Genomic DNA, 47,073 nt, shown 5'->3' on the forward strand with positions numbered 1-47,073 from the left:
GCCGCTAACGGCCGCCGTGGCGGCCGGAATTGTCGGGATGGGGATGGCTCGGTGCAGCTTCAAGCCGACTTGAGCGTGCCCTTGGGCAGCACCGTCTGCACGGCGCCGCGCTGCACCTTGACCTTGACGCCCTCGGCGATCTCCAGCGTCACGAAACTCTCGGACAGGTCGTCGATGCGGCCGGCGATGCCGCCGGCGGCGATCACCTCGTCGCCCTTGGCCAGCTTGGAGACCAGCTCGCGGTGTTCCTTGGCGCGCTTCATCTGCGGCCGGATCAGGAAGAACCAGAACACCACGAAGAACAGGCCGAGCATGATCAGCGGCTGCCACGGATTGGGTTCGGCGGCGGCCTGCGCATAAGCCGGGGAGATGAAGAAATCGAGCAGGTTCATGGGCTTGCCTGTGGTTGTCCGGTCAACGAAAGTCACGCAGTATGCCACGGCGGCCGGATGCCCGCATGGCCGGATCGGGAAGGCGGCGGCAGCAAGGACTTCCCGTGGCGGTGGCCATGGCCGCGATCGGCCGTCCGGCGGTTCGCGCATCGCCGCCTTGGCGGCTCCCGCACAGACGGTCGCAGTCACCCACAGCGTCGCCCTGCTGTAGCAGCGGCTTCAGCCGCGACCGGATGCCCGGGAACAGCAGCAGCCTTTGGCCACGGATGTGCGCGGCCAGACGCGGATGAGACTTCGAATCGGTTTCATCCGTGCCCATCCGCGCAGATCCGTGGCTGAATCTTCGCTGTTGCGTTCAGGTCGCGGCTGAAACCGCTCCTGCACGCGCGGGCTGGTTCCGCCGCGATCTGGCCGGCGCTACGCGCCGGCCAGATCGCGACAAACCCGCAAGCGCACGGAACAACCGGCCTGAAAAGCCGGTCAGGTCGCGAGAGACCCACAGGCACGCGAGCCTGGCGGCGCTACACGCCGTGGGCACCGAAGACGGGGGGATAAGAAGACAGTTGCTCCTACGCCCCCTTCCCGGCCGCCCGCGCGGCGTGGAAGGCGGCGCGGAAATCCTCGAACCGGCCGGCGTCTATGGCGGCGCGGATCTCGCGCATCAGCTGCTGGTAGTAGTGCAGGTTGTGGATGGTGCCCAGCACCGAGGCGAGGATCTCGTTGCAGCGGTCCAGGTGGCGCAGGTAGGCGCGGCTGAAGCCCGAGGCGCAGGCGTGGCAGGCGCACTCGGGGTCGATCGGCCGGGTATCGGTCTCGTATTTCGCGTTGCGGATGCGCACCGTGCCGAAGCGGGTGAAGTAGTGGCCGTTGCGGGCGTTGCGGGTCGGCATCACGCAGTCGAACATGTCGATGCCGCGCGCCACCGCCTCGACGATGTCCTCGGGCCGGCCCACGCCCATCAGATAGCGCGGCCGATCGGCCGGCAACTCCGGGCAGATGTGCTCCAGCGTGCGGTTGCGCTCCTCCTCCGGCTCGCCCACGGCGAGGCCACCGACCGCGTAGCCGTCGAAGCCGATGTCGATCAGCCCGGCCGCCGAGCGGCTGCGCAGCGCCGGGTACACGCCGCCCTGGACGATGCCGAACAGCGCCGCGTCATTGCCTTCGTGCGCGCGCCGGCTGCGCTCGGCCCAGCGCAGCGAGAGCTCCATGGAGTCGCGCGCCTGCTTCTCGGTGGCCGGGTACGGCGTGCACTCGTCGAAGATCATGACGATGTCCGAGTCGAGCACACGCTGAATGCGCATGCTCTCCTCCGGCCCGAGGAACACCTTGCTGCCGTCCACCGGCGAGGCGAAGGTGACGCCGTCCTCGCTGATCTTGCGCCGCTGCGCCAGCGAGAACACCTGGAAGCCGCCGGAGTCGGTCAGGATCGGCCCGTCCCAGCGTGCAAAGCCGTGCAGTCCGCCGTGCGCGGCGATCACGTCCAGCCCGGGCCGCAGGTACAGGTGGAAGGTGTTGCCGAGGATGATCTCCGCGCCCAGTTCGCGCACCTGCGTCGGCAACACGCCCTTGACCGAGCCATAGGTGCCGACCGGCATGAACGCCGGCGTCTGCACCGTGCCGCGCGGAAAGCTCAGCCGGCCGCGGCGGGCCTGGCCGCTGGTGGCGATGAGGTCGAAGGCGAGTCGGGACATGGGCGGGCCGTGAGTCTGAAATCGGAAATCGGAAATCGGGAACCGGGAACCGGGAAAGGATCACATCGCCGCCGTTCCCGCGAAAGCCGAAAATCCAGCACTTCGCCCGTCAGCAAAGATCCTGCGGTAACCGCTTCCGCGGGAGCGACGACGCGCTTCTACGATTCCCGGCCGGGGAAAAGCAGCATCGCATCGCCGTAGCTGAAGAAGCGGTAGCGCTGCGCGACCGCATGGCGATAGGCGGCGAGGATGCGCTCGCGGCCGGCAAAGGCGGAGACCAGCATCAGCAGCGTGCTCTCCGGCAGGTGGAAGTTGGTGATCAGCGCGTCGATCGAGCGGATGCGGTATCCGGGAAAGATGAAGATCCGGGTCTCGCCGGCGAACGGCTGCAGCTCGCCATCACGCACCGCACTCTCCAGCGCGCGCACCACGGTCGTGCCGACCGCCACCACGCGGCCGCCGCGGGCCCGGGTTCGACGCACCTGCTCGACCAGCTCGGCGCCTACGTTCAGCCATTCGCTGTGCATCCGGTGCTCTTCGACCGTCTCGGCGCGCACCGGCTGGAACGTGCCGGCGCCGACGTGCAGGGTGATGTGGCCGAACTCGACGCCGCGTGCCCGCAGCGCATCCAGCAGCGCCTCGTCGAAGTGCAGGCCGGCGGTGGGCGCGGCGACCGCGCCAACCTGCTTCGCGTACACGGTCTGGTAGCGCTCGGCGTCGTCGGCACCGGCCTCGCGCTGGATGTAGGGCGGCAGCGGCAGCCGCCCCGCACGCAGCAGCAGCTTTTCCAGCGGCTCCTCGCCGAGCAGCCGCAACAGATAGAACTCGCCTTCGCGTCCGAGCACCTCGAACTCGCCGCCAGCGTCGAGCACGACCCGCGTCCCCGGCCTGGGCGACTTGCTCACCCCCAGCTGGGCCTTGGCCTCGTGGCTGCCGAGCAGGCGCTCGATCAGGATCTCGACCCGCCCGCCGGTCGCCTTGCGGCCGAACAGGCGCGCCGGGATCACCCGGGTGTCGTTGAACACCAGCAGGTCGCCCGGCTGCAGCAGCGCCGGCAGATCGCGCACGCCACGGTCATCGAACGCCGCCGGCGCCGGCGGCACCACCAGCAGGCGGCTGGCGGAGCGCTCGGGCAGCGGCGCCTGCGCGATCAGCTCGGGCGGCAGGTCGTAATGGAAGTCGGATTTCTTCAAGGTCGGCGGCACGAAACCCGCGGTACGTCGCGGCCGCGCATTATCCGCCCCGATCCCGGGGCCAACAACCTGGCAGCCTGTCGGAAAACGCACGCCCTGCGCGTTTTTCAAGTCGCGGAACCGGCACATGCCCGGAACCGCCCGGCCGCTTCGCGGCTGCGTCTGGCTTCAGCAGAACCCGACAGGCCAACCGGTTTCAGCGGGTGAGCCGCTGCCAGGCCGACTGCAGCCAGTCGGCGAGTTGCTGCACCTGCGCGTCGTACCGGCCGCTGTACGCCGCCCAGATCAACCAGGCGAACACCGCCAGCAGCAGCAACGAGGCGACGCGTTGGCGGGTCCTGGCGAAACGGAGCTTGCGGTGGGCCGGGTCGGCGCTCTTCACAGGCAGCACTCCAGCAGCTCGCGCAGGCGCGCCTGCAGTCTGCCGGCGCGCTCCGGCAGGTAATCGAAACTGTCTTCGTCCATGTAGGTGCGCTGGGCCAGCTCCAGTTGCACGGCCTCGATGCCCTGCGCCGGCAGACCGTAGTTGCGGGTGATGTAGCCGCCCTTGAAGCGGCCGTTGACCACCCAGGTGTAGTCCTGCTGCCGCTCCAGCACCGCCTGCAGCCGCGCCTGCAGCGCCGGCGTGCAACTGGCGCCGGCGGCGGTGCCCAGGTTGAGGTCGGGCAGCACGCCCTCGAACAGCCAGGGCAGCTCGCCGCGGATCGAGTGCCCCTCCCACAGCACCACGTGCCCATGCTGCGCGTGCAAACGCGCGATCTCGTCGGCGAGCGCATCGTGGTAAGGCCGCCAGAAGAACTGCACCCGTTCGACGATTTCCTCCACCGAGGGCTGCTGACCGTCGCGGTACACCGGCCCACCGTCGAACCGGTGAAGCGGGCACAGGCCGGTGGTGTTCTGGCCCGGATACAGCGACACGTCGTCGGGTGGCCGGTTGAGATCGATCACGTAGCGCGAGAAGCGCGCCCGCAGGATCGACGCGCCCAGTCCGCGCGCGAATTCGTACAGCCGACCCACGTGCCAGTCGGTATCCGGCACCCGTTGTGCCGCCTCGGTGAGACGCGGCACCAGCCCGGGCGGCAGGTCGCTGCCGTCATGCGGCAGGCTGACCAGCAGCGGCGCGGTGCCGCGATGCAGGGTGAAGACATCCATGAGCCGGGCTTCGGGATTCGGGGTTCGGGACTCGGGACTCGGGATTCGACCGGGAGCCTACGCCATTCCCGCAACGGCGGGAAATCCGGCGCCTGGCCCGACGATCCCGGCCATCCCCCGTTCTCCACGGAGGGGATGCGCCGTGCCGATGTGTCCCGGACAGCGGATTCACAGCAGCACCAGCTCTTCGGCCGCGGTCGGGTGGATTGCCACGGTGGCGTCGAAATCGGCCTTGCGCGCGCCCATGCGCAGTGCAACGGCGAAGCCCTGCAGCATCTCGTCGGCGCCGGGGCCGACCACGTGCAGGCCGACGATGCGCTCGTCGGCGCCGACGCAGACCAGCTTCATGAAGGTGCGTTCGTCGCTGCCGGCCAGTGCGCCGAGCATGGGCCGGAAACGGGTGCGGTAGCAGCGCACGGCATCGCCGAAGCGCTCGCGCGCGGCCTCCTCGCCCAGGCCGACGCTGCCGACGGGCGGGTGCGCGAACACCACGGTCGGGATCATGTCGTAGTCCAGCCTGGCCTCGGCCCGACCGCCGAACAGGCGATCCATCAGCCGGCGCGCGGCGGCAATGGCCACCGGGGTGAGCGCCGGCCGGGCGGTAACGTCGCCGACCGCGTACACGCCGGCCGCGCTGGTGGCCTGCCAGTCGTCGATGGCGACATGGCCTTCGCCATCCAGCGTCACGCCGGCCGCGTCCAGCCCGAGCGAGGCCACGTTCGGCGCGCGGCCGGTGGCCCAGAGCAGCTCGTCGAAGCCGCTCGACACGCTGCCGTCGGTGCAGCGCAGGCGGTAGCCGACGTCGCGGCGCTCGACGCGCGCCAGTCGATGGCCGAAGGCAAGCTGCACGCCGCGCGCCTGCATCGACCCGGCCAAGGCCCGCGACACCTCACCGTCGAAGCGGCCGAGCAGGCGGTCGCCGCGCACGAACAGCACGACCTCGCTGCCGAGCGCGCGCAGCACGCCGCCCAGCTCGACGGCGATATAGCCGCTGCCGACGATGGCGACGCGCCGCGGCGCGGCGCGCAGGGCGAAGAAACCATCGGAGTCGATGCCAAGCTCCCGTCCGGGCAGATCGGGCCGGACTGGACGCGCGCCGGTGGCGATGAGCACGTGCGCCGCGCGCAGCCGACGCCCTCCGGCTTCGATCTCGCGCGCGGCGACGAAGCGGCCGGCATGCGGCAGCAGCGCGATGCCCAGTTCGCCCAGCCGCTGGCGGTAGCTGGCGTGGATGTTGGCGATGTAAGCCTCGCGGCGGGCGACGAAGGCCGGCCAGTCGAGCGCGCCGGGCGCGCCGGCGAAGCCGAGCGCCGCGGCCACCTGCCGCAGCTCGGCCAATTCGGCCGCCAGCCACATCGCCTTCTTCGGCACACAGCCGACATTGACGCAGGTGCCGCCGAGCGCGCCCGGCTCCAGCAAGGCCACGCGGGCGCCGTGGCGGGCGGCGCGAATCGCCCCGGCGAGGCCGCCGGAGCCCGCGCCAAGCACGATCAGATCGAAGTCGTCGCGGTCCATGCGTGGCAGCTTGACAGAAAGCGGCGCGGCTGCGGATGTCCGGCGCGGGATGCAGCGTCCCGGCGTCTGTATCCGCAGGCGCGGCGCCGTCGTCTGCCGAAGGCCGCGACCTCAAGCAGCCAGGCATGAGTGGAAAGGTGTGAGAAACGAGATGAACGGCGGCGCTTCGATGCGCTGGGGCTTTCCCTCGTTTCTCACTTCTCTTCACTCATTTCTTCGCACTCCAGGTCGCGGCTGAATCGCTCCTGCCGAAGAAGCTCAGCGGCGGACCAGGCGCTCCGGCGCGCAGGCGGACGGATCGACCACCGGCTCGCGACCGGCGATCAGGTCGGCGATCAGCCGGCCGGTAACGGCGGACAGACTCATGCCGAGCATGCCGTGGCCGGTGGCCAGCCACAGGTTCGCGCTGCCCGGCGCGCGACCGATGATCGGCAGGTCGTCGGTGGTCATCGGTCGCCAGCCGTACCAGTCCTCGCGGTGTTCCGGGCCCTCCGGCTGACGCAGGTACTCGCGCGCACCGCGCACCAGCGCGCCCAGCCGCGTCGGGTTGAGCCGGCTGTCGTAACCGGAGAACTCCATCGTGCTGCCGAGCCGGAAGCCGCTGCCCCAGGCGGTGACGCAGACCGAGCGCTCCTTGAGCACCAGCGGCCGCTTCGGCGCCAGTGCCGGCCGGCTGTAGGTGATCGAGTAGCCCTTTCCGGGCACGATCGGCAGGCGCAGGCCGAGTGCGCGGCCGAGTTGCGGCGACCAGGCGCCGGCCGCCAGCACCACGTCGCGGCCCGCGCGCGGCCCCCGCTCGGTCTCCACCCGCACGCGGCCCTCGCCGTCGCGGTGCAGCCCGGTGACCCGGCAGCGCTCTTCGATCGCGCCACCGGCCGCACGCACCGCCCTCGCCAGCTCGGCGACATAGCGGTCCGGCCGCAGGCAGGCGTCGTCGGGAAAGTACAGCGCGCCGGCCATGCCCGACCGCAGCGCGGGCTCCTCGCGTGCGAGCGTGCGCGGATCCCAGGTTTCGACGCGCACGCCGAACGAGCGGACCTGTTCGACCGTGGCGTTGGCTTTTTCCCACTCGCACTGGTCGCGATAGATGTAGAGCAGGCCATCGCCGCGAAACTCGCAATCGAGCGCGGCATCGCGCACCAGCTCCTCGATCAGCCGGCGCGATACCGTCAGCAGCGTCGCCTTGGACTGCCCCGAGGCCAGCCAGTCGCGCGTGTTGCAGCGTCCGGCGAAGGTCAACAGCCAATGCCACAGGCCCGGGTCGATGCGCGGGCGGACATACAACGGCGCGTCCGGCCGCAGCATCCACTTGAGCGCCTGCGCGACCATGCCCGGCGCGGCCAGCGGCGGCGCATGGCTTGGCGTGATCGTGCCGCAGTTGCCGTGCGAGCTGCCGCAGCCGAGCGTGCCCTGTTCGAGGATGCGCACACCGCGGCCGGCCTTCTGCAGGTACCAGGCGCAGGCCAGGCCGATGACCCCGCCGCCGAGGATGAGCACATCGTCGCAAGTGGTAGGCATCCGGCCATTCTATGCAAGCCGCGATTCCCTTGCCCCACCCCCGCAGCACCCCGGAGCGGACCGGGCCTTCCGGGGGATGCGGCGCGCCGGGGAAGCTGCCAGCATGAGGCTTCCACTCGCCGGAGACGCACGCCATGAAACGCCTGCTCGCCGCCCTGCTTTGCCTGCTGCCCGGCCTGGCCGCCGCCGAGGCCATCGTCTTCCGCAACGTCAACGTCGTCCCCATGGACCGTGAGACGGTGCTGCCGAGGCAGACCGTGGTCGTCCGCGACGGCCGCATCGCCGCGCTCGGCCCGGCCGCCGAGGTCGCCATTCCCGACGGCGCGCGCGTCGTCGAGGCCGAGGGCAAGTATCTGATGCCGGGCCTGGGCGAGGCCCACGGCCACATGCCGCCACGCGGCCACGCCAACCTCGACACCGTACTCGACCTGTTCCTCGCCCACGGCATCACCACCGTGCGCGGCGTGCTCGGCGAGCCGGGGCAGCTCACGCTGCGCGCGGAACTGGCCGCCGGCGAACGCGCTGGCCCGCGCCTGTACACCGCCGCCCCCTCGCTCAACGGCAACTCGGTGCGCGATCCCGCGCACGCCGCCGAGCTGGTCGAGACCTACCACCGCAACGGCTACGACCTGCTCAAGATCCATCCCGGGCTGGACGTGCCGCGCTTCGACGCCATCCTCGACAAGGCCCGCGCGCTGGACATGATCGTGGTCGGGCACGTGCCCGAGGCGGTCGGCCTGGCGCATGCGCTGGCACAGCGCATGAGCTGCATCGAGCACCTCGACGACTACGTGCGCGCGCTGGTGCCCGACGGCCACCCTGCGCGCACCGCCACGCCCGGTTTCTTCGGCCTGCTGCAGGCCGAGGTCGCCGACGAAGCGCGCATCCCGGTGCTGGTGGAAAAGACCCGCGCGGCCGGCGCCTGGATGTCACCGACCGAGACGCTGATGGTGTCGATGCTCGGCCCGGACAGCACCGAGGCGCTGCTGGCGCGCGAGGAGTTCGCCTACGTCCCGGCCGCGACCCGCAAGCAGTGGGCACAGGCGCGCGAGAACCTGCGCAACGCTCCCGGCTTCACCGCCGAGCGCGCCGCGCGCTTTCTCGAACTGCGCCGCCTGCTGCTCAAGGCGCTGCACGACGGCGGCGTCGGCATCCTGCTCGGCTCGGACGCGCCGCAGTGGTTCAACGTGCCCGGCTATTCCGCGCACCGCGAGCTGGCGCTGATGGTCGAGGCCGGCCTGACGCCCTACCAGGCGCTGCGCACCGGTACCGTCAACATCGCCACCCACCTGCGCGCCGGCGACCGCCGCGGCACCATCGCCGCGGGCATGGACGCCGACCTGGTGCTGCTCGACGCCAACCCGCTGGAAGACATCGCCCACACCCTGCGCATCGCCGGCGTGATGGTCGCCGGCCGCTGGCACGACCGCGCCGACCTCGACGCCCGCCTCGACGCCATCCGCCGCGCCGCGGCGGAATGAGGCGCGCCGCGGCGGCTCAACCGCGCCGCATCGGCTGCAGGCGCAGATAGGTGATGCTGCGCCACAGCCATTCGGCCGGGCCATAGCGGAAGCGCTCCAGCCACCAGGCGCTGAACGCGAGCTGGAGCGCGAACACGCCGGCGACCAGCACCACCTGCCAGGCACGCGGCACCTGGCCGTACAGGCCCAGGCCGTAGCCGTAGAACAGCAGCGTGCCGACCACCGACTGCAGCAGGTAATTGGTGAGCGCCATGCGCCCGGCCGGGGCGAGGATCGCCAGCCGTGGCGCCCACCGCGGCGATTGCAGCGCCAGCACGATCGCGCCGACGTAGCCAAGGCAGATCAGCGGATTGGCCAGCAGCATCAGCAGCAGCGCGCGCAGCATCGCCGGGTCGGCCTGGTCGAGCGCGAACGAGGTGCCGACCGATGCGCTGAGCAGGGCCAGCGCGATGCCCGCCGGCAATCCGGCGAAGGTCAGCCACCGGAACAGGCGCAGGTGCCGCGCCGGCTCGACGATGGCGCCCGAGCGCAGCAGCCAGGCGCCGATCAGGAACATGCCGAGGATGAGCCAGCCGCCGAAGACCAGCATGTTCAGATGCACCGCCAGTTCGCGTGCCCGCTGCACGACGGCCTCGCCGTAGCGGCCTTCGCGCATGACCCGCTCCGATTCGGCGACCAGCGCGGCGAACCTGGCCTCGGCCTCGCCCTCGGTGGCGTCGGTTTCGACGACCTGCGCCATCGCCGTGTCGTTCGGCGTATCGTCCGCCGGGCCTTCCGCCGGCATCACCGCCAACGCCACCGCCATGCCGATCAACGGCACCGCGTACAGCCCGATGCCCCAGCGCCACAGCCGGTCCGCCGGCATGCGCCGGAAAAGCAGCAGCAGGAATGCCAACAGCGCATAGGCGTGCAGGATGTCGCCCGACCAGACCAGGATGCCGTGGGCCAGCCCGAAACCGAGCAGGGCCAGGGTGCGCCGCAGGTAGAGGCCGACGAAGCCGCGACCGGCGACCTGCGCGCGCGACAGCATCACCGCGAAGCCCATCCCGAACAGCAGCGAGAACATCGTCCAGAACTTGCCCTGGACGAACACGTAGATCAGCCAGCCGGCGAGAAAGTCGATGCCTTCCAGGTCGGGCGGCATCCCCTGGGCGATGGTCAGCGTCGAGCGCGAGAAATACTCGACGTTCATCAGGAAGATGCCCAGCAGCGCGAAGCCACGGATCACATCCAGCGTGGCGATGCGCTCGCGCGGCGAAACCGGCGCCAGGCCGGCGCTCTGCGATACGGTCATGGTCCGCCCCTCCCCTGGCCAGACCGCGTTTTAGCACAGCGCGCTGCCCGCCACGGGGGCGGCAGCGCGCAAGGACACGGAAGAAGTCAGTGCTCGACGCCACCGTCGCCGTGCACGTGTCCGTGCTCGATCTCCTCCGGCGTGGCCTCACGCACATCGACGATCTCGATGTCGAAATGCAGGTCCTTGCCGGCCATCGGATGGTTGAGATCGACGTCGACCACGCTCATGCCGACCTTGAGCACGCTCACCGCACGCGGGCCATAGCTGGTCTGCAGCACCACCTGCATGCCCGGCTGCAGGCGCTGGCTGCCGAAGTGCTTCTTCGGGATGCGCTGGACCAGCCCTTCCCGACGTTCGCCGTAGGCCTCGGCGCAAGGCACGGTCACTTCGAAGCGCTCGCCCTTTTCGCGGCCGAGCATCGCCGCCTCCAGGCCCGGGATGATGTTCCTGTGGCCGGTCAGGATGGCCAGCGGCTGACCGTCGAAGGATGACTCGCGGCTCGGCTGGCCGGCTTCGGCGACGGCGTAGTGGAAGCGGACGACGTGGTTGTTGGCGATCTTCATGGTGCGGAGGCCGGAACGGGATGGGCGGCGCGACGGGCGCCAGGATGGGATGGGAGGCCCGGGCGATCGGCGCGGGATGCGCCGACGCGACGGATGCGGCAAGATGCGGGCCGTGAGCAACGTCGCCGCGCATTATCCCGGCCGCATCGTCCCGGCGCCACTTCTGCGCGCCGCCCTGCCCTCCCTCCTGCTGCTCGCCGCACTGCTGCTGGCGGCCTGCGGCGGCGCGCCCAGGCGCGCCGAACCGCCCGGCCACGCCCGCCCCGGCGCGACCGCGCCGCTGGCCAACGACGTGCTGATGCGCGCCATCGGCCTGGTCGGCACACCCTACCGCTACGGCGGCAACACGCCCGAGGGCGGCTTCGACTGCAGCGGCCTGATCGGTTACGTCTTCCACGACGCCGCCGGCCTGCGCCTGCCGCGCAGCACCGCACAGATGGCGGCACTGGACCGGCCCAAGGTATCGCGCGACCGGCTCGCGCCCGGCGACATCGTCTTCTTCGGCCGGCGCGGCAGGGTCGACCACGCCGGGATCTATGTCGGCGAAGGCCGCTTCGTGCACGCGCCCAGCACCGGCGGCACGGTCCGGCTGGACGCGCTCGATGGCCACTACTGGCGCGACACCTACCTGTTCGCGCGACGGGTGCTGCGCTGACCGGCCGCCAGGGTCGGCCCCGCCTCCGCGACCGACCCCGAGGCGCATGACGATGGTTCGGGCCGTCGCCACAGCCACACGCCGACCACCGCCATGATTCCGGTGCCGGTCGCCCACATCCACAGCCGGGCCGGACTCAGCCACATCAGCAGCGAGCACAGCGCCATCATCCCCAGCGCCAGGCGCTTGGCGCGCCGGCTGACCGCGCCATGCGCCTCCCAGTCGCGGATCATCGGCCCGAAGGTGCGATGCGCCAGCAACCAGGCGTGCAGCCGCTTGGAACCGCGCGCGGCGCAGAACGAGGCCAGCAGGATGAAGGGCACGGTCGGCAGGCCGGGCACGAGCACGCCGATCGCACCCAGGCCGAGCGCGACCCAGGCAGCCGCCAACCAGAGCCAACGGACGATGCGGGACGACGTCATGACGCGACAAGGATAGCCGCGCAGACGCGGCCGCGCCCGGCCGGCGCCACACGTCACCCCTCAGCCCCCGGCCGGCAGCCGGCAGGCCATGAGCCAGTCCTTCTGCGGATCGGTGCCGACATGAAACACGGCGGTGCCGATCGTCTCGAAGCCGTGCTTGCGGTAGAAGCGGATCGCCCGCGGCGCCTGCTGCCAGACGCTCAGCCAGAGCGCATCGGCGCCGCGCTCGCGAGCGGTCGCCTTGGCCGCCTCCATCAGCGATGCCGCCCAGCCTCTACCGTGCAGATCGCGGCGCAGATAGAAACGTCGCATCTCCACCGGCGCCTGCGCCTGCAGCGCCTCGGGCGCCGGCTGGCCGAACACCAACTGGGCGTAGCCGGCGTAATCGCCGGGCGGGCCGATCACCAGCGTCACGCAGGCCGGGTCGGTCAGCTCCCGGGACTGGCGGGCGGCGCTGAAGTGGTGGCGGACGTGGGCCAGCACGTCCTCCTGCCGGCTGCCGTGGCCGAAGGCGTCGAGAAAGGCATGCGCCATGAAGCGGCTCAACAGCGCCGCCTCCGCCGTCCGGGCGCGGCGGATCGACGGCAGGCCCTCGAAGGGCGCGGCCCCGCCTGTCCTGTCCCCTGCACGGGGCATCGCATGTCGCTCGTTCATCGGGACAGCCCCCTCCGGTGGTGGCGCGGGCGGTCGTGACCGGGTACTGCCGGCTCCCGGTGGCGGACCGGGCGCCCCGTCGGCGCGCGCCGTCGCGCATCGATCGGAAAAGGCCCCTGGCGGTGGGCAGCGCGCCAACAGGGTGCCGCGAACGGCACCGGTTCCGCCGCTCCGTATTCCTTCGCACGCAGGCCGGGGCGGGGAGCGGTCACGAGGCGGCCTCCTCACTCTCGACCCGGCCGCGTTCATGCATCCGCGCATGCAGGGCCTGGCGCTGCCGCGCCAGCGCGCCGGCATGGGCCAGCCGGCCCGCGTGGTCGCCCGGCGGCGGCCCCAGCGCCAGCCGGAATGCGCAGAAATCGGCGTAGGCCTCGAGCGTATGGCGCAGCCGGCGCAGCATCAGCGCCAGCATGATCGCGTCGTCGATCAGGCCGATCACCTCGATGTGGTCCGGGATCATGTCTTCCGGATCGCTGAAGTAGGCCAGTGCCTGCAGGACCTGTTCGCGATCCTCGCGCGGCAGCCCCCAGGCCTCGTCCTCGACCATCAGGATCAGCCGCTGCACCTCGCACAGCTGGCGACGGACGAAGCCCGGCGCCGTACCGATCGGCAGCTGATCGAGCGCGTGCTTGGCGCCGTCGATGATGTCGCACTCCTCGGCGCAGGCAACCCGCTGCACCGCCCGGGCCGTGGCCTCGCGGAAGCGCTGCAGGTCGTCCGGCTCGAGTTCGAAGACAATGCGCACGCGGCCCCTCCCCCGATCGCATCGCGTGAAGAAGGGGTGAAAGATAGCCCCAGTCCCGCCCCGGGTCACGCGGCGCGTTTTTGACCGCGATCAGGTCGTTGCCGGCCACGGCGGGCACAATGGGAACACATCCGTCTCGTGGAGGGCACCATGGACCGCATCCGCACCATCCTCGCCGCCACCGATTTCTCCGCTCATGCCGAGCTGGCCACACAACGCGCCGGATTGCTGGCGCGCGATCTGGATGCCGGACTGGAGCTGATCCACGTCCACACCGGGCTCGGCCCCGGCCCGATCTGGAGCGACCCGGGCGGCGGCGTGCTGATCGACGAGAGCCGCATCGTCGAAAACCTGCGGGAGCGGCTGGAAACCGTGCGCGAAGCCCTGCAGCGGAAGTACTCGATCACGGCGCATGCCATCATCCAGACCGGCACCGTCCACCGCCGCGTGCACGAGCGCGCCCGCGACGTGCAGGCCGACCTGGTGGTGATCGGCGCCACCGGCGCGGGCGCCATCGCCCGTCGCCTGTTCGGTTCGCGTGCGCAGACGCTCGTTCGAACCGCGCAGCGACCGGTGCTGGTGGTACGGCAACCGGTCGCCGATGCCTACCGTCGGGTGCTGGTCGCCACCGACTTCAGCGACGATGCGGAGCGCGCCGCACGCCTCGGCATGACCCTGGCGCCCGAAGCCGCCTTCACCTTCCTCACCACGCTGGACCTGCCCGCCCACCACTCCGAGCCGGTGATGGGCCTGGACGAAACGGAACGCGCCGCCCGCCTGCAGGCGGCCCGCGAGCATGCCCGCAAGCAGCTTCGCGCCCTGGCCGACAAGCATGGTCATGAGGCCTCGGCCATCCTGGTCCGCGACGGCCGCGCCGCCGACGAGCTGCCGGACATCGCCCGCGAAATCGACGCCGAGCTGCTGTGCATCGGCGCCCACGGCAAGAGCCGGCTGGAGGCCGGCCTGCTCGGCAGCACCAGCCTGCACGCCGTCGCCGAGGCGCCCTGCGACGTGCTGGTGGCACCGCACCGGGCGGAGGACACATGAACCGCCCGCTCCGCACCCTGCTCGCCTGCACCGACTTCTCCCCGCATGCCACCCAGGCCGTGCACCGCGCCGCGCGGCTGGCGGGAGCGCACGCTGCGACGCTGGTACTGGCGCACGCCTACGACGCGCCGACCATCGTCCCGGCCTGGGGCGACCCGGGCGGCGGCGCCTGGGTCAGCGAGGAGCAGGTCAGCGAAGGCCTCCGCGAGCGGCTGCAGCGCGAGGGCGCCGAACTCGCCACCGAGTACGGCATCGCGGTACAGACGACACTCCTGACCGGCAGCGTGCACCGACGCCTGGTCGAGCATGCCGATGCGACCGGGGCCGATCTGCTGGTGGTCGGCGCGCACGGCGACACCGGCCTGCTCGGCCGTCTGCTCGGTTCGACCACCCAGAAGATCCTGCGCCTCAGCCACCGCCCGGTCCTGGTGGTGCGCACGCCGGCCACCAGCGACTACGCCCGCGTGCTTGTCGCCACCGACTTCTCCGAACCGGCGCGCGAGGCGGCACGGCTGGCCGGCACGCTGTGCCCGGCGGCGCGGATGTGGCTGCTGCATGCACACGAGCCGGCACTGGAGAGCCGCCTGGCCTACGCCCGCATCGACCCCAAACTGGGCGAGCGCTATCTGAGCCTGGCGCTGGCCGAGGCCGGGCGCGCGCTGACCGAGTTCAATGACGCGCTGAAGGAAGCCGGCGTCGTCGCAACCCCGCTGCTGCGGCAAGGCCATCCCTCGCTGTTGTTGCCGGCGGCGATCGACGAGCTCGACATCCAGCTGCTCGCGCTCGGCGCACAGGGCAAGTCCCTGCTGGAGTCCGGCCTGCTCGGCAGCGTCAGCCAGCACGCGGTGGCGCAATCGCCGTGCGACGTGCTGGTGGTGCCGCGCGCCGCCGGCGACTGATTGCGCCCACGACGGGATGCGGCTGCGGCATCATGGGCCACAGCCGCCACACGGATGTCGTCGCCATGAGCCCGCTCTACACCGAGATCACCCTGCTGCTGTTCGCCACCGCGCTGATCGGTCTGGCGGCGCTGCGGCTGCGCCAGCCGGTGATCGTGGCCTACATCCTGATCGGCATCCTCGCCGGTCCGTCGGTGCTGGACTGGGTCAGCGCGCACGAGCCGATGGAGCTGCTGGCCGAGATCGGCGTGACCATCCTGCTGTTCGTGGTCGGCCTGAAGCTCGACCTGCGGCTGGTGCGGCAACTGGGCCCGGTGGCACTGGCCACCGGCCTGGGCCAGCTCGCCTTCACCATCGTGATCGGCTTCCTGATCGGCCTGGCGCTGGCGATGGGCGTGGTCAAGGCGCTGTACGTCGCGGTCGCGCTGACCTTCTCCAGCACGATCATCATCGTCAAGCTGCTGTCGGACAAACGCGAGATCGACTCGCTGCACGGCCGCATCGCGATGGGCTTCCTGATCGTGCAGGACATCGCCGTGGTGGTGGCGATGATGGTGCTCGGCACCCAGGGCGCGATCGACGCCGACGCCGACATCGGCTGGCTGCTTCAGACCACCGAGGTGCTGGCCAAGATCGCCGGCGTCGCGGTGCTGGTCGGCGCGCTGATGCGCTGGGTGCTGCCGCGGCTGCTGCACTGGATGGCCGCCTCGCAGGAGCTGCTGCTGGTGTTCGCCGTCGCCTGGGGCACCACGCTGGCCGCCGGCGGCGAGTGGCTGGGCTTCAGCAAGGAGGTCGGCGCCTTCCTGGCCGGCTTCTCGCTGGCCTCGCTGCCGTTCCGCGAGGCGATCAACGCCCGCCTGGCCAGCCTGCGCGACTTCCTGCTGCTGTTCTTCTTCGTCGACCTCGGCACCAAGCTCGACCTGTCGATGCTCGGCGCGGAGGTGCCCGCGGCCATCGCACTGTCGCTGTTCGTGCTGATCGGCAACCCGCTGATCGTGATGGCGATCATGGGTGCGATGGGCTACCGCAAGCGCACCGGCTTCCTCGCCGGCCTCACCGTCGCCCAGATCAGCGAGTTCTCGATCATCTTCGTCGCCATGGGCGTCAGCCTGGGCCACGTCGACAACCAGGCGCTCGGGCTGGTCACGCTGGTCGGTCTGATCACCATCACCCTGTCCACCTACATGATCCTCTACTCGCACCGGCTGTACGCCTGGTGCGAGCCGTTCCTCGGCGTGTTCGAGCGCCGCGACCCGTACCGCGAGAGCGAACTCGACGAACCCACCGAGCACGCCGACGTGATCGTGTTCGGCCTCGGCCGCTATGGCCAGCGGCTGGCCGAGCGGCTGGCCGGCTCGGGGCTGCAGGTACTTGGCGTCGACTTCGACCCCGAAGTGCTGCGCCGTGCCCGCAGCGGCGCCTGCCGGGTGCTGTTCGGCGACGCCGAAGACGACGAGTTCATCGCCCACCTGCCGCTCGCCCAAGCGCGCTGGGTGGTCAGCACGCTGCGCAACGAGGAGGTCGACCGCAGCCTGCTCGATGCGCTGCGCAAGCACGGCTTCACCGGCCATATCGCCGTCACCGCGCACAACGCCGCCCAGGGCCACCGGCTGCTGCATGCCGGTGCCGACGAAATCCTGCTGCCCTTCCACGACGCCGCCGATTTCGCCGCCCGCCGGATCGCCAGGGATCTCGGCCAGGCCACGGACACCACCGCATGAGCACGTCGATCCGCCGGATTCTTGCCGCCACCGATTTCTCCGAACCGGCCGCGCAGGCGGCCGAGCGCGCCGCCCTGCTCGCCCGCGGGCACGGCGCGCGGCTGTGGCTGGCGCACGCCTTCGAGTCCGCCGGGGTGCTCGCCGCCGGCACCGACGCGGCCGGCCTGCCGGTGAGCGATAAGGCGCTCGTCGACGGCGTCTGTGCGCACCTGGCCGATGCCGCCGCCGCCCTGGCCTCGCGCCACGGCATCGAGGTCCGCCCCGTGCTGTTGCAGGGCCTGCTGCACCGCGCCCTGCCCCGATTCGTCGAGGACGAGGGCATCGACCTGGTCGTGGTCGGCGCCCGCGGCGAACGCCACCTGCTCGACCACCTGCTCGGCTCCACCGCGCAACGTGTGGTGCAGACCGCGACACGCCCGACGCTGGTCGTCCGCCAGCCACCCGCCACCAGCTACCGTCGCGTCGTCGCCGCCACCGACTTCTCCGACGCCGCCCGCGCGGCCGCGCGTTTCGCGAGCATGCTGCTGCCGGATGCGCAACTGCTCCTGCTCCACGTCCACGAAGCACCGTACGACCGTCAGCTCGCCTATGCCGGCATCGACGACACCCGGCGCGAGCACTACCGAAAGCAGTCCGCACTGGATGCGATGCATTCGCTGGAGAGTTTCGCCGCATCGCTCGGCGCGCCTGGCCACCACGCCGTGCCCGCGCTGCGCAGCGGCCACCCCATCCAGGCGATCGGCGAATTCGTCGCCGAATCCTCGGCCGACCTGCTGGTGATCGGCAGCAGCGGCAAGTCACGGATCGAGGCCGGCCTGCTCGGAAGCGTCAGCCAGCACGCCCTGTCCCGGCTGGATCGCGACGTGCTGATCGTGCCGCCGGGGCCCTGATCGGGACACTGCCTGCACTCCCGCCACGTCCCGCCCTGAGGGCGGGGAGGATCCCCGTCGGCCGGTCGCGGTGCCGGTTACGGTGTGTCCGTGTTCACCCACACGCCCTGCAGGCCATCACTGTGGTCCCGTTCAGGTCCGCGCTGGCGGCGACGTCCGCTTTCGCGTACAGTTCGCCGCGTTTGCCGCACCGGCTGTCCGTCTTCCCCAAGGTCACGCCGTCGCCGGATCCGCCTTTCGCCGATTCCGCGTCCGCTCCACGCCGCACGTCTTCCGTCGCGCAAACCCGGGCCATTCCGCCATCCGGCGGGCGCCCGCCAATCCCTGCTCGCAGCGCGGTTCACCGGGAACGCTCCGAGATCCTGGCCTGATGGCCATCGCTCAGGAGCGAATCCATGTCCTTCGACACCCTCGGGCTGTCGCCCGCCCTGCTGCGCGCGCTCGCCGAACACGACTACACCACCCCGACGCCGATCCAGGCCGCGGCCATCCCGCTGGCGCTGGCCGGCCACGACCTGCTCGCCGGCGCGCAGACCGGCACCGGCAAGACCGCCGCCTTCGGCTTGCCGCTGCTGCAGCGCCTCACCGACTCGGCCGCCGATGCCCGCGGCCCGCGCCGCCCGCGTGCGCTGATCCTCGCCCCGACCCGCGAACTCGCGCTGCAGGTGCACGACAGCCTGCGCGCCTACGCCCGCCACCTGCGTCTGAGCCTGACCGCCATCTACGGCGGCGCCGGCATGAAGCCGCAGCTCGACGCGCTGCGCCGCGGCGTGGACGTGCTGGTGGCCACCCCGGGCCGGCTGATCGACCACCTCGACCGCCGCAGCGTCGATCTGACGCAGGTCGAAGTGCTGGTGCTCGACGAGGCCGACCGCATGCTCGACATGGGCTTCCTGCCCGCCATCCGGCGCATCCTCGGCACGCTGCCTAAATCCCGGCAGACGCTGCTGTTCTCGGCCACCTTCGAGGCCAACGTCAAGCAGCTCGCCCGCGAGTTCATGCGCGAGCCGCAGGAAGTGATGGTGGCGCCGAACAACACCATCGCCGAAACCATCACCCATCGCGTGCACCCGGTCGATGCCGGCCGCAAGCGCGAGCTGCTGTTGCACCTGCTGGCGCAGGACAGCCGCCGCCAGACGCTGGTGTTCTCGCGCACCAAGCACGGCGCCGACCGCCTCGCCGAGCAGATCGAGCGCAGCGGCATCCGCGCCGTGGCCATCCACGGCAACAAGAGCCAGGGCGCCCGCCTGCGCGCGCTCAAGGACTTCAAGAGCGGTCGCGCCACGGTGATGGTCGCCACCGACATCGCCGCCCGCGGCCTCGACATCGACCAGTTGCCGGTGGTCATCAACTTCGACCTGCCGATGGTGGCCGAGGACTACGTGCACCGCATCGGCCGCACCGGCCGCGCCGGCGCGCAGGGCGAGGCGATCTCGCTGGTTGCCTCGGCCGAAGTGGCGCTGCTGCGCGCGATCACCCGCCTGCTCAAGAAGGACATCGAGCTGGCCGAGGTCGACGGCTACGCCCCGGCCCAGCCGCTGCGCCTGGACGCCCCCGCCCCGCGCGCCGGCAACCCGCGTGCGGGCCGTCCCGCCCACAACGCCCGCCGTGGCCATCCGGGTACGCCGCGCCACGCCCACGCCGGCCCGAAGAAGCACGGCCACGGCCCGCGCGATGCACGCGGCGGCGAGCGGCGCGAGCGCAACGCGCGCCCGTACTGAAACCACCGCCAGGTTGTGCTCCGACAGGCCGGACGAGCGATCGTCCGGCCTGTGTGTTTTGTCCCACCAGCGTGCTCATGCCTGCGGCGCGCGTATCGAATGCGCGCCAAGCGATTGATTTTGCGAGCCATACATCCGACCAGTCGCGTGCCGGAGAAGTCGTTGGCATCCACAAAATGTGACATACATCACATTTTGGCCGGCCGCACCGAAGGGCTGCGTTGGGCTGTCGTGCAAGGGGGACACACACCACGCTTTGGGGAGCCATCGCATGAGCACCGCATACCGCACGCCCACAGCGGCCGTGACGTCGTCGTCCATGTCGCAGCGCCGCCAGCCGCGCATCATCACCCGGACTTCGCTGGCCATCGCCATCACAGCAGCACTCTGCCTGGCCGCGCCGGCGGCCGCGGCTCCCGACGCCGGACGCGGCAAGGGAATCGACAGATCCTTGATCCGCAGCGATGCCGAAAACCCGCGCAGCCGGGTAGTGTTCGACCTCGACGGCGGCTTTCTGACCGCACCGAGTGCGATGCCCGCGGCGCAAGTAGCATTGGACTATGTCGCCGCGCATCCATCGGATTTCGGCCTGAACGCACGCGATGTCCGCACGCTGTTCGTCGAGAAGGCCTACACCAGCGACCACGACGGCGTGCACTACGTCACGCTCGGTCAGGAGGTGGACGGCATCCGTGTGCACAACGCGCGTCTGGTCGCCGTCGTGAGTCCGGAAGGCAGGCTGGTGAAGATCGGTGGACGCACCGGCACCAGCAAGACCTCCGGCAACGCCCGGCTCACCGCCGGCGAAGCCATCGGCCTGTCGGCCGAGCGGGGCCATGCCGGCACGCGCGCCGCACCGCGCGGCGCGGCCACACGCGCCAAGGGGCGTCACGTCTTCGAGAACCCCTATGCGCGCGACATATTCCAGCCCACCCCGGTCAGCGCCGAACTGGTCTGGCACCTGCGCGACGACGGCAGCCTGCGGCTGGCGTGGCTGACCGATGTCGAGGTGTCGGGCACGTCCTGGTACGAAACCCTGCTCGACGCCGAGAGCGGCGAAATCATCGAGCGCGAGAGCCGTTACGCCCATGACAGCCATCCCCAAGGCACGGTATTCACCGGCCAACACCCCGATGCCAGTCCCGGCGGTCGCGTAGTGCGGGACCTGGTCGGCCTCGACGGCAACTGGTCCACCGGCACCACCACCTCAGGCAACAACGTCAACGCCTACCAGGACCGCGGCAACAACAACGCCATCGGCTACCAGCCGCAGGGTGTGGACGGGCGGCTGTTCAACTTCCCGTTCACCGACGCGTGGCGCGCGCTGCCGGACGGCACTGACTTCGGTGACATTCCCGAAGCCACCTGGAATGCCGCGATCGACGCCGACCGCGACGCCGTCATCACCCAGTTGTTCTACTACACCAACGACATGCACGACTGGTTGTACGGCTACGGCTTCAACGAGGCCTCCGGCAACTTCCAGGTCGACAACTTCGGTCGCGGTGGCCTGGGCGGCGACCCGGTACTGGCCGAAGCGCACGATGGCATCGATTTCGGCTGCCTGGACAACGCCAACCCGCCCAATCCCATCCGCTGCGCGAACAACGCCAATTTCGGCACGCCTGCCGACGGCGCCAGCCCGCGCATGCAGATGTACCTGTGGATCCGTCCCAACCGACCGTACCGCGACGGCAGCCTCGACGGCGATGTGATCGCCCACGAATACGGCCATGGCGTGTCCAACCGGCTGGTCCCAGGCACGATCAGCAACGCCACCAACCAGGCCGGCTCGCTCGGCGAAGGCTGGAGCGATGCGATCTCGTTCCTGCGTTGGGGTGACGCCACGGTTGGCGAGTACGTCACCGGAAATGCCACCAGGGGCATCCGCAACTTCGCCTATGACGTTCATCCCTGGCTGTACGGCAACTACAGCACTGCCGTAACCTCGCCCCACCGCAACGGCGAGATCTGGGCGGCGATGATGTACCAGATTCGCATCCGCCTCGGCATCGCGGCCACCACGCGGCTGATGCTCGATGGCATGCGCGCCACCGCCAACGGCCCGAATGTGCGATTCATCGATGCCCGCGACGGCATCATCGCTGCCGACCAGGCCAGCGGCGCCACCCGGCGATGCCCGCTATGGGCGAGTTTTTCTCTGCGCGGGCTGGGCACCGGTGCGATCTCGGCCGGGCTGCACGCATCGCAGAGCAACAACTTCGACGCACCCGCCGACTGCTTGCCGAGCGCCGACGCCGGCGGGCCGTACAGCACGCCCGAGGGTACCGACACAAGCCTGTCCGCCGCGGCTTCCGTCAGCGGCAGCCATGCCAGTGCCGGCGCCATCGTCAGCTACGAGTGGGACCTGGACAACGATGGTCAGTACGACGACGCCACCGGCATCACTGCCGATTTCACTGCTGTCGGCCAGGACGGCAGCTTCACCGTCGGCCTGCGCGTCACCGACGAATGGGGTCTGAGCGCCACCACCAGCGTCAACGTCACCGTGACCAACGTGCTGCCGACCGTGAACATCGACGCGATCGCGCCGATCGACGAGCTGGGCACCGTCACGGTCAGCGGCACCATCACCGACCCGGGCTGGCTAGAACCGCTCACCGCCACCATCGACTTCGACGACGGTGCCGGCCCGCAGGCGCTGGCCGGCACGCTGGAGAACGTGCGCCCGGATGCGACGCTGACCTTCTCTGTGCAGAAGCAGTACGGCGACGACGGCCTGTTCGATGTCCAGATCTGCGCGCGGGACCTGATCGGCGGCGCGCCGAATCCGACGCTGGTGTGTGACATCGCCGTGGCGGACGTCGCCAACATCGACCCGGAAGTCGCGATCGACACCGGCGGCATGCAGGACTACGGCGGCAACCCGGCCTTCGTGCTGAAGAAGGGCGAGGAGATTTCGATCACGGGAACCAGCGTGGATCCTGGCAGCGACGACCTCACCTTCACCTGGGACTGGGACGACGGCAGCAGCGACGACCGGATCTCGCGGGTCAACCCGCCGGCCGACGACCCGCTCAAGAGCCCGTCGATCCAGCCGCGCGACGTGACCCTGTCGCAGGCGCACACGTATGGCGAAGCCTGCCTGTACGACTTCAGCCTCGTCGTGGTCGACGACGACGGCGGCCAGGGCAGCGACAACGCCGCGGTGGTGGTCACCGGCAATGCCTCGGCCTCGAAAGGCTCGGGCTGGTGGCTCAACCAGTACCGCCCGGCCTCGCCGAACGACTTCAGCGACGCCGAGTTGCAGTGCTACCTCGACATCATCGCCTACTTCAGCCTGGTGTTCGACCAGCCGCTGGCGCGACAGGATGCCGAGCAGACCCTGCAGTCGCCGGCCAAGTCGCCAGCAAGGATCATGCTGCGCGAGCAGCTCATGGCGGCATGGCTGAACTTCGCCAACGGCGCCATCGGCTTCGACACGCCGGTGGTCACCAGCGGCAAGAAGAAGAACGCGACGCCCGACAGCACCTTCGGCGCGGCGATCCTGCAGGCCGAGAGCGTGCACAACAACGCGAACGCGAGCGATGCGCAGCTTCGCGCGCAGAAGGACATCGTCGAGCGCATCGTGCTGCGCGACGGCGGTTGAGGAGGACAGCGATGGTCAGCCATCGAAGGCCATGGGCGGCAAGCATGACGGCGCTGATGCTTGCCGCCTGCGCTTCGGCCGACGACCATCGCGGCAGTCCGTCCCCGCCCCCCGATGCCATCGCCGGGGCGGGGCGGATGTTTTCACCGGCCGACGACGGTTCACACGCCTGGCTGCGTGCAGGCGACACCGCCCGCCTGCTCATCCCCGACCCGCTCGCCCCGGACCCGATCGTGGAGGGGAACGCGATCGCATTCATCGCCGTGGCGAACATCGCCCCCAGTGGCCAGCGCGAATGGGAAATCCGCGCGGTACGTCCCGGAAAGTCGGTGATCCGTGCAACGGGAGGGCCGCGTTTCACCCTCACGTTCGAAGTTCTTCCCTGATGCCAACCAGCGCACGCCGCAGGTTGCTCCACGGCGTTGGATCACGCTTCGCTGCGCGCCTTCAGTCCTCCAACCGCAACCAGCCGTCGACGGAGTCGATTCCGGCACCCTCGGGGTAGTGGCGGTCGATCCAGTTGCCTTCGGCATCACGCTCGCCGCCGATCACGAACATCACCTTCCAGGGAAATGCGCCGAAGCGCGCCTTGTCGATCTGCATCTCGCGCGGCACGCCCGGCTTGAATTGCGGGCGCACGCGCTCGCCGTCGCGCTGCAACCCGATGAACGGCACGGCTGGCGAGTACCAACCTTCGTGGTTCCACCACTGGTAATCGGGCCAGCCGTCGGGGCCGCGCACGCGCTGGCCGACCTGGGCCGAGGCATGCAGGTTGACCAGCGTCGCACGGTCGGCGGCCTGCAGGTAGATGTCGAGGGTGTTCATGCTCTCGTCGGGCGAGATCACGCAGACATGAAGGATGCGCGCGTCCTGCTGCAGCATCAGCGTGATCGCATCGCCGATGCGGTGGCGCGTGGCGCCGGCCCACTCGTCGGCCTCGCAGCGGCCGTCGAGCAGCACCGGGCCGGCGCGGCCGATGGCGAGCCGGCCATCCTCGGCCTGGACGGCGGTGGCGAACGGCGACGCGACAAGGCAAAACAGCAACGGCAGGCGCATGCGGGTATCCCCTTGGGTTGGAGGCGGCCAGTGTGCGCCTTTCGCCCGCGCCCGTGGACTCGCGCCGGCGCGTCCGCGCCCCGTTTCGTCGCGCTTGTCATTGCCCTCCCGCGGACTCAAGCTTGCGGCAACCGCAGGGAGGATGCCGTATGGGACGCACCGTGCTCGCCGTCATCGCCGGCCTGCTCGCGATGGCCGTCGTGGTGTTCGCCGTCGAGGCGCTCGGCCATCGCCTCTACCCGCTGCCGCCAGGCATCGACCTCGACGACCCGGCCAGCGTGCAGTCGATGGTCGATGCCATGCCGCTGGCCGCCAAGCTGCTGGTGGTGCTGGGCTGGGCGCTGGGCAGTTTCGTGGGCGCGCATATCGCGGTGCGGCTCACGCCGGCCCACCGGCGCGGCGCGGCGCTGAGCATCGGCGTGGCCATGGTGGTGCTGGTGGCGATCAACGCCTCGATGATCCCGCACCCGCTGTGGATGACCGCGCTCGGCCTGCTGCTGCCGATCCCGCTCGCGCTGAGCGCGCTGCGCATGGCCGGCCGCGCGCGTGCGTAGGATCGTCATCGACCGCCCCGGCGGCTACGGGGCGCTGCGGCTGGTCGAAGAGCCCGATCCCGTGCCAGGCCCCGGCGAGGTGCTGGTCGCGGTCGAAGCCTGCGGCGTCAACTACGCCGACGGCATCATCCGCATGGGCCTGTACGCCTCGGCGAAGCGGCTCCACGGCTACCCGATCACGCCCGGCTTCGAGATCGCCGGCCGCATCGCCGCGCTCGGCGAGGGCGTCGACGCGTTCGCGGTCGGCGACGCGGTGATCGGCCTCACCCTGTTCGGCGGCTATGCCAGCCACCGCGTGCTGCGCGCGGATGCGGTGTTCCCGCTGCCGCCCGGCATGGCGATGGCGCAGGGCGCGACGCTGCCGACGGTGTTCCTCACCGCCTGGTTCCTCGTGCACGAACTGGTGCATCCGCATCGTGGCGACACCTGGCTGGTGCACTCGGCGGCCGGCGGCGTCGGCTCGGCACTCGTGCAGCTCGGCCGGCTGGCCGGCTGCCGCGTGGTCGGCGTGGTGGGTTCGCCGCACAAGGTCGCACACTGCCTGGCGATGGGCGCGGACGCGGTCATCGACAAGTCCTCGCGGGACCTGTGGCGCGAAGCCGCGCGTCTGGCGCCGGACGGCTTCCAGGCGGTCTTCGACGCCAATGGCGTGAGCACGCTGCGGCAAAGCTGGGCGCACCTGGCGCCGGCGGGCAAGCTGGCGATCTACGGCTTCCATTCGATGCTGCCGAAGGACGGCCGCCTGAACTGGCTGCGACTGGCCCGGGACTGGCTGCGCACACCGCGCTTCAACCCGCTGGAGATGACGCAATCCAACCGCAGCGTGGTGGCCGCCAACCTGAGCTTCCTGCAGGCGCAGGCGCCGCGCCTGCGCGAGGGCATGCAGTGGCTGCTGGCGCGCTTCACCTCGGGCGACCTGCGCCCGCTGCCGGTGGAAACGTTCCCGCTCGCCGGTGCCGCCGAGGCGCAGCGACGCATCGAATCCGGGCAGACGATCGGCAAGCTGGCGCTGATTCCGTGAACGCATCGAAGCATCCGGCCGCACCGGCATCCCGCTTCGCCACAGAAGCGCAAGCGATTCCTGCTGGCGCTGGAAGGCGCGCTGCCGTCGGGCGATCTGTTCGCCGCCAGGTGAATGCCGGTTACGCCGGCTGCGTCGGCTTCGCCACGCGCCGCGAAGCGTGGATGCTGAGCGCCGCGCCGCCGATCAGCAGCGCGACGGCGGCGGCCTGCGTCCAGTGCGGGCGCGCGTGGCCGGCCAGCAGCAGCCAGGCGGTCGACAGCAGCGGGGCGGCATAGCTGAGCGTGCCGATCAGTGCCAGATCGCCGCGCTTGGTGCCCACATCCCAGAACCAGAACGCAGCGCCGACCGGGCCGAGCCCCATCGCCAGCACTGCCAGCCATTGCGGGGGCGTGGGCTGCACGGTGGACTCGAACAGCAGGTGTGCCGCCGCGCCGAGCACGGCGGTGGCGATACACGGCCCGACGATGGCCGCGCTGGGCACCTGCGCGTAACGCCGGTTGAGCACCGAATACGCCGCCCAGGTCAGCGCCGCGCCGAGCGCGGCGAAGTAGCCGACCGCATGCGCCGCGTCCAGCGCCAGTCCCTGCCCGCGCGTCACCACCAGCCCGGCGCCGGCCAGGCCGAGCAGCGTGCCCAGCAATTGCCCGCCACGCACGCGCTCGCCGGGCAACAGCGCCGCGAACAGCACGATCAGCAGCGGCCACAGGTAGTTGATCAGATTGGCTTCGACCACCGGCGCGTTCTTCAGCGCGATGAAGTACAGCGCGTGGTAGCCGAACAGCGCCGCCGTCGCCAGCAAGGCCGCGCGGCGCGGCTGGCGCAGACCGGGCACGATGCCACCGCGCCGGTGCAGCACGACCAGCCCGAGCGCGCCGGCCACGCCGAAGCTCATCGCCAGCAGTTGGAACGGCGGGATCGCGCCGCTGCCGGCGGTCAGCACCGCCAACGAGGACCACAGTGCGATGGCGGCGACGCCGCAGAGGGTGGCTTGGGCGCGGGTGAGCATGGCATCGGACTCAGGAGAAGCCAGCATGATGCCGGCTCGTCGCGCCGCCGTCTTGACCCGGACGCCAGTACCCCAACGCGGCACTACGTAGCGTGCGCTCTGCGCACGACCGGGCGCGACGAAACGACGGGCCGTGCGCGAAGCGCACGCTACGGCGCGGACCGCCTCGCGCGCCCGTGCCGGCGGCAGGGCCGCGAATGTGCTGCCGTGCCGCCTGCGCAGGAGCGCAGGCTCAGCTGCTGCGCTCCTCCTCCAGCTCGAGACCGACGTTGGACGAGGCACGGTCGTAGACCGCCTGGTCGAGCAGGCCTTCCTCCTTGGCCACCAGCACCGGCACCAGCATCTGGCCGGTGACGTTGGTCATCGTGCGCATCATGTCGAGCACGCGGTCGATGGCGAGCAGGAAGCCCAGCCCCTCCAGCGGCAGGCCGGCGGCACTGAGCACCACCGTGGCCATCACCACCGCCGTGCCCGGCACGCCGGCGGTGCCGAAGCTGCCCAGCACCGAGGCCAGCAGGATGACGAGATACTGCGTCGCGCTCAGCTCGATGCCGAAGTACTGGGCGATGAAGATCGAGGCCAGCGCCGGATAGATCGCGCCGCAGCCGTCCATCTTGATGCTGGCGCCCAGCGGCACGGCGAAGGCGGCATAGTCCCTGTTGACGCCCAGGTTGTGGGTGACCGCCCGCAGGGCCACCGGCAGCGAGGCGAAGCTGGACGAGCTGACGAAGGCCACCTGCATGCCCGGCGCGGCGCCGCGGAAGAACTTGAGCGGGTTCAGGCCGTGCGCCAGCAGCAGGCTGCCGTATACGAAGACGATGTGCAGCGCGCAGGCCAGGTACAGTGCGAACACGAAGTTGCCCAGCGGCAGCAGCCGCTCGAAGCCGTAGGTGCCGACCAGCGCGGCGATCAGGCCGAAGGTGCCGATCGGGGTGAACTCGAGCACGAAGCGGGTGACCTGGATCATCGCCTCGCTGGCCTCGCCGACCAGCTTGCGCAGGCCAGCGGTCCTCTCGCCGAGCCTGACCAGGGCGAAGCCGAGCAGGCCGGCGAAGAAGATCACCTGCAGGATCTTGCCCTCGGCGAGCGCGGCGAACGGATTCTTCGGCACCACGTCGAGCAGCACCTGGACCACACCCGGTACCTCGCGCGGCACATAGTCCTCGGCCATCTGCAGCTCGCCGACGCCGAGGCCCGGGTTGGTCAGGAAGGCCACGCCCAGGCCGACGCCGACGGCCAGCGCGGCGGTGGCGGCGAACCACAGGAAGGTCTTGCCGCCGAGCGTGGCGACCGACTTCTGCCCGTGCAGGCTGGCCACCGCGTTGATCACCGCGAAGAACACCAGCGGCGTGGCGATCATCCGGATCAGGTTCACGTAGACCGTGCCCAGCGGCTGCAGCCAGGTGCCGGCGGCCGGACCCATCAGCCAGCCGACCAGGGCACCGAGCGTGAACGCGCCCATGACGCGCTGCCAGAACGGAATGCGGAACCAGGCGTGGATCAGGGTCACGGGCGGGCCTTGGGGGGAGCGGAGAGCGGAGCCTATCAAGTGTGGCCGAATGGGCGGGAGGTTTCGCGGCCGGCCCGGGAATCAGTGTTCCGGCGCTGCAATGCCGGCCGGCGCCGGCACGCGCGGGCGGGGCCGGAAGCAGCGATAATGGGGCTCTTTTTCCACGCCCTCGCCCCGTGCTGTACCTGAGCTTCTTCGCCGGCCTGGCCCTGCTGATCCTCGGCGCCGACCTGATGGTGCGCGGCGCCAGCCGCCTGTCGCTGTCCTTCGGCATCTCCCCGCTGGTGATCGGCCTGACCGTGGTCGCCTTCGGCACCAGCGCGCCGGAGCTGGCGGTGTCGGTGCGCGGCGCCTTCGCCGGCCAGGCCGACATCGCGCTCGGCAACGTGGTCGGCAGCAACATCTTCAACGTGCTGTGCATCCTCGGCCTGTCGGCCCTGGTCGCGCCACTGATCGTCGACCGCCAGGTGGTGCGGCAGGAGGTGCCGATCATGATCGGCCTGAGCCTGCTGCTCTGGCTGCTGGCGCTCGATGGCCATATCTCGCGCGGCAACGGGCTGGTTCTGATCGCGCTGCTGGTCGCCTACAACGGCTTCCTGTTCTGGCAGGCGCGGCAGCGCAGCCGCAGCCAGGTGTCGGTCGAGCTGGAGCTGCCCGAGGACAGTCGCTGGGACCGCCACTGGGCGGTGCAGGTCGGCCTGATCGTGGTCGGGCTCGGGCTGCTCGTGCTGGGCGCGCGCTGGCTGGTCGAGTCGGCGATCGCCTTCGCCGCCGCGCTCGGCGTGAGCGAACTGGTGATCGGCCTGACCATCGTCTCGGCCGGCACCTCGCTGCCGGAGATCGCCACCTCGGTGATCGCCGCCGCGCGCGGCCAGCGCGACATCGCGGTGGGCAACGTGGTCGGCAGCAACATCTTCAACATCGTCGGCGTGCTCGGCGTCACCGCCAGCGTGGCGCCCGCCGCGCTGCCGGTGGCGCCGGCGCTGCTCGCCTTCGACCTGCAGGTGATGGTGGCCGCGGCGATCGCCTGCCTGCCGATCCTGTTCACCGGCCACCGCATCGCACGCTGGGAAGGCGCGTTGTTTCTCGGTTACTACTTCGCCTACACGGTCTATCTCATCCTCTATGCGCAGGACCACGACGCGCTCGACGAGTACAGCCTGGTCATGACCACCACGGTGATCCCGCTGACCGTGCTCACCATCGCCATCGTCAGCTGGCGCGAATGGCGCGGTCACCGCGCACTGGCGCGGCGCGGCGGGCGGTGAGGAGCGGGGAAGAGCGTCGATGCATCACGCCCCGGCGCAAGCCGGGATGACGGCTTCGTGTTTCGCGCTGATGCTGCCCGGCATACGCTCTTCTGATTCCCGATTCCCGATTCCCGATTCCCGATTCCCGATTCCCGATTCCCGAAAATGCCCTACACCCCGATCGTCGCCACCCTCGGCTATGTGCTCTCCCCGGACCGCTCGCAGGTGCTGATGATCCACCGCAATGCACGGCCCGGAGACCATCATCTGGGCAAGTACAACGGCCTCGGCGGCAAGCTCGACCCGGACGAGGACGTGGCCAGCGGGATGCGCCGCGAGATCCGCGAGGAGGCCGGCATCGAGTGCGTGGAGATGCAGTTGCGCGGCACCATCAGCTGGCCCGGCTTCGGCAAGCACGGCGAGGACTGGCTGGGTTTCCTCTTCCTGATCACCCGCTTCGAGGGCACGCCGCTGGAGCGCAATCCGGAAGGCGCACTGGAATGGGTCCCGGTCGAGCGCCTGCTCGACCTGCCGCTGTGGGAGGGCGACCGCCACTTCCTGCCGCTGGTGTTCGATGGCGACCCCCGTCCCTTTCACGGCGTGATGCCCTACCACCACGGCCGGATGCTGGACTGGCGCTGGCAGCGATTGTGATCATGCACTCAATTCGTGGCCGGATCGGCCGCTATCGTCCTCGATGCCGCCGGCAACCCACGTGACCGTGCCGATGGAAGCGTCCCCATGAGCGAGCAGTCCGCCGCCAGCGACGGCGACAAATACACCATCCACAGTCGCCAGGAGATCCGCACCCTGCTGCGCCGACTCAGCGAACAGCACTGTCTGCTCACCGCCTATTTCGACGAGGGCCGCCACTTCCTGCTGACCGCCATTCTCGGTTTCAGCGAGGACGGCCGGTATCTCGTGCTGGACGCCAGCCCGGACCAGGACATCAACGAGCGCACGCTGCGCGCCAAGCGCCTGCTGTGCAGCAGCCAGCTCGAACGGGTCGAGCTGCGTTTCGGCACCGGGCCGGCCGAGATGATCCAGCACGAAGGGCTGCCCGCCTTCCGCGTGCCGGCACCGACCAGCATGCGCTACCTGCAGCGACGGGAGTACTACCGGCTGCTGGTTCCCGTCACCCACACGCTGGAGTGCGTGATCCGCTTCCCCGCGGACGAGCACCGCCACGCACGGACGGTGCAAACGCGGGTGATCGACATCAGTCTCGGCGGTGTGGCACTGCTGCTGCCGCCCGAGGCCAAGGACGAATTCGAGCCCGGCGCGATGCTGCCGGACTGCCAGCTCACGCTGCCAGACACCGGCAGGATCGAGGCCACACTGCGTGTCTGCCACGTCTTCGAGACCAACGACGGGCGCGGGCTGCCGCGCACCCAGGCCGGCTGCGAGTTCGTCGCCCTGGCCACGCAGTCGCAGTCGCTGGTGCAGCGCTACATCCTGCGTGTCGAACGCAAACGCATCGCCCGCGAGCGCGGGCTGATCTGAGGCCTTCCTGCCGTTTCAGAACGGCTTGGCCAATACCAGCCATATCACGCCTATCACCAACAGCAATGGCGCCTCGTTGAGCCAGCGCAGGGCCGTTGCGGACGGCAACGCCCCCCCGCCCGCCGCGCGCTCGAGCATGCGGCCGGTGACGATGAAATAAGCGAGCAGCACGGCCACCAGTGCCAGTTTGGCGTGCATCCACCCGGAACCGGCCGCCACCGGCGGGTACCACGCCGGCGCGACGCGATAGCCCAGCCACAACGGCAAACCGAACGCCAGCAGCAGCCCGAACATGGCGTGACCGAAGCGGTACAGCCGCCGCCCCATCAGCACCAAACGCTCGCGCACCGCCTCCTGTCCAGCCGACTCGGCGAGGTTCACCAGGATCCGCGGCAGGTAGAACACCGCCGCCATCCAGGCGATCACGAACAGCAGGTGAAAGGTCTTGCTCCAGAGGTAAACCGTCATGGCGAACTCCGCGACAGGAACCCGCGCAAGCATGCCACGGACGCATGCCGCACGGGCCGATTGCACGACCACACACCTGCCCGACCAGCTGTACCGGCAACTGACCCGCTTCGTCGAGAAAAACTGCGGGCACATGCGCTGCGAGGAGGCGCAGAACAAGCCGATCCTCCGGGCGGCCTACGCCGACGAAGTCCTGCACGACATCCAGCGCGACATGATCGCATCGGTGCCCGCACCGATGCTGGCCAGATCCCGACCCCGGCGAAGACGCTGGCGAAGACGCTGTCGTCGCCCAGAGAGCGCCGCAGTACCAGCGGCTCGTCGTCCGCGGCATCGGACCGTCGGGGTGGGACGGGATTGCCGTTCCACTCGCCGGCATGGGCGCGGATCGCCAGGCCGAGCAGGTCGGCGACCGTCGCCAGTGCGTCCTCCAGCGCGTCCTTGATGCCTTCCGACGTGTCGCACGCGATGTGCAGGAGGCCGATCGGCCGATCGTCGCCGGGCAACGGAAAGGCGAATCCCGGTCCCATGCCGCTTCCGTGTCGGCCGCGACTGGCGACGATGAACGGGCGCGCGCCGGGACTCGTGCAACGGCAGCGCGGCCTGGCACGCGCCGAGACCGGCTTCGAGACCCTCCAGCACGGCGTCGAACAGCGCGCCGGGCCTGCCCGCGCGATCCGGCACGCCAGTGCGCGCACGCCGGCCATCACGCTGCAGGCGGGCCTGGCGGCGTCCACACGCCCTATCGCGTCAGGCGCGGTTCTGCGGCCGCATCGATCGGTGCAGCGATCCCGGCGGCGGCACAGGAATCGCCGGGGACAGCCGCGGCGGCCACCGGCGTGTCCGATCGTGACTCAGTCCACGCTTTCCCCGTCGTTCGCCGCATGGCGGCGGAACCAGCCCACCGTATGGAGCACCTGCGCGATCATCTGGCTCGGCCGATGGTTGATCGAATGCGAGGCGCCCGGAATGCGCACCAGCGCGGTCGGCACCCGACGCAGCTTAAGCGCCTGGTAGTACTGCTCCGACTCGGAGATGGGCGTGCGGTGATCCTCCTCGCCGGTGATCAGCATGGTCGGCGTGCTCACGTTGCCGACGTAGCTGATCGGCGAGCGCTTGAGGTAGTGCTCGGCATGTTCCCACGGCTCGCCCGGGAACCAGTAGCGGGTGAAGAACGGGTACATGTCGGCGGTCAGCACGAAGCTGTACCAATTGATCACCGGCTTGGCGACCACCGCGGCGCGGAAGCGGTCGGTATGGCCGACGATCCAGGCGGTCAGCGTACCGCCGCCGCTGCCACCGGTGACGAACAGGTTCTTCTCGTCGATGTAACCGCGCGCGAGCAATGCATCCACGCCGCTGACCAGGTCGTCGTAGTCCTGGCTCGGATAGTTGTGGTGGATCAGGTTGGCGAACTCGGCACCGTAGCTGGTGCTGCCGCGCGGGTTGGTGTACAGCACCACATAGCCCTGTGCGGCATACAGCTGGATCTCCGGCGCGAAATGCGGGCCATAGGCCGCGAACGGACCGCCGTGGATCTCCAGCAGCAGCGGATACTTCTTCGCCGGATCGAAGCCGGGCGGATAGGCGATCCAGCCCTGGATCGACCGGCCGTCGGCCGAGGACGGATAGACGATCTCCTCGATCTTCGCCAGCCGGCGGTTGTCGAGCAGGTTGGCACTGAGGTCGGTGAGCACGCGCGGACTCGCGCCCGGTGTCACCACCGCCACGTCGGCCGGGCGGTACGGTGTGCCGCGGGTATAGGCGACCCGTCCCGCCGCCACCGACATCGCGCCGCCGGTGTACGGCCGACCCATCGCCGTGCCGCCGAAGTCCTCGGCCAGCACGCGGATGCGGCCGCCGTCGGCGCCGATCGCGGCAACCCGGGTGCTGCCGCGCTCGTCATAGGAGAAGGCGATCTCGCGGTTGCTCAGCCAGCCGGCGTTGTCGACGCTGGCGTCGAGCCCGCCGGTCAGCTCGCGGCTGCGGCCGCTGGCCAGGTCGAGCACGTACAGGCGGCGGTTGTGGTAGCCCATCCGCTGGTCGTCGAAGCCCAGATAGGCCACCCGGCGACCGTCCGGCGACAGCGCCGGCGCCTGATCCGGGCCCTTGCGCCCGGTCAGGCGCGCGAACTCGCCGCTGGCGATGTCCACGCGGTACAGCTCGCTCTCCAGCGGCTCGAACTCCGGCTCGGCATCGCGGTTGGCTGAAACGATCACCGACTTGCCGTCCGGCAGCCAGACCGCACGGCTGCCGATGTCGAACTCGCCGCGCGTCACCTGCCGCGCCGGGCCGCCCTCGGCCGGCACCACGAACAGATGGGTGAAGCCCGGCTCTCGGAAGCCCGCGCCGTCGAAGCGGTACAGCGCGTGCTCGATCACCATGACCGGCTTCGCCCACTCGGCGCCGCGCGGTGCCTTCGGCATCTGCGCCAGCGGTTTGCCCTCGACCGGCACCTGCATCAGGAAGGCGATCTGCTGGCCGTCCGGCGACCAGCTCAGCGCGCGCGGCGCAGCGGCGAGCTGGGTCACCCGCGCCAGGGTCGGCGAATCCAGCCATTGCACGAAGATCTGCGGGCGCTCGCCGTCGCTGGCGACGAAGGCCACGCGCCTGCCGTCCGGCGACCACACCGGATCGGCGTCGCGGCGCGCGCCGCTGGTCAGCGGCCGGGTCGAGCCGCTGGCGACGTCGATCAGCCACAGGTTCGAGCGGCGCACGTCCTTCATCGGATCGAAGAACGTGCGCTGGTACACGACCGAGCGGCCATCCGGCGACAGCACCGGATTCTCCGCCCACTGCAGGTCGAACACGTCCAGCGGCGCGAACTTCGCACCGTCGCTCGCCTGCGCGGCGAACGCACCGACCACGAGCAACGCCAATAGCCACGAACGCAAGACGGACCGCATCGGATGCTCCATGCCTGAGGGGGACGGCCGAGTATGCCTCCGCCCTTGGTTTGCCGCATGGGCCGCAAGGCATGATCGCGTGATCGGGTGCACGTCCTGCGACCTCGCCCATGAACTGATGCACCACTGCACCACCGGCAACTCCACGACGGCGGGTTCCCCTGCAGGCGATGAAACAGTGCGGCACGCATCGATATACGCCCGCCCCACCAGCCCGTCACGACCTCCGCAACGCCCCCAGCACCCGCGCGATCGCGCCGGCATGGTCCGGTACCCAGCGCAGCACGATCACCAGATCGTTCTCGCGATCCACGTAGATGTAGTTGCCGCCGAAGCCCGCGGCCCAGTAAGCCGACTCCGGCGCTTCCGGGATCGCGCGGCGGCCGGTGTTGAGCCACCACAGCAAGCCGTAGTCGTCCTTGGTCGCGGAGGGCGTGGTCGCCGTCGCCATCCAGTCGGCCGGGAACAGCCGCGCCGCGCCCCAGCGGCCGTCGCGCAGGTGCAGCAGGCCGAAGCGGGCGTGGTCGGCGGTCGAGATGAACAGCCCGCCGCCGAAATGGCCGCCACCTGACACCGACTGCATGCGCTGGCCGTCCAGCTCGACCCAGGAATTCTCGTAGCCGTACCAGCGCCAGGTATTCGACGCGCCGATCGGATCCATGATCCGCTCGCGCAGCACCTGCGGCAGCGGCTGGCGGAACACCTGCAGCAGCGCGTAGGCGAGCAGGTTCACCCGCACGTCGTTGTACTTGTAGCGCGTGCCAGGCGCGTGCAGCGGCCGGTTGGCGGGATCGTCACCCTCGGGCCGGTCGGCCCAGTCGGGCACGTCCCAGAGCGTGCCCGACCAGTCCGAGTTCTGCTCCAGCAGGTGCCGCCAGGTGATCGCGCCGTTGTGCTCGCCGTCGAACTTGCCGTCGTCGACGTAGCGCGCCACCGGATCATCCAGCGAAGCGATGCGGCCGTCGGCCAGTGCCAGCCCGGCCAGCGTGGCGAGATAGCTCTTGACCACGCTGAAGGTCATGTCGGCGCGGTGGATGTCGCCCCATGCGGCGACGAGATGGCCGCCGCGCACCACCACACCGCTGCCGCCGGCGCGCGGCCTGGTCGGCCCGAGCACACGGTAACCCGGCTCACGCGGTGTGTAGTGGTCGAGGATGACCTGGCGCAGATCGGCAGGCTCGGCCACCGTGTTGGCCTGGATCCAGTCGACCGCCTCGGCGAGCTTGCGCGGATCGAAGCCGGCTTCGGCCGGCGCGAGCCGCGCCCAGTCGTGGCGTGGAGGAACGTAGTCGGCGGCCTGGGCTGCGATCGCCAACAGTGCGGCGGCGGCGAACAGACCACGGAGGAGCAAGGACTTCATGACGGTTCCCGTCGGCAATGGACCGGCGGGCACTCTAGCAATATGGACTCTGGCAACGCTGGGTGAGGCGGGCCACCGGCCCCGCGCAGACCGGCGGCTGCCGCTCAATGCTGCGCCGTCTTCACCAGCAAGCCCTTGGCGATCTCCGCATGCACGCGGCCCACGCCGCGGACGATGTGCAGGCTGACGAACAGCAGCAGCACGCCGAACACGAAGGCCAGCGGCGCCGACAGCGGCGTGATGTCGATGTGGACCTTGGCGTACATGTCGATCCAACCCAGCTCGGCCAGCGCGATCAGCACCGGCGCCGCGATCAGGCTCAGCGACACGCTCAGCGAAGTCACCGCGAAGGTGAAGTAAGCGATGCCCAGCGGCAGCATCAGCAGCATGTAGAGCATGGTCGACCAGGTGCGCGGGTCGGTGAACATCGTCCCGATCCGCGCCAGCAGCGGCTTGCCGCGCTGCGCGTACAGCGGCCGTCGCGGCATGCGCTGGCCCAGCAGCGCCTCGACGATGCGGCCCTCCGCCAGCGACAGCAGCCGGGTGATGCCGACGAACAGGATCACGAACGGGATGCCGACGATCAGGATCGACAGGCCCAGCGACAGGCTCAGCCCCGTGACCACGGTGGTGAAGTACAGGATGCCGGTCGCCAGCGACAGCAGCATGTAGATCAGCGCGGTGTAGGTACGCGGGTCGAGCGCCACACCGAAGAAGCGGCCCAGCGCGGTGCGCGGCGGCGGCGGCGGCGGCGTGCGCAGCGCGCGGTTCACCTTCACTTCGGTGTCGCGGTAGATCTCCGCCACTTCCTCGGGCGCGCCGTAGCTGCCGGCGATCTCGGCCAGCATCTGCGCCTCGGACTTGTCCGGATGCTCGGCCAGCTCCGAGCGCAGGTACTCCTCGGCGTCGTAGAGCGCGTCCTGCACCAGCGCCGGGTCGGCATCGCGCAGCGCGGCGCGGAGCTGGTCGAGGTATTCGGGAATGGTCTTGGGCGTGTTGGCGGCCATCACAGCGAGCCCTCCAGGGCGGATTCGACGACATCACGGGTGGCCGACCACACGGCCGCCCACTGTTCGAGCACCCGCCGCCCCTCGGCGGTGATGCGGTAGTAGCGGCGAGGCGGCCCGGACACCGATGGCTCCACCTCGCTCTCCAGCAGCCCGGCCGCGCTGAGGTTGCGCAGCACCGGATACAGCGCACTCTGCTTGCCGCTGAGCACGGCCTGGCCGCTGGCTTCCAGGCGCTTGGCGATCTGGTAGCCGTACAAGGGCTGGTCCGAACGCGCGAGCAAGGCCAGCAGCACCAGCGAGACCGTACCGGCGCTGAGTTCCTTCTGGAATTTCCTGAGGTGGGTGTCGTGGTCGGTCACGGCCGGCTGACTCGAAGTGCGCCATAGGCACGACTACACAATATTGTGAACCTCATACTAGCTGCCAATGCCGGAAGTCATGCCACCCGTGGGGCTGTGGCGCTGGCGCAGACGCGACACAATGCCGCCCTGCCCCGCGAGCACCACAGCATGGAAAAACACTACGACCGCGACTACTTCGAACGCTGGTACCGCGCTCCCGACCAGCGCGCCGAGCGGCGCGCCCTGCTCGCCCGCAAGGTGGCGCTGGCGGTGGCGATGGCCGAGTACCACCTCGGCCGCCCGCTGCGCTCGGTGCTCGACGTGGGCTGCGGCGAGGGCGCCTGGCGCGCGCCGCTGCTCAGGCTGCGGCCGAGGCTGTACTACCTCGGGGTGGACAGCAGCGAATATGCGGTCGTCCGCTACGGCCGCCAGCGCAACCTGCGGCTGGTGTCGTTCGGTCAGCTCGCCGAACTGCGCTTCGATCGCAGCTTCGACCTGCTGGTGTGCTCGGACGTGATGCACTACCTGCCCGCCGCCGAACTCAGGCGGGGCCTGTCCGGCTTCGCCGAGCTGTGCCACGGCGTCGCCTTCCTGGAAACCTTCTGCAAGGGCGACGCCGCCGAGGGCGACGAGCACGGCTTCCATGCCCGCCCGGCCGGCTTCTACCGCAAGGCCTTCGCGACGGCCGGGTTCAGCTTCTGCGGCTCGCACTGCTGGCTGTCGCCCGGGCTGCGCCAGGACGCGGTGGCGCTGGAGATCGCCTGAGCGCGACCGGGCTCAAGGATTCGCCGTCCGGGCCGCCACCATACTGCACCGCAGCATCGCGCGCCCGGACGCGCTACCCTGTCGCCGTGTCGGACTTCGCATCACCGGACAGCCCATGCTCTACCACGCCCACGAACTCACCCGCGCCCTGATGAGCCCTTGGGTCTACTGGTCGCAGGCCAGCGCGCGCATCTTTTCCGAGCAGGGCAGCTGGCTCTCGAAACTGCCCGGCGCGCCGCGCCTCGCCGCCGGCTACGAGCTGCTGTACCGGATCGGCAAGGACTACGAAAAGCCCGAGTTCGGCATCCGCACCGCGCTCGCCCACGGCCACGAGGTGCCGATCGTCGAGCAGACCGTGCTGGCGCGACCGTTCTGCAAGCTGCTGCGCTTCAAGCGCTACAGCGACGACCCGCGCACCATCGCCGACCTCAAGGACGATCCGCCGGTGCTGGTGGTGGCGCCGCTGTCGGGCCACCACGCCACCCTGCTGCGCGACACCGTGCGCACCCTGCTGCGCGACCACAAGGTCTACATCACCGACTGGATCGACGCGCGCATGGTGCCGGCGTCGGAGGGGCCGTTCCACCTCGACGACTACGTCGGCTACGTGCAGGACTTCATCCGCCACATCGGCGCGGAGAAGCTGCACGTGATCAGTGTCTGCCAGCCCACGGTGCCGGTGCTGGCGGCGATTTCGCTGATGGCCGCGCGCGGCGAGGCCACGCCGCGCAGCATGGTGATGATGGGCGGCCCGATCGACACCCGCGTCAGTCCGACCCAGGTCAACGACCTGGCCGCCACCAAGCCGCTGTCGTGGTTCGAACGCCACCTGATCCACCCGGTGCCGCACCTGTACCCGGGCAGCGGGCGCCGGGTGTACCCCGGCTTCCTGCAGCACGCCGGCTTCCTGGCGATGAATCCGAGCCGGCACTTCCAGTCGCACTGGGACTTCTACCAGGACCTGGTGCGCGGCGACCTCGAGGACGCCGAGTCGCACCGTCGCTTCTACGACGAGTACAACGCCGTGCTCGACATGCCGGCCGAGTACTACCTGGACACCATCCGCACCGTGTTCCAGGAGCACCTGCTGCCGCGCGGCCTGTGGGACGTGGCTGGCGAACGAGTCGTGCCGGAGGCCATCACCGGAACCGCCCTGATGACCATCGAGGGCGAGCTGGATGACATTTCCGGCCTCGGCCAGACCCGCGCCGCACACGACCTGTGCCGTGGCATCCCGCAGCAGGCCAAGCGCCACCTCACGGTGAAGGGCGCCGGCCACTACGGCATCTTCAGCGGCCGCCGCTGGCGCGAGTCGGTGTACCCGGACGTGCGCGACTTCATCCGCGCGCACGCTCATCGTTGAGCGTCTGCCGCCAAGCGCCCGGGCGCCATAGCCCCCGGTCGCGGCTTGCGCCGTCAGCCTTCGGCAGACGACTGCGTCGTTCCTGCAGTCCAGGCGGACACGGCCTACGTCGCGCGGCGGATCGCCGCCAGGCTCGCACCCACGCCCATCAGCAGCGCGCCCGAGATCCGCTCGCGCCACACCGCCACCCGCTCGCTGGCGGCCAGGCGCCGCCCCTGCGCCGCGACCCAGCCATAGACCGCCAGCACCGGCATCTCGGTGACGAAGCAGATCGCGCCGAACAGCAGGTACTGTGGCAGCAGCGGCGCGGCCGGATCGACGAACTGCGGCATCAGCGCACCGAAGAACAGCACCGACTTGGGATTGGCGAGCTGCGTCAGCACGCCCTGCGCGAACGGCCGCTGCGTCACCGGCACCGGCGCATCGCCACGCGGCGCCGCGTTGGCGCGCGCATCGCGGATGGCCTTGAAGCCGAGATACATCAGATAGGCCGCGCCGACCCACTTCACCGCATGAAACAGGGTCTCTGAGGTGCTCAGCAGCGCGCCCAGCCCGAGTGCCGACAGCGTGAAATAGATGCCGTTGCCGAACTGGATGCCGAGACCGGCCTTGAGGCTCGCGCCCCAACCGCTGCGCATCCCGTGCGCCACGGTGAACAAGACCGCCGGCCCCGGCGTCAGCGCAAACAGCAGTTGCAGGGCGGCGAACGCGGCGAAAGCTTCCCAGTGCATGGTGGTTGCCTGTGTGGTGTGGCTGGCGCGCATTCTGCGGCTTTTCCGCGGCGGCGTCGCGTAGGATTCGTCCTCACCCCGATGAATGCCGCTCATGTCCGCCGCCTCCCGCGATACGCCCTTCGCCGGTCTCGACCCCGACGCCGTGCTCGACGCGGTCGAATCGCTGGGCCTGCACGGCGACGGCCGGGTGCTGGCGCTCAACAGCTACGAGAACCGCGTCTATCGCATCGGGCTCGAAGACGCCGCACCGGTGGTGGCGAAGTTCTACCGCCCCGGCCGCTGGAGCGACGAGGCCATCGGCGAGGAGCACGCCTTCGCCACCGAGCTGCGCAACGCCGGCCTGTCGGTGGTCGCGCCGCTGGCCTTCGCCGGCCGCACCCTGCACCACCACCGCGGCCACCGCTTCGCGCTGTTCCCGTTGCAGGGCGGTCACGCGCCGGAGCCGGGCGACCGCGACACGCTGCGCCAGCTCGGCCGCGCGCTGGGCCGGCTGCATGCGATCGGCGCAGCCGGGCGCTTCGTGCACCGCGCCACGCTCGACATCGCCGCCTTCGGCGAGGCGCCAGTGGAATTCCTGCTCGACCACGACTGGCTGCCGCCCGAGCTGGAGGACAACTTCGCCGGCCTGTGCGATGCGGTGCTGGATCGCGTCGAACGCGCCTTCGAACTGGCCGGCGACATCGCCACGCTGCGCCTGCACGGCGACTGCCACCCCGGCAACATCCTCTGGCGCGAGGGCCAGGCCCACTTCGTCGACCTCGACGACTGCCTGACCGGCCCCGCCGTGCAGGACCTGTGGATGCTGCTCTCCGGCCCGCCGCACGAGCAGCGCGCCCAGCTCGGCTGGCTGCTGGAGGGCTACACCCTGTTCCGCGACTTCGACCCGCGCGAGCTGCATCTGGTCGAAGCCCTGCGCGCGCTGCGCATGCTGCACTTCAACGGCTGGATCGCCCGCCGCTGGCACGACCCGGCCTTCCCGGCCGCCTTCCCATGGTTCGGCGAGCGCCGGCACTGGGAGCACGTGATCGCGCAGTTGCAGGAGCAGCTCGACGCGCTGCAGGAACCCACGCTGTCGCTGCCGCCCTGATCGCGCCGCCCCGCTGTGCGGCCGGTGTACGCTTGGCGCCTTTCCCGTTCCGACAGGAGCCGATCCGATGCGCTGCCCCGCCGTCCGTCCCCTGCTCGCCATCGCATTGGCCGTGACGCTGTCCATCGCCGTGGCCGAGGAGGCGCCGCCGCCGACCACCGCCGGCGTGCTGGCCGCCTCGACGCCGGCCGACTGGCGCAGGCCGGATCCGGAGAACGTGCTGTACCTCGAACTGGACAGCGGCCGGGTGGTGATCGAGCTGGCGCCACAGTTCGCGCCGCTGCATGCCGACAACATCCGCACGCTGGTGCGCGCCGGCTACTTCGACGGGCTCAAGGTGATCCGCTCGCAGGAGAACTACGTCGTGCAATGGGGCGATCCGCACGCCGACGATCCGGAAAAGGCGCGGCCGCTGGACCCGGCCAAGGCGACCCTGCCGCCGGAGTTCACCCGCCCGATGCGGGGGCTCGACTTCACCGTGCTCGTCGACGGCGACGTGTACGCACCCGAGGTCGGCTTCTCCGGCGGCTTCCACGCCGCCCGCGACCCCGAGGCCGGTCAGGCCTGGCTGGCGCACTGCTACGGCGTGCTCGGGGTGGCGCGCGGCGGCACCGCCGACAGCGGCAGCGGTGCCGGCCTGTATGTCGTCATCGGCCACGCGCCACGCCACCTGGAGCGCAACATCACCGCCGTCGGCCGCGTGCTCCGGGGCATGGAACTGCTCAGCACCCTGCCGCGCGGCAGCGGACCGCTCGGCTTCTACACCGACCCCGCACAGCAGGTGCCGGTCAAGGCGATGCGTGTGGCCGCCGACGTGCCGGAAGCCGAACGCAGCGCGCTGGAAGTGTTCCGCACCGACACCGCCGCCTTCGCGCAGCTGATGGAAGCACGCCGCAACCGCCGTGAAGAGTGGTTCCTGCACCCGGTCGGCAAGGTCGAGCTGTGCAACGTGCCGGTCCCGGTGCGCGAGGTGGTCGGGACGGAGTGAAGCGCACCGCCCGTGTACCGCTCCGGCATTGGCGGGAACGACACAGGCCGCCCGGGTCGCCGGCATGCGAGAATGGCCGATGACCTGGTTCGCCCTCACGCCCCACGACACGCCCGCGACCGGGATCGACTGCCGCGACTGCGAGGCGGTGTGCTGCCGGCTCACCGTGGTGCTGATGCCCGATGACCACGTGCCGCCCCGTTACGTCGCCCGCGACGACAGCGGGCTGGAAGTGATGGCCCGCGGCGAGGACGGCTGGTGCAAGGCGCTCGACCGCAACACCCTGCGCTGCACCATCTACGAACAGCGTCCGTCGATCTGCCGCGACTTCACGATGGGCGGCCCCTATTGTCGCGACGAGCGCGCCGCCTGGCACCGCCGCTCGGCGGCCGGGATTCCCATCGCGCTGTGCTGAACGCACCGATGGTGGACTGGCACGTGTACCTGATCGAATGCCGGGACGGCAGCCTGTACACCGGCATCGCCGTGGACGTGGCGCGGCGCTATGCCGAGCACGCCGCCGGCAAGGGCGCGCGCTACACGCGGATGCGTCCGCCGGCCCGGCTGCTCGCGAGCTTCGCCCTGCCCGACCGCGCCAGCGCCAGTCGCGCCGAGTACCTCATCAAGCGGCTCGACCCGGCGCGCAAGCGCGCGCTGTGCGCGGGGACACTGGCGCTGGCGGATATCGTCGCCGTACCCGCAGGAACGGCGCAGTCGTCTGCCGAAGGATGACGGCGCAAGCCGCGGCCGGCAGCCTCCCGGAACCGTGGTTGCGGCCGAAGCCGCTGCAAGAAACGCCGGCTACAGCGCCTCGCCGGCGGCATGCCCCGATGCCCAGGCCCACTGGAAGTTGTAGCCGCCCAGCCAGCCGGTCACGTCCACCACTTCGCCGATGAAGAACAGTCCCGGCACGCGCCGCGCCATCATCGTGCTCGATGACAGCTCATCGGTATCGACGCCGCCGAGGGTGACCTCGGCGGTGCGGTAGCCCTCGGTACCACTGGCCACCAGCGGCCAGTCGGCGAGTTGCGCCGCGATGCCGCGCAGCTCGGCCTCGCGGAACTGCCGCATCGGCCGGTTCGGCAGCCACACCTCGCACAGCCGCTGCGCGAAACGGCGCGGCAGCGCGTCGGCGAGCACGGTCTTGAGCTCGGCCGCCGGCCGCGCGGCCTGCTGCTGCCTGAGCCAGTCGAAGGCATCGACCGCCGGCAGCAGGTCCAGCCGCAGATCGTCGCCCGGCTGCCAGTACGAGGAGATCTGCAGGATCGCCGGCCCGCTGACGCCGCGATGGGTGATCAACATCCGGTTGCGGAAGCTCTGCCCGTTGCAGCGCGCCTCCACCGGAAACGCCACGCCACTGAGGTCGTGGAAGCGCTCGGCGTGCTTGCCGCTGAGCGTGAGCGGCACCAGCCCGGCGCGGGTCGGCAACACATTCAGCCCGAACTGGCGGGCGATGTCGTAGCCGAAGCCGGTCGCGCCCATGCTGGGGATCGACAGCCCGCCGGTCGCCACCACCAGTGCCGGCGCCGAGAACACGCCGCGTGCGGTGTCCAGATGGAAGCCGCCCGGCCCGTGGCGCACCCGCTCGACACCGCAGCCGACTTCGATCCGCACGCCGGCCGCCGCGCATTCCTCCAGCAGCATGCGCACGATCAGCTTCGAGGACTCGTCGCAGAACAGCTGGCCGAGCTCCTTCTCGTGGTAGGCGATGCGATGGCGCTCGACCATCGCGACGAAGTCCCACGGCGTGTAACGCGCCAGCGCCGACTTGCAGTAGTGCGGGTTGGCCGAGAGGTAGTTGTCCGGCCCGGCGCCAAGGTTGGTGAAATTGCAGCGCCCGCCGCCGGACATCAGGATCTTCTTGCCGACCCGGTTGGCGTGCTCGACGACGAGCACCCGCCTGCCGCGGCGGCCGGCGGTGAGCGCACACATCAGCCCCGCTGCACCGCCACCGACGATGAGGGCGTCGAAGGCCTCCGCCATGCCGTCGTATCAGCGCTTGGGTGGACGCGGCTTGTTCGGGCCGCCCTCGAAGCGCGGCTTGCGCGGCGCGCCCTCGTCGCGCGGCGTGAAGCGGCGCGGCGGCTTGCCGCCCTCGTCCGCCTTGGCGATGCGCAGTTGCTGGCCGGCCACGCGCACCTTCTTCAAGTGCGCCAGCAGCTCGCGCGGCATGCCCTCGGGGAGGTCGATCAGGCTGTGATCGTGTCGGATGTCGATGCGGCCGATGTAACGGCTCTCCAGGTCGGCCTCGTTGGCGATGGCGCCAACGATGTTCTTCGGTTGCACGCCATGCATGTGGCCGACCTCGATGCGGTAGGTCTCCATGCCGACCTCGGGCGCGCCGCGCGGCGGTCTGACCGGGCGCGGCTCGTGTTTGCGCTCGGGGCGCGCCGGCCTGCCCTCGGCGCGTGCCTCGATCCTGCGCTCGGGCTTGCGCTCGGCCGGCAGCAGCAGCGGCGTGTCGCCCTGCAGCAGATGCGCCAGCGCGGCGGCGACATCGGCCGCCGGCACGTTGTGCTCACGCTCGTAGCGCTCGACCAGGTCGCGGAACAGCGACAGATCGGCGCTGGCCAGCGTGTCGGTGATGCGGTCGAGGAACTTCGCCACCCGCTGGTCGTTGACGATCTCGACGCTGGGCAGCTCCATCGGCTCGATCGGCTGCCGCGTGGCCCGCTCGATGGCGCGCAGCATGCCGCGCTCGCGCGGGGCGACGAACAGGATCGCCTCGCCGCTGCGGCCGGCGCGGCCGGTGCGGCCGATGCGGTGGACGTAGCTCTCGGTGTCGTAGGGGATGTCGTAATTGAGCACATGGCTGATGCGCTCGACATCCAGACCGCGCGCGGCCACGTCGGTGGCGACCAGGATGTCGATCTGGCCGTCCTTGAGCCGCTGGATGGTGCGCTCGCGCTGCGCCTGCGGCACGTCGCCGTTGATGGCGGCGGCGGCGAAACCGCGCGCGGCGAGCTTCTCGGCCAGCTCCTCGGTGGCCTGCTTGGTGCGGGCGAACACGATCATCGCATCGAAGGTTTCCGCTTCGAGGATGCGGGTGAGCGCGTCGAGCTTGTGCAGGCCGCCGACCATCCAGTAGCGCTGGCGGATGTTGGCGGCGGTGGTGGTCCTGGCCTTGATCGCGACCTCGACCGGCTCGCGCAGGTAGGTCTGGGCGATGCGCCGGATCGGTGCCGGCATGGTCGCCGAGAACAGCGCCACCTGACGCGATTCCGGCGTCTTCTTCAGCACCGCCTCGACGTCGTCGATGAAGCCCATGCGCAGCATCTCGTCGGCTTCGTCGAGCACCAGCGTGGTCAGCCCGGACAGGTCGAGCGAGCCGCGCCCGAGATGGTCGATCACGCGGCCGGGCGTGCCGACCACCACGTGCACGCCGCGCCGCAGCGCGGCCAACTGCGGGCCATAGGCCTGGCCGCCGTAGATCGGCAGCACGTGGAAGCCGGGAATGTGCGCGGCGTAACGCTGGAACGCCTCGGCGACCTGGATCGCCAGCTCGCGGGTCGGCGCCAGCACCAGCGCCTGCGGCCTGCCCTGCGCCGGATCCAGGCGCGAGAGCACCGGCAGCGCGAAGGCGGCGGTCTTGCCGGTGCCGGTCTGCGCCTGGCCGAGCACGTCGCGGCCGGCCAGCAGCGGCGGGATGGTCGCGGCCTGGATCGGCGAGGGCGACTCGTAGCCGACCTCGGCCAGCGCCTTGAGCAGCGGCGCGGAGAGGCCGAGATCGGTGAAGCGGACCGCGGACGCGGCCGGCTCGGACGGTTCGGAAGACATGGGGGGCTCCGGCGCAGGCGGGCTGCGGATGCGGTGAGAATGGTGCATAGGATAGTCGTTCGCGGCCGAGCACGGGCTCCAGGCGTCGCGCCTCCCCGCCGAACCCGGCGTGACCATCGACTCGGGCCAGCGCCGGCCGGGCCTGCCAGGCTCGGCCTGGTGCCGTCCCGCACCCGCACCGGAGCCCTGCCATGCAGCGCATCCTGCGCCTGAGTCTGTGTCTGTTCGCGCTCGCCCTCGCGTCCCTGCCCGTCCATGCCGACGAAGCGCGCGACGGCGTTGCCGATGTCCGCCATGTCGAGCTCGGCGACCTGCGCATGCACGTGGAAATCCACGGCGAGGGCGAGCCGGTGCTGCTGCTCCATGGCGGTTTCGGTTCGATGGAAGTCTGGCGGCCGCTGATCGCCGTGCTCTCGCCGCACTTCCGGGTGATCGCGCCCGACCTGCGCGCGCACGGCCGCACCAACGACGGCGACCGCCCATTCGACCCGGAGCTGCTCGCCGAAGACCAGCGCGCCCTGCTCGACGCGCTGGACGTGCCGCGCGCCCATGTGGTCGGCTGGAGCATGAGCGGCGGTCTGGCGCTGGAGCTGGCGCTGCGTCATCCCGCGCGCGTCGAGCGCCTGGTGATGATCGCCGCCCTCGCCCACCACGCGGGCCTGCAGGAGGCTTTCCGCGAGCATCTGCTGGCAGCGACGGCGGATACCTGGCCTGCCGGCACCGTGCGGGCATGGCGCGCGCTGGCGCCGGATCCCGACCGCTGGGAGCTGGTCTTCGGCAAGCTGCGCGACTTCGTCGCCAGTGGCCCGCGGCGCGGCGCCGACGACTACCCCCGCGTGCGTGCGCCCACCCTGGTCATCCTCGGCGATCAGGACACCGTCGTGAAGCCGGAGCACACCCGCGAACAGGCCGCGGCGATCCCCCATGCGCGCCTGCTGGCCTGCGAGGACGCCGGACACGGCGTGCCTCTGGAGAAACCCGACCAGGTCAATACCGCGATCCTGCGGTTCCTGACCGGAACCGATGGCGACTGATTGCGACCAAGTCGACGAATACATGCCCGGGGCGGGATTTCTTGAGCCTGATCAAGTGCGGACGGTGCTCGCGGGACTAGCAGCTTGTTGAAATTCTCCCGCGCTAGAGCTTGCTTTCAAGCCCTCTGTTTGCGATATCGACCTCAGCCATAGTGAGGGTGTGGGATGCGT

44 protein-coding genes are annotated in these 47,073 nt (G+C 70.4%); 21 read left to right on the forward strand and 23 right to left on the reverse strand.

Features of this window, described 5'->3' with window-relative positions:
• Window positions 1–59 precede the first annotated feature (59 nt).
• The 7 genes from yajC to HNQ58_RS05965 all read right to left on the reverse strand — a co-directional run bounded on the left by yajC (window position 60) and on the right by HNQ58_RS05965 (window position 7,461).
• Window positions 60–392 carry a preprotein translocase subunit YajC gene (yajC, locus tag HNQ58_RS05935; protein WP_183947950.1) on the reverse strand — a complete coding sequence of 111 codons (333 nt, stop codon included), beginning with the start codon at window positions 390–392 and terminating at the stop codon, window positions 60–62.
• A gap of 569 nt (window positions 393–961) precedes the next feature.
• Window positions 962–2,083 (reverse strand): tRNA guanosine(34) transglycosylase Tgt, encoded by a 1,122-nt coding sequence (tgt, locus tag HNQ58_RS05940; protein ID WP_183947952.1) that lies wholly within the window; start codon window positions 2,081–2,083, stop codon window positions 962–964.
• Window positions 2,084–2,241: 158 nt separating this feature from the next.
• The gene (queA, locus tag HNQ58_RS05945; RefSeq protein ID WP_246417100.1) at window positions 2,242–3,276 is read right to left on the reverse strand and encodes a tRNA preQ1(34) S-adenosylmethionine ribosyltransferase-isomerase QueA; all 1,035 of its coding nucleotides are present in this window, start codon (window positions 3,274–3,276) and stop codon (window positions 2,242–2,244) included.
• A gap of 196 nt (window positions 3,277–3,472) precedes the next feature.
• Complete coding sequence (locus HNQ58_RS05950; protein WP_183947956.1) at window positions 3,473–3,658, reverse strand: hypothetical protein; 186 nt, start codon at window positions 3,656–3,658, stop codon at window positions 3,473–3,475.
• Window positions 3,655–4,428, reverse strand: a complete 774-nt coding sequence (gene hutG / locus HNQ58_RS05955) for an N-formylglutamate deformylase (protein ID WP_183947958.1) — start codon at window positions 4,426–4,428, stop codon at window positions 3,655–3,657. Before hutG ends, HNQ58_RS05950 begins: the two co-directional genes overlap by 4 nt.
• 168 nt (window positions 4,429–4,596) lie before the next feature.
• A complete protein-coding gene (gene gorA / locus HNQ58_RS05960; protein ID WP_183947960.1) occupies window positions 4,597–5,943 on the reverse strand; it encodes a glutathione-disulfide reductase in 1,347 nt (448 codons plus the stop codon).
• Between the two features lie 258 nt (window positions 5,944–6,201).
• Window positions 6,202–7,461 (reverse strand): NAD(P)/FAD-dependent oxidoreductase, encoded by a 1,260-nt coding sequence (locus HNQ58_RS05965; RefSeq protein WP_183947963.1) that lies wholly within the window; start codon window positions 7,459–7,461, stop codon window positions 6,202–6,204.
• 134 nt (window positions 7,462–7,595) lie between these two features.
• On the opposite strand from HNQ58_RS05965, the gene HNQ58_RS05970 reads away from it, so the two are divergent.
• Window positions 7,596–8,942: an amidohydrolase family protein gene (locus HNQ58_RS05970; protein ID WP_183947965.1), complete on the forward strand. Its 1,347-nt coding sequence runs from the start codon at window positions 7,596–7,598 to the stop codon at window positions 8,940–8,942.
• 16 nt (window positions 8,943–8,958) lie between these two features.
• On the opposite strand, the gene HNQ58_RS05975 is transcribed toward HNQ58_RS05970, so the two are convergent.
• Both HNQ58_RS05975 and HNQ58_RS05980 read right to left on the reverse strand, forming a co-directional pair.
• A complete protein-coding gene (locus HNQ58_RS05975) occupies window positions 8,959–10,236 on the reverse strand; it encodes a DUF418 domain-containing protein (protein ID WP_183947967.1) in 1,278 nt (425 codons plus the stop codon).
• Between the two features lie 86 nt (window positions 10,237–10,322).
• Window positions 10,323–10,802 (reverse strand): FKBP-type peptidyl-prolyl cis-trans isomerase, encoded by a 480-nt coding sequence (locus HNQ58_RS05980; protein ID WP_183947969.1) that lies wholly within the window; start codon window positions 10,800–10,802, stop codon window positions 10,323–10,325.
• Between the two features lie 103 nt (window positions 10,803–10,905).
• Between HNQ58_RS05980 and HNQ58_RS05985 the strand changes: the two genes are divergently transcribed.
• Window positions 10,906–11,457: a C40 family peptidase gene (locus tag HNQ58_RS05985; protein ID WP_183947971.1), complete on the forward strand. Its 552-nt coding sequence runs from the start codon at window positions 10,906–10,908 to the stop codon at window positions 11,455–11,457.
• On the opposite strand, the gene HNQ58_RS05990 is transcribed toward HNQ58_RS05985, so the two are convergent.
• From HNQ58_RS05990 to HNQ58_RS13605, 3 genes are all read right to left on the reverse strand, one after another.
• The gene (locus HNQ58_RS05990; protein ID WP_183947972.1) at window positions 11,427–11,879 is read right to left on the reverse strand and encodes a YbaN family protein; all 453 of its coding nucleotides are present in this window, start codon (window positions 11,877–11,879) and stop codon (window positions 11,427–11,429) included. The genes HNQ58_RS05985 and HNQ58_RS05990 overlap by 31 nt on opposite strands.
• Window positions 11,880–11,939: 60 nt before the next feature.
• Window positions 11,940–12,515, reverse strand: a complete 576-nt coding sequence (locus HNQ58_RS05995) for a GNAT family N-acetyltransferase (protein ID WP_183947973.1) — start codon at window positions 12,513–12,515, stop codon at window positions 11,940–11,942.
• A 226-nt stretch (window positions 12,516–12,741) separates the two neighbouring features.
• Entirely contained in the window at window positions 12,742–13,278 is a 537-nt protein-coding gene (locus HNQ58_RS13605) for a DUF1232 domain-containing protein (RefSeq protein ID WP_183947974.1), read from the reverse strand.
• Between the two features lie 150 nt (window positions 13,279–13,428).
• Here HNQ58_RS13605 and HNQ58_RS06005 point away from each other — a divergent pair, with 150 nt between their 5' ends.
• The 7 genes from HNQ58_RS06005 (at window position 13,429) to HNQ58_RS06035 (ending at window position 23,552) form a co-directional block, all read left to right on the forward strand.
• Complete coding sequence (locus tag HNQ58_RS06005; RefSeq protein ID WP_183947976.1) at window positions 13,429–14,325, forward strand: universal stress protein; 897 nt, start codon at window positions 13,429–13,431, stop codon at window positions 14,323–14,325.
• Window positions 14,322–15,224, forward strand: coding sequence for a universal stress protein (locus HNQ58_RS06010; protein WP_183947978.1), 903 nt, complete (start codon window positions 14,322–14,324; stop codon window positions 15,222–15,224). The genes HNQ58_RS06005 and HNQ58_RS06010 overlap by 4 nt, the downstream gene beginning before the upstream one ends.
• Window positions 15,225–15,289: 65 nt before the next feature.
• Window positions 15,290–16,945, forward strand: coding sequence for a cation:proton antiporter (locus tag HNQ58_RS06015; protein WP_183947980.1), 1,656 nt, complete (start codon window positions 15,290–15,292; stop codon window positions 16,943–16,945).
• A complete protein-coding gene (locus tag HNQ58_RS06020; protein WP_183947982.1) occupies window positions 16,942–17,835 on the forward strand; it encodes a universal stress protein in 894 nt (297 codons plus the stop codon). The genes HNQ58_RS06015 and HNQ58_RS06020 overlap by 4 nt, the downstream gene beginning before the upstream one ends.
• Window positions 17,836–18,230: 395 nt before the next feature.
• A complete protein-coding gene (locus tag HNQ58_RS06025) occupies window positions 18,231–19,556 on the forward strand; it encodes a DEAD/DEAH box helicase (protein ID WP_183947984.1) in 1,326 nt (441 codons plus the stop codon).
• A 271-nt stretch (window positions 19,557–19,827) separates the two neighbouring features.
• Window positions 19,828–23,166 (forward strand): M36 family metallopeptidase, encoded by a 3,339-nt coding sequence (locus HNQ58_RS06030; RefSeq protein ID WP_183947986.1) that lies wholly within the window; start codon window positions 19,828–19,830, stop codon window positions 23,164–23,166.
• 11 nt (window positions 23,167–23,177) lie between these two features.
• Window positions 23,178–23,552 (forward strand): hypothetical protein, encoded by a 375-nt coding sequence (locus HNQ58_RS06035; protein ID WP_183947988.1) that lies wholly within the window; start codon window positions 23,178–23,180, stop codon window positions 23,550–23,552.
• 61 nt (window positions 23,553–23,613) lie between these two features.
• Here HNQ58_RS06035 and HNQ58_RS06040 read toward each other — a convergent pair whose 3' ends face one another.
• Window positions 23,614–24,222, reverse strand: coding sequence for a hypothetical protein (locus HNQ58_RS06040; protein WP_183947990.1), 609 nt, complete (start codon window positions 24,220–24,222; stop codon window positions 23,614–23,616).
• A 149-nt stretch (window positions 24,223–24,371) separates the two neighbouring features.
• Here HNQ58_RS06040 and HNQ58_RS06045 point away from each other — a divergent pair, with 149 nt between their 5' ends.
• A complete protein-coding gene (locus tag HNQ58_RS06045) occupies window positions 24,372–24,776 on the forward strand; it encodes a hypothetical protein (RefSeq protein ID WP_183947992.1) in 405 nt (134 codons plus the stop codon).
• Window positions 24,769–25,797 carry a zinc-binding dehydrogenase gene (locus HNQ58_RS06050; RefSeq protein ID WP_183947994.1) on the forward strand — a complete coding sequence of 343 codons (1,029 nt, stop codon included), beginning with the start codon at window positions 24,769–24,771 and terminating at the stop codon, window positions 25,795–25,797. Before HNQ58_RS06045 ends, HNQ58_RS06050 begins: the two co-directional genes overlap by 8 nt.
• A gap of 121 nt (window positions 25,798–25,918) precedes the next feature.
• On the opposite strand, the gene yddG is transcribed toward HNQ58_RS06050, so the two are convergent.
• Window positions 25,919–26,833 carry an aromatic amino acid exporter YddG gene (gene yddG / locus HNQ58_RS06055; protein WP_221301169.1) on the reverse strand — a complete coding sequence of 305 codons (915 nt, stop codon included), beginning with the start codon at window positions 26,831–26,833 and terminating at the stop codon, window positions 25,919–25,921.
• Between the two features lie 205 nt (window positions 26,834–27,038).
• Window positions 27,039–28,316 carry a cation:dicarboxylate symporter family transporter gene (locus HNQ58_RS06060; RefSeq protein ID WP_183947996.1) on the reverse strand — a complete coding sequence of 426 codons (1,278 nt, stop codon included), beginning with the start codon at window positions 28,314–28,316 and terminating at the stop codon, window positions 27,039–27,041.
• 176 nt (window positions 28,317–28,492) lie between these two features.
• Between HNQ58_RS06060 and HNQ58_RS06065 the strand changes: the two genes are divergently transcribed.
• From HNQ58_RS06065 to HNQ58_RS06075, 3 genes are all read left to right on the forward strand, one after another.
• Entirely contained in the window at window positions 28,493–29,584 is a 1,092-nt protein-coding gene (locus tag HNQ58_RS06065) for a calcium/sodium antiporter (RefSeq protein WP_183947998.1), read from the forward strand.
• A gap of 147 nt (window positions 29,585–29,731) precedes the next feature.
• Entirely contained in the window at window positions 29,732–30,220 is a 489-nt protein-coding gene (locus HNQ58_RS06070; protein ID WP_183948000.1) for an NUDIX hydrolase, read from the forward strand.
• Window positions 30,221–30,307: 87 nt separating this feature from the next.
• The gene (locus tag HNQ58_RS06075; RefSeq protein ID WP_183948001.1) at window positions 30,308–31,069 is read left to right on the forward strand and encodes a flagellar brake protein; all 762 of its coding nucleotides are present in this window, start codon (window positions 30,308–30,310) and stop codon (window positions 31,067–31,069) included.
• 15 nt (window positions 31,070–31,084) lie between these two features.
• Here HNQ58_RS06075 and HNQ58_RS06080 read toward each other — a convergent pair whose 3' ends face one another.
• From HNQ58_RS06080 to HNQ58_RS06100, 5 genes are all read right to left on the reverse strand, one after another.
• Complete coding sequence (locus HNQ58_RS06080; RefSeq protein ID WP_183948003.1) at window positions 31,085–31,537, reverse strand: CopD family protein; 453 nt, start codon at window positions 31,535–31,537, stop codon at window positions 31,085–31,087.
• Between the two features lie 854 nt (window positions 31,538–32,391).
• Window positions 32,392–34,443 carry an alpha/beta hydrolase family protein gene (locus tag HNQ58_RS06085; RefSeq protein WP_183948005.1) on the reverse strand — a complete coding sequence of 684 codons (2,052 nt, stop codon included), beginning with the start codon at window positions 34,441–34,443 and terminating at the stop codon, window positions 32,392–32,394.
• Between the two features lie 217 nt (window positions 34,444–34,660).
• Window positions 34,661–35,803, reverse strand: a complete 1,143-nt coding sequence (locus tag HNQ58_RS06090; protein WP_183948007.1) for a serine hydrolase domain-containing protein — start codon at window positions 35,801–35,803, stop codon at window positions 34,661–34,663.
• A 104-nt stretch (window positions 35,804–35,907) separates the two neighbouring features.
• Window positions 35,908–36,810 (reverse strand): sensor domain-containing protein, encoded by a 903-nt coding sequence (locus HNQ58_RS06095; RefSeq protein ID WP_183948009.1) that lies wholly within the window; start codon window positions 36,808–36,810, stop codon window positions 35,908–35,910.
• The gene (locus HNQ58_RS06100) at window positions 36,810–37,172 is read right to left on the reverse strand and encodes a helix-turn-helix transcriptional regulator (protein ID WP_183948010.1); all 363 of its coding nucleotides are present in this window, start codon (window positions 37,170–37,172) and stop codon (window positions 36,810–36,812) included. Before HNQ58_RS06100 ends, HNQ58_RS06095 begins: the two co-directional genes overlap by 1 nt.
• Window positions 37,173–37,322: 150 nt before the next feature.
• Here HNQ58_RS06100 and HNQ58_RS06105 point away from each other — a divergent pair, with 150 nt between their 5' ends.
• Together HNQ58_RS06105 and HNQ58_RS06110 are read left to right on the forward strand one after the other, a co-directional pair.
• The gene (locus HNQ58_RS06105) at window positions 37,323–37,919 is read left to right on the forward strand and encodes a class I SAM-dependent DNA methyltransferase (protein ID WP_183948012.1); all 597 of its coding nucleotides are present in this window, start codon (window positions 37,323–37,325) and stop codon (window positions 37,917–37,919) included.
• Between the two features lie 115 nt (window positions 37,920–38,034).
• On the forward strand, window positions 38,035–39,282 hold the full coding sequence (locus HNQ58_RS06110) for a polyhydroxyalkanoate depolymerase (RefSeq protein WP_183948013.1): 1,248 nt from the start codon (window positions 38,035–38,037) through the stop codon (window positions 39,280–39,282).
• A gap of 104 nt (window positions 39,283–39,386) precedes the next feature.
• Here HNQ58_RS06110 and HNQ58_RS06115 read toward each other — a convergent pair whose 3' ends face one another.
• Window positions 39,387–40,013, reverse strand: a complete 627-nt coding sequence (locus HNQ58_RS06115) for a LysE family translocator (RefSeq protein WP_183948015.1) — start codon at window positions 40,011–40,013, stop codon at window positions 39,387–39,389.
• Window positions 40,014–40,107: 94 nt separating this feature from the next.
• Between HNQ58_RS06115 and HNQ58_RS06120 the strand changes: the two genes are divergently transcribed.
• The 4 genes from HNQ58_RS06120 (at window position 40,108) to HNQ58_RS06135 (ending at window position 42,823) form a co-directional block, all read left to right on the forward strand.
• The gene (locus HNQ58_RS06120; RefSeq protein ID WP_183948017.1) at window positions 40,108–41,103 is read left to right on the forward strand and encodes a serine/threonine protein kinase; all 996 of its coding nucleotides are present in this window, start codon (window positions 40,108–40,110) and stop codon (window positions 41,101–41,103) included.
• A gap of 67 nt (window positions 41,104–41,170) precedes the next feature.
• Window positions 41,171–42,091 (forward strand): peptidylprolyl isomerase, encoded by a 921-nt coding sequence (locus tag HNQ58_RS06125; RefSeq protein WP_183948020.1) that lies wholly within the window; start codon window positions 41,171–41,173, stop codon window positions 42,089–42,091.
• A 79-nt stretch (window positions 42,092–42,170) separates the two neighbouring features.
• Window positions 42,171–42,506 (forward strand): YkgJ family cysteine cluster protein, encoded by a 336-nt coding sequence (locus tag HNQ58_RS06130; RefSeq protein WP_183948021.1) that lies wholly within the window; start codon window positions 42,171–42,173, stop codon window positions 42,504–42,506.
• An 8-nt stretch (window positions 42,507–42,514) separates the two neighbouring features.
• Entirely contained in the window at window positions 42,515–42,823 is a 309-nt protein-coding gene (locus HNQ58_RS06135; RefSeq protein WP_221301170.1) for a GIY-YIG nuclease family protein, read from the forward strand.
• A gap of 69 nt (window positions 42,824–42,892) precedes the next feature.
• Here the strand turns inward: HNQ58_RS06135 and HNQ58_RS06140 are convergent, their stop codons facing one another.
• Together HNQ58_RS06140 and HNQ58_RS06145 are read right to left on the reverse strand one after the other, a co-directional pair.
• Complete coding sequence (locus tag HNQ58_RS06140; RefSeq protein ID WP_183948023.1) at window positions 42,893–44,074, reverse strand: BaiN/RdsA family NAD(P)/FAD-dependent oxidoreductase; 1,182 nt, start codon at window positions 44,072–44,074, stop codon at window positions 42,893–42,895.
• Window positions 44,075–44,083: 9 nt separating this feature from the next.
• Window positions 44,084–45,868 carry a DEAD/DEAH box helicase gene (locus tag HNQ58_RS06145; protein WP_183948025.1) on the reverse strand — a complete coding sequence of 595 codons (1,785 nt, stop codon included), beginning with the start codon at window positions 45,866–45,868 and terminating at the stop codon, window positions 44,084–44,086.
• A gap of 191 nt (window positions 45,869–46,059) precedes the next feature.
• Between HNQ58_RS06145 and HNQ58_RS06150 the strand changes: the two genes are divergently transcribed.
• Window positions 46,060–46,902 (forward strand): alpha/beta fold hydrolase, encoded by an 843-nt coding sequence (locus tag HNQ58_RS06150; RefSeq protein WP_183948027.1) that lies wholly within the window; start codon window positions 46,060–46,062, stop codon window positions 46,900–46,902.
• The last annotated feature ends 171 nt before the right edge of the window (window positions 46,903–47,073 follow it).

Source organism: Rehaibacterium terrae (assembly GCF_014202935.1).
Classification (GTDB): Bacteria; Pseudomonadota; Gammaproteobacteria; order Xanthomonadales; family Xanthomonadaceae; genus Rehaibacterium; species Rehaibacterium terrae.

Coding starts and splice junctions, on each gene's coding strand:
- yajC (WP_183947950.1), bottom strand. CDS start 392: ATGAACCTGCTCGATTTCTTCATCTCCCCGGCTTATGCGCAGGCCGCC.
- tgt (WP_183947952.1), bottom strand. CDS start 2,083: ATGTCCCGACTCGCCTTCGACCTCATCGCCACCAGCGGCCAGGCCCGC.
- hutG (WP_183947958.1), bottom strand. CDS start 4,428: ATGGATGTCTTCACCCTGCATCGCGGCACCGCGCCGCTGCTGGTCAGC.
- gorA (WP_183947960.1), bottom strand. CDS start 5,943: ATGGACCGCGACGACTTCGATCTGATCGTGCTTGGCGCGGGCTCCGGC.
- HNQ58_RS05965 (WP_183947963.1), bottom strand. CDS start 7,461: ATGCCTACCACTTGCGACGATGTGCTCATCCTCGGCGGCGGGGTCATC.
- HNQ58_RS05970 (WP_183947965.1), top strand. CDS start 7,596: ATGAAACGCCTGCTCGCCGCCCTGCTTTGCCTGCTGCCCGGCCTGGCC.
- HNQ58_RS05975 (WP_183947967.1), bottom strand. CDS start 10,236: ATGACCGTATCGCAGAGCGCCGGCCTGGCGCCGGTTTCGCCGCGCGAG.
- HNQ58_RS05980 (WP_183947969.1), bottom strand. CDS start 10,802: ATGAAGATCGCCAACAACCACGTCGTCCGCTTCCACTACGCCGTCGCC.
- HNQ58_RS05985 (WP_183947971.1), top strand. CDS start 10,906: ATGCGGGCCGTGAGCAACGTCGCCGCGCATTATCCCGGCCGCATCGTC.
- HNQ58_RS05990 (WP_183947972.1), bottom strand. CDS start 11,879: ATGACGTCGTCCCGCATCGTCCGTTGGCTCTGGTTGGCGGCTGCCTGG.
- HNQ58_RS05995 (WP_183947973.1), bottom strand. CDS start 12,515: ATGCCCCGTGCAGGGGACAGGACAGGCGGGGCCGCGCCCTTCGAGGGC.
- HNQ58_RS06005 (WP_183947976.1), top strand. CDS start 13,429: ATGGACCGCATCCGCACCATCCTCGCCGCCACCGATTTCTCCGCTCAT.
- HNQ58_RS06010 (WP_183947978.1), top strand. CDS start 14,322: ATGAACCGCCCGCTCCGCACCCTGCTCGCCTGCACCGACTTCTCCCCG.
- HNQ58_RS06015 (WP_183947980.1), top strand. CDS start 15,290: ATGAGCCCGCTCTACACCGAGATCACCCTGCTGCTGTTCGCCACCGCG.
- HNQ58_RS06020 (WP_183947982.1), top strand. CDS start 16,942: ATGAGCACGTCGATCCGCCGGATTCTTGCCGCCACCGATTTCTCCGAA.
- HNQ58_RS06025 (WP_183947984.1), top strand. CDS start 18,231: ATGTCCTTCGACACCCTCGGGCTGTCGCCCGCCCTGCTGCGCGCGCTC.
- HNQ58_RS06030 (WP_183947986.1), top strand. CDS start 19,828: ATGAGCACCGCATACCGCACGCCCACAGCGGCCGTGACGTCGTCGTCC.
- HNQ58_RS06035 (WP_183947988.1), top strand. CDS start 23,178: ATGGTCAGCCATCGAAGGCCATGGGCGGCAAGCATGACGGCGCTGATG.
- HNQ58_RS06040 (WP_183947990.1), bottom strand. CDS start 24,222: ATGCGCCTGCCGTTGCTGTTTTGCCTTGTCGCGTCGCCGTTCGCCACC.
- HNQ58_RS06045 (WP_183947992.1), top strand. CDS start 24,372: ATGGGACGCACCGTGCTCGCCGTCATCGCCGGCCTGCTCGCGATGGCC.
- yddG (WP_221301169.1), bottom strand. CDS start 26,833: ATGCTGGCTTCTCCTGAGTCCGATGCCATGCTCACCCGCGCCCAAGCC.
- HNQ58_RS06070 (WP_183948000.1), top strand. CDS start 29,732: ATGCCCTACACCCCGATCGTCGCCACCCTCGGCTATGTGCTCTCCCCG.
- HNQ58_RS06075 (WP_183948001.1), top strand. CDS start 30,308: ATGAGCGAGCAGTCCGCCGCCAGCGACGGCGACAAATACACCATCCAC.
- HNQ58_RS06080 (WP_183948003.1), bottom strand. CDS start 31,537: ATGACGGTTTACCTCTGGAGCAAGACCTTTCACCTGCTGTTCGTGATC.
- HNQ58_RS06085 (WP_183948005.1), bottom strand. CDS start 34,443: ATGCGGTCCGTCTTGCGTTCGTGGCTATTGGCGTTGCTCGTGGTCGGT.
- HNQ58_RS06090 (WP_183948007.1), bottom strand. CDS start 35,803: ATGAAGTCCTTGCTCCTCCGTGGTCTGTTCGCCGCCGCCGCACTGTTG.
- HNQ58_RS06095 (WP_183948009.1), bottom strand. CDS start 36,810: ATGGCCGCCAACACGCCCAAGACCATTCCCGAATACCTCGACCAGCTC.
- HNQ58_RS06105 (WP_183948012.1), top strand. CDS start 37,323: ATGGAAAAACACTACGACCGCGACTACTTCGAACGCTGGTACCGCGCT.
- HNQ58_RS06110 (WP_183948013.1), top strand. CDS start 38,035: ATGCTCTACCACGCCCACGAACTCACCCGCGCCCTGATGAGCCCTTGG.
- HNQ58_RS06115 (WP_183948015.1), bottom strand. CDS start 40,013: ATGCACTGGGAAGCTTTCGCCGCGTTCGCCGCCCTGCAACTGCTGTTT.
- HNQ58_RS06120 (WP_183948017.1), top strand. CDS start 40,108: ATGTCCGCCGCCTCCCGCGATACGCCCTTCGCCGGTCTCGACCCCGAC.
- HNQ58_RS06125 (WP_183948020.1), top strand. CDS start 41,171: ATGCGCTGCCCCGCCGTCCGTCCCCTGCTCGCCATCGCATTGGCCGTG.
- HNQ58_RS06130 (WP_183948021.1), top strand. CDS start 42,171: ATGACCTGGTTCGCCCTCACGCCCCACGACACGCCCGCGACCGGGATC.
- HNQ58_RS06135 (WP_221301170.1), top strand. CDS start 42,515: ATGGTGGACTGGCACGTGTACCTGATCGAATGCCGGGACGGCAGCCTG.
- HNQ58_RS06140 (WP_183948023.1), bottom strand. CDS start 44,074: ATGGCGGAGGCCTTCGACGCCCTCATCGTCGGTGGCGGTGCAGCGGGG.
- HNQ58_RS06145 (WP_183948025.1), bottom strand. CDS start 45,868: ATGTCTTCCGAACCGTCCGAGCCGGCCGCGTCCGCGGTCCGCTTCACC.
- HNQ58_RS06150 (WP_183948027.1), top strand. CDS start 46,060: ATGCAGCGCATCCTGCGCCTGAGTCTGTGTCTGTTCGCGCTCGCCCTC.